Below are 54,788 nucleotides of genomic sequence, written 5' to 3' on the forward strand. Positions count from 1 at the left end.
ACGTCAATAGAGCCGCCGTAACCACGGCTGAGGAAACCGGGCTTCAGCCCTTTTTCCTTGGCAGCACGGGCGAGTGCGATCGCCGTTGGTGTCTTGCCGGCGCCACCGACGGTGAAATTGCCGACGCAGATGACCGGCAGAGAAGCTTCAGCCCGCTTGGACCGCGCCATGCGGCGGCCGGCGACGACACCATAGAGGAAGGAGATCGGTGACAGCGACCAGGCGCGCCAGTCGGCCTTGATCCACCAGAAAGGCGGTGCTTCGGAAACCAAAAACTACTCCCCGTCGCCTCGATCGGATTGTTGTGCGCCTCCCCTCCCCGAAAGGAGGATATGGCAGCCTAAGCCGTTGTGGCCTGATCCGTCGCGGACAGCAAGTGTTCGAGCCCGGTAATGTCGTCGATGACGATATCGGCGGCGGCGGCCAGCGTTTCGCGCGAGCCGGTCCCGCTCAGGACCGCGACCTTCAAGCCCGCACCGGCATTGGCGCCCATATGCATGTCGTGATTGTTGTCACCGACCATCGCCACCTGGATGGGCTGAAGTCCGACGGTCTCACAGAAACCGTTCAGCATGCCGGCATGCGGCTTGACGCCGAAACCGCTGTCGTAACCGGCGATGAAATCGACATCGTCAAGAAAACCGAAGCGCAAGGCCGTCTGGCGGATCGCCTGTTCGTTGTCGCTGGAGGCAATGCCGAGCCGCAGGCCGCGGGCCTTAAGCTTGCGAAAGAGGATGGCGAGATCGGTGACTGGAACCGCATAATCGGCGGAGCGCACAAAAAGGGCATCGAGTTCGCGGGTCAGATCGTCGACATCGACCGGCGAACCGGCTGCGACGAAACCGGCAGCGATCTCAGCAGCGTTTCCGGCGGCGAGCAGGCTGTCAGCGCGGGTCTGTCCAGAAACCGGATCCATGCCGCCGGCGACAAGAAGCTGCGTTTCGAGCGCCGCATTGCCGGCCGAGGCGATACGGGCCGCCTCACGATTGACCGGTCCCCAGCTTTCTTCGTAGCGCAGCAGGGTTCCGTCCTTGTCGAACAGGATGCCGGCGATCGGGGTGCTGTTTTGCGGGAGGGTTTGCGACATTATCTGACCGCTGCTGCAACCGTTTTCGGCTGCAGGCGGGCGCTGACCGTCAACGGGTTGATATAGGGTTCCAGCGCCTTGACCGTCTTGCCGAGCGCGCCGCGCATTTCTTCCATCGCCTCATGACCGGCATCGACCATCTTGCGGCGGGCGAGATCGTTGATCATCAGATAATGCACGGCCTTGGCCAGCATCTCGATATCCTTGACCACGCGCGCGCCGCCCTTGCGGACGAGGTGGTGATAGCTATCGCGGAAATTCTGGATATTCGGGCCGGTCAGGACCGCCGAGCCGAGCATTGCCGGTTCCAGCGGGTTCTGGCCGCCTTCATTGGTCAGCGACTTGCCGACGAAGGCGATTTCGGTGAGGCGCAGGTAAAGGCCCATCTCGCCGATCGTATCGCCGAGGAAAACGTCGACAGCGGCCGTGATCTCGTCATTGCGCGAGCGGCGGGCGACATTCAGCCCCTCGCCCTTCAGCATTTCCTCGACCTCGTCGGCGCGATCCGGATGGCGCGGCACGATGATGGTCAGCTGGCCGTTCTTCGGCTTCAGGGCGCGATGCACGGCAGATGCCGCCTTTTCCTCACCGTCGAAAGTGGAGATGGCGGCCCAGGTCTTGCGGGCGCCAATTTCCTTGCGATAACGGGCGAGCGTGACCTCGTCACAGGGCGGCGGGTCGGTATCGGTCTTCAGATTGCCGGAAACGATGACCGGCCATGCGCCGAGATCACGAAAACGCTCGGCATCAAGATCCGACTGGGCAACGACCAGAGCAAGCTTTTCGAAAAGCGTCTCGGCAATGTTGTTGTGATTGCTCCAGCGCGTGAAGGAGCGATCGGAAATGCGGGCATTGACGCGGATCTGCGGAATGCGGCGGCGGGCAAGCTCGACCACGGTCGTCGGCCAGATTTCCGATTCCGCGGTGATGCAAGCGTCCGGCTTCCAATAGGCGATAAAGCGCTTGATCGGGAATTTGACGTCCAGCGGCACATATTGATGCATGACCTCGTCGCCGAGGCGGGCCTGGACGAGAGCTGCCGATGTCATCGTGCCGGTCGTGAGCAGAATGTGGATTTCGCGGCGGCGCAGTTCGCGGATCAGCGGCATGACCGCCATGGTTTCGCCGACGCTTGCCGCATGCACCCAGACGAGCGGACCGCGCGGACGCGCGAGGCTCGCATATCCGAGCCGTTCCAGACGCCGGGAGGAATCTTCCTTACCCTTCATGGCGCGATAGGCCAGATAGGGACTGGACAAGGGATAAAGCGTGATACCGGCCAGACGGTACGATGCCAGAGCTATGCGAGCCAAGCCGCTGCTCATCACTTTTGTCCCCGATCCGAGATCGCAGCGGTCACTGTAAACGCCCCTATGAAGTCATATCCGTATTGGAAATTCGTCTGTTTCACAAATGCGTCAAAAAATGGTCCCGGCGCATTTGCCCACAGGGCGTTCATCGTCGGAACCTGGATATTGTCGAATAACGTAGCCGGCGAAGCTTACCTGAGGTTTACTTGACCTCAGGATCCATCAACCGGTGCATATGAACGATAAAATAGCGCATCTGCGCGTTATCGACGGTCAGCTGTGCCTTGGACCGCCATGCGACCAGAGCGGTCGCATAATCGGGGTAAATCCCGACAATATCGAGGCCGTCCAGATCCTTGAACTGAACGCCATCAAGGCTCTTCAATTCGCCGCCGAAAACCAAATGCAGAAGTTGTTTTTTCTCAGTCGTCTCTGTCATGCTGCCATGTCCGAGTTCAAGCCTCCATCCCCGCTTTTCTGTGCTGCATTCCGCAGGAAACGTCAACCCGCAGGGTGCTCAACCAGATAAGGCAAAAGCAGCTCGAGCGCGTGATCCGCACCGGCAACCAGCATCTCGCGGGTCACGTCCTTGCGGTTATAGATCAGTGCCGCATCGGCGAGGTCCACGAGACGGCCGCCGGCCCGCTCAAGGATGAGGTCGGCAGCAGCAAGATCCCAGTCATGGGAGTTGCGCTTGACGACCGTGCCATCGAGGCGGCCATCGGCAACCATGGCGATCCTATAGGCGAGCGAAGGCACATGACGGACGCGGTGGACCCTGTCGCGAAAGGCCGGTTCAAATCTCTTCACGAGGGCTTCATCGGCGGCAATCGCAATCGGGGCTTCCGACGCTTCTCCTCCGACGCGGATCACTTCACCGTTCTTCCAGGCTGCGCCATCGGCCAGTGCCCAGAACTCCTCGCCGAGTGCCGGCGCTACCAAGACGCCTGCAACAGGACGGCCGCGATGAACAACGGCGACCGAGACACACCAGGTCTTGTCGCCATTGATGAAAGCGCGCGTACCGTCGATCGGATCGATAACGAACACGGTCTCGCTCTGAAGGCGTGCGGCGTCGTCGTCGTTTTCTTCGGAAAGCCAACCGTAACCGGGACGGGCGGCCAGAAGCAGGCTCTGCAGCCGGTCATTGGAGGCAAAATCGGCAGCGCTGACCGGCGATGCCCCCTCGTTCTTCCACCAGACTTCCGGCGCGTTTCCGAAAAAGCCGAGCGCAAGCTCGCCGGCCTGACGGGCTGCATCCCGGATCAGGTCGAGATCGGCTTGCCACTGGCTTTTCGGATCCACCATGCGATCAGCGTCCTGCCAGGGTCAGGCCCTCGATCGCAATGGTCGGCGACGCGACGCCGAACTTGCGGTCGATGTCGTTTGCCGGTGTCAGGCGCATGAACATGTCCTTGAGGTTGGAGGCGATCGTCACTTCCGAAACGGCAAAGGTCAGTTCGCCATTCTCGATCCAGAAGCCGGTCGCGCCGCGCGAATATTCGCCGGTGATCATGTTGACACCCTGGCCGATCAGCTCGGTGACGTAAAAGCCATTGCCAATCGAACGGATCAGCTCCTCCGGCGAAATATCGCCCGGCTCCAGCGCCAGATTGGTGGAGGCCGGCGAAACGAGATTGCCGCCGCGGACGCCGCGCCCATTGGTCGGCAGACCGAGTTCGCGGCCGGTGGAGGTGGAGAGGAACCAGTGTTTCAGCACACCGTCCTCGATCATCACCATGCGCTCGCCCTTGACGCCTTCGCCATCGAAGGGACGGGAAGAGCCGCCGCGAACGATCAAAGGATCATCGGTGATATTGAGCCCGGCCTTCAGGACCTGCTGGCCCATCTTGTCGCGCAGGAAGCTGGTCTTGCGGGCGACCGAGGCACCGTTGATGGCACCGGCAATATGGCCGACGAAACCGCGGGCAATGCGCGGATCGAAGACGACCGTCAGGTTGCTGCCGGTATCGACCTGGCGCGGGTTGATGCGCTTGACGACACGCTCACCGGCGCGGCGGCCAATTTCCTTCGGATCGTCGAGGTCTGCGGCATAAAGGCGGCTGTCGAAATCGTAGTCGCGCTCCATCTTCGTGCCTTCGCCGGCAATGACGCTGACGGAACGGCCGAAGCGGCTTGCCATATAGCTGCCGGAAAAGCCGTGCGATGTGACGAGGACCATGCCGCCCATGCCGGCAGAAGCCCCTGCCCCGGAGGAATTGGTGACGCCGGGGACATCCAGTGCCGCCTGTTCCATTTCAAGAGCGGCTTCGCGCAGACTATCGGTCGGGATATCCGTTGGATCGAAAAGATCGAGATCCGGATAGGATGTGGCGAGATTGGCTTCGTCGGCAAGGCAGGCAAAGGGATCTTCCGGCGAGACTTTTGCCATGGCGACGGCGCGTTCGGCCAGCGTCTTCATATCGAAACCCGGATTGGCGGAAACGCTCGCCACACGGTTTCCGACAAAGACACGCAGCGAAAAATCATCGCCTTCGGACGATTCGGTGCCTTCGACCTTGCCAAGCCGGACACTGACGGAGCGGGAGCGCGAACGCACCACGACGGCGTCTGCCTTGTCGGCGCCTGCTTGTCTGGCGAGATCGATGAGCTCGCCGGCGCGGGCGAGAAGGGAGGCGGCGTCTATTTCGGAATTCATATTTGCAAGCCTTTCATTCATAACCCATTTATTGTGCGCTGGCCCAAGCATCAAGGGCGGGCCGACGATTCCCGGTCCGACCTTCTCTCCCGTAGACCTGCCCGTATATTTGAAAGATTATTAATGACTGGAAGTGACAGCCTGTTTTCCGAAATGCTGATGCTGCTGGCCGGCGCGGTGATCGCCGCGCCGCTGTTCCGCAAACTCGGGCTTGGTACCGTTCTCGGTTATCTTGCCGCCGGCGTCGTGATCGGCCCGCTTCTGCAGCGCGTAACCGATACTGAGGAAGTGCTGCATGTGGCGGAATTCGGCGTCGTCTTCCTGCTTTTCATCATCGGCCTTGAACTGAAACCGAGCCGTCTGTGGCAATTGCGCGGCGACGTTTTTGGCCTTGGACCGGCACAGGTCATCGTTTCCGGTGCGGCTTTGAGCGGGCTTGCCTATCTCGCCAACATGGCGGACTGGCGCGGCAGTGTCGTGATCGGCTTCGGTCTCGCGCTCTCCTCGACCGCATTTGCGCTGCAGATCCTCAACGATGCCGGCGACATGAACAGCAAATACGGGCAGCGGTCGTTTTCGGTTCTGCTGTTCCAGGATCTGGCGATCGTGCCGCTTCTGGCGATGATTACCATTCTGGCACCGGGGACCAAGGAGGCGGCGGCAACGCCACTTCTGGATTTCGCGATCGCGGTCGGCGCGGTCGGCGCCATGGTGATTGCCGGCAAATATCTGCTGACACCGATGTTCCAGGTGATTGCCCGCACCGGCGCGCGCGAGGTGATGATCGCAGCTGCCCTGCTCGTCGTGCTCGGATCGGCAGCGGCGATGCAGGCGGTCGGCCTTTCGATGGCGATGGGCGGCTTTTTGTCCGGCGTGATGCTGGCGGAATCTTCCTACCGGCACGAGCTGGAAGCGGATATCGAACCCTTCCGCGGGCTGCTTCTGGCGCTGTTCTTCGTCGCCGTCGGCCTGTCCTTGGAAGTCGATGTCATTCTCGACAACCTGCTTTTCCTCATTCCGGCCGTCGCCGCCTTCATGGTGGTGAAGGCGGTCGTCGTCTATGCACTCTGCCGTCTGTGGGGATCTCCCCATAACGACGCGGTCCGTATCGCCTTTCTGCTGCCGCAGGGCGGTGAATTCGGCTTCGTGCTGTTCACGACCGCCACGGCTGCTGGGCTTCTTTCTTCGGCAACGGCCTCGCTGCTGATCGCGGCGGTGACTCTTTCCATGGCGCTGACGCCGCTCGGCACGGCTCTCTCCAAGCGTTTCATCCGCGGCGAAAAACGCGAGGAGATCGAGGAGGATTTCAATGGGGCCGGCGCCGATGTGCTGATGATCGGCTTTTCGCGTTTCGGCCAGATCGCCGCGCAGATCCTGCTTGCCGGCGGCAGTTCGGTGACCGTGATCGACGACAATCCAGACCGTATCCGTCAGGCAGCGAATTTCGGCTTCCGGATCTATTTCGGCGATGGCACACGTCGCGACGTGCTGCTCTCGTCGGGCATAGACCGGGCGAAGATCGTTGCCGTCTGTACCCATAACCGCGAAACGACCGACAAGATCGTCGACATGATCCGCTCGGATTTTCCGTCGATCCGGCTCTTCGTGCGCTCCTATGACCGTATCCACTCGCTGGCGCTGCGCGAAAAATCCGTCGAATACGAGCTGCGCGAAACATTGGAATCGGGCCTTCTGTTCGGCCAGAAGACGCTCGAAGCGCTCGGCATGGGCGAAAACAACGCCATGGAGATCGGCAGCGACATCCGTCGGCGTGACGAGGAGCGGTTGCAGATCCAGGCCGTTCAGGGTCTCGGGGCCGGCCGCGAAATGCTGTTCAACAGTCCTGTCCGGCCGGAGCCGCTGATCAAGCCGAAGCGGCCGAGCGCCAATTCGAATTCGGCCGAGGAGACCCCACCGGCAAACCAGGTCGGGCATTGGTAAGCGAAGAAGGGATTATCAGGCGTCGACGGCGGCTTCGAACGCGTCGATCGCCCGTTTCAGCTCGTCCTTGATATCGACCGAGGCATCGAGGATTTCGCGGGCCTTGAAGAAGTCGAGCACCCCAAACCGGTTGACGTTCGGGCGCAGGAAAATATGCGGCGGGCGCAGCTTCAGCTTCAGGGCGATATTGGCCTGCATGGTGAGCTGGCTTGCCCCAAAAATACTGTCCAGACGGTTCGGCGGATGGGTGCCATCACCTTCCGGCGCGCCGACGACGTCGATGCCGATCACCACGTCGGCGAGATCCAGCAGCTGCTCGTAAGGCACCGGATTGCAGACACCGCCATCGATCATGATGCGCTCGTTGACGCGTACCGGCATGAACAGGCCTGGAATGGCGGCAGAGGCGGCGATCGCCGTGCGCAGCTCCCCGGTTTCCAGCACGGTTTCTGCCTGCCCGTAATAATCGGTGGCCGAGATTTTCAGCGGAATGAGGAGATCGGCGAAATCGCGCGGCACCTGCGTGGGCAAAAGCGCGTCGATGATATGTTCAAGATTGAAATGGCCGAAACGAAAACCGCCGAGCCTGTCGCGCATCGTGGCAGGCCCCAGGCTCCAGAGCCGGTTGAACAGCCTGCCGCGATTGCCGACCGTCTCGATCGTATACTCGCTCATCTCGCGGCCAGTCATGCCCGATGCCATGCCGGCGCCCATGATGGCGCCGATCGACGAGCCTGATATAGCCACCGGCCGGATGCCGAGTTCGTCGAGCGCCTCGATCACATGGATATGCGAAATGCCCCGTGCCCCGCCGCCACCGAAGGCGACGGCATAACGCAGGCCGCCACTGTGCTTCGTCGCGATGTCTTCTTCGGGCAGGGCAATCATCGTACTCAAGACAACCTCCTGCCCTTCAATCAGGCCGGTTCGTACCGGAAGAATTCAACCCGCGTATCGCCGAAAATACGGCTCTCAAGCGGCTTGAATACGGCATCGGCCGTTACCGTCACATCGGCACGCTCTTCCAGAATGACAAGGGCACCCGGCAGAAGCCAGCCACCTTTGTGAGCGGAAAGGAGCGCCTTTTCACCGAGACCCTGGCCGTAGGGCGGATCCGCGAACAGGAGATTGAAAGGCTCGACATTGTTGGACGGCCCGAGATCCGTTGCGTCTCGACGCAGGATGCGGGCGCGACCATGCAGGCCGAGACTATCGATATTTTCCCAGAGCAGGCTGCGGCCCTCGACGCCATTCTCGACGAACAGCGCGTGCCGGCAGCCGCGCGACACGGCTTCCAGACCAACGGCGCCTGTTCCGGCAAAAACATCCATCACCCGCGTGCCATTCAGCGCTTCGGGATAGACATGGCCGATAATGTTGAACAGGCTTTCGCGCGTCCGGTCGATGGTCGGCCGGATCGCATTGCTTTTCGGCGTGGCCAGCGGACGGCCACGGAATTCACCACCAACAATCCGCACGGCTTAGCCTCTCGGCGTCCGGGGCTTGCCCCCCGGCCTGCCGCTGCCGCCTGCAGGACGTCCACCGGGCTTGCCGGAGCCGCCCGGCTTGCCGCCGAAGCTCTTGCCACCTGCGGGACGACCGCCGGGCTTGCCGCCAAACGGCTTTCCACCTGGCTTGCCCCCACGCGGCTTGTCACCGAAGGGACGATCGCCCGCCGGGCGCTCGCCGCGTGCCGGACGGTCGGAGAAGGAACGGGCGGGACGATCACCATCTTCGCGCGGCTTGCGGTCACCATAGGGGCGATCACCAAAGGGACGGTCACCACGGGGCTTATCGCCATACGGGCGGTCGCCACGCGGACGATCGGAGCGGCCTTCGCCGGCACCGAAGGAACGAGCGGGACGGTCACCGTCCTCGCGCGGCTTGCGGTCTCCACGAGGGCGGTCACCGAAGGAACGGTCGCCACGCGGCTTGTCGCCATAAGGACGATCACCACGCGGGGGGCGATCACCAAAGGAGCGTTCGCCACGGGGGCGCTCGGAACGGCCTTCGCCGGCCGAGAAGGAACGGGCCGGACGGTCGCCATCCGCACGCGGCTTGCGGTCGCCATAGGGACGGTCACCACGCGGAGGACGGTCGCCACGATCCTGTCGATCGCCAAAACCACCCTTGCGGCCGAAACCACCCTTTTCCGAAGTGTCTGGGCCATCGGCGCGGATCCAGTCATTGTCTTCCGCGGCGCGGTTGACGACGACGGGGCGGTCGTTCTGGGGCGACGGCTTCTTGAACAGTTCTTCCGCCTGCGCACGCGCAGAGGTCTTGCGGCCCCTGTCGTCAGTGGTCGGGCGGGCGCCCGGAGCCATCCAGACATTGGCCGTGCGGCTCGTGCCCATCGGCGGGCGCTTCTTCGGACGCTCTTCGCTGCTCTCCTGATCGCGACCGCCGAACGGCTTTGCACCGCGGGGCTTATCCGAGAACTTGCGGTCGTCACGCTTCGTGTCGAGACGGCCAAGCGCCTTTTCGCGGCGGTCGTCGGAGCGATCGCCACCACGCGGACGCTCGGATCTTTCCGGCTTCTGCTGCGTCCAGGCCGAGCGCTCGGCACGGGCGGGCTTTTCGTCGGCATCGTCGCCGTCGCGCTCGTTATAGATCGGCGCGTCGAAATTCGCCTTGGCTTCCGTGATCAGGCGCGGGCCGAGCTGGTCACGCAGGGTGCGGCCACGGACTTCAAGAACTTGGCCTTCCGGCAGGTCGCCGAGCTGGAACGGGCCATAGGAAATGCGGATCAGGCGGTTGACCTCAAGACCGAGCGCGCCGAGCACGTTCTTGATTTCGCGGTTCTTGCCTTCGCGCAGACCCATGGTGATCCAGACGTTACGACCCTGGCTGCGGTCGAGCGTCGCTTCGATCGCACCGTAAAGCACGCCGTCGACGGCAATGCCGTCCTTCAGCTTGTCGAGCGCTTCCTGATCGACCTCGCCATGGGCGCGGACGCGGTAACGGCGCAGCCAGCCGGTGGTCGGCAGTTCCAGCACGCGCGACAGACCGCCGTCATTGGTCAGAAGCAGCAGGCCTTCGGTATTGATGTCGAGGCGGCCGATCGAAAGCACGCGCGGCAGGTCGCCGGGCAAGTTTTCGAATACGGTTGGGCGGCCTTCCGGATCGGAATTGGTCGTCACCAGACCGCCGGGCTTGTGGTAAAGCCACAGGCGCGTGCGCTCGATGCCACGGATCGGGGCGCCATCCACCTCGATCGAGTCTTCGAGGGTCGCGTTGACGACCGGCGTTTCCAGAAGCTTGCCGTTGAGACGGACACGGCCCTCAAGAATCATCCGCTCGACATCGCGACGCGATGCGACACCGGCGCGGGCGAGAATCTTCGAAATGCGTTCCGGCTTGCCGTCGCCGCTGGCCGCAGCCGGCGTGTCTGCCTGGCGGCGAAACACCTTTGCGGGCTTGTCGGCAGCAGCCTTCGAGGCAGCCCGCTTCTTGGGGCTTGCATCGGATTTTACCGCTGCGCCGTCTTTCGGTGCCGCCTTCGGCTTGATTTCGCGAACGAAGGTCCTTGCCTCGCCGCGCTTCGGCTTGTCTTTGAAGGTCATTTGCTATTTGCCTGAAGCGTGATGTCTAACGGAATGATCCGGACATTCTTGTTCGTGTTCTAGTTCGTGTTGAATATATACGGTTCGTGTCCGCCGCCGGACATCCAGTTGGATGTTTCCTATCAGTTCGCGCGATCCGGGTTAAGAGGAAATCGCGGAAATGACGAATAGCGCAAAATTCATGGATGCGGCGCTCCAGGAAGCTTTCGCCGCCGCAGACCGCGGCGAGGTGCCGGTCGGCGCGGTTCTCGTCATCGACGGCGCCATCGTCGCCCGTTCCGGCAACCGTACGCGGGCCGAAAACGACATTACCGCCCATGCCGAAATCGCCGTGATCCGAGAGGCTTCCGCCCTGCTCGGCCAGGAGCGGCTTTCCGGCGCCGATCTCTACGTGACCCTGGAACCCTGCACGATGTGCGCCGCGGCAATCTCTTTCGCGCGCATTCGCCGGCTTTATTACGGTGCGGAAGATCTTAAAGGTGGCGCTGTGGACAATGGCGTGCGGTTCTTCACGCAACCGACCTGCCATCATGCGCCGGACGTTTATTCGGGACTTGCCGAAACGGATGCTTCGGCACTTCTGGTCGATTTCTTTCGCAGCAAGCGAGACCGAGAGGGCGGCCTGTAACAGCCGAGCCAACCGGTGGGTGGCTTATTGGAAGGGCTGCCACCAGCTGGAATTGGACGACTGGGACGCCTTTTCGGCTTCCTTCTTGCGGCGCTTTTCCTTGTCGTTTTCCGATTCGCCGAGATCCTGAAGGGCGGAGGCGTCTGCGGCACGATACTGTGCCGGCGGCTCGGACAGCGAGCGACGACGGGAATTGATATCCACCGTCTCGGCATCCTGCTTGGCCTTGCGGAAAGCTTCCCACTTTTCCGATTCGGTCATCTGGCCAGCCTGGCCGCGACCGCTCAGGAGCGGCGAGCGGTAGTTCTGGTTCTTTTCATTGTTCTCGGCTTCAAGACGCAGACGGTCACGCGTCTCTTCCGGAGATTCCACCCAGTTCGGGTTGTTCTCGCGGTTGGCAAGCGAGGTCTGCGGTGCCGGAAGCGGTGCGCCGGAGGTGGCGTTCGGATTGCTGGAGACAACCAGGGTCGGACGCGGATTGTAACGCAGCTTGCTGGTCTTGTCCTCGCGGCTGGAGCCGATCGACACGACATTGCCGAGGTCATCGCCAAGCTGTTCCATCGCGGTCTTGTCAGTACCGTAGGTTGGGCTGCCGACGCAGCCCGAAAGGGTCAGGCTCGCGGCAAGAATGCCGGCCGCGCTCATGCCGACACGAAATACGTATGTCGTTTTCATCAAACCCCTACCAGCGGCGCCCGTCCTTGACGCCTCGCAAACCACTAAAATGCAGGTGCCGGAAAAATCCGGCCAATTTCAGGCAGGAATACCGGATGACACACCAAAGCGCAATCATCCGGCATATTTAGTCGTTCAGAGCCGGCCGAGAGCGGCCAGTTCATGCAGCGCCACGGCATCGCGGGCCGAGACATCCGGATAGGCCGGATCGGAGCCGACATCGCTCGTCACACGCCAGGAACGGGCGCATTTGACGCCCTCCGCCAGCTTCGGATCGACTGCAACGCCCGGCACGTCCGACAGGCGGAAGGCCGTTTCCGGGCCTTCACTTGCCGTGATCGTGATGGCCGAAGTGATGCAGGTTTCCTCGAATTCCTGGCCTTCCAGCGCCTTCAGAAGCTCGGCATCCGACACGTAGACGACAGGAGCCGCTTCCAGCGAAGAGCCGATACGCTTGTCCTTGCGCTCGATTTCGAGCGCGCCCGTGACAACCGAGCGGACCTTGCGGATCTTTTCCCACTTGGTTTCCACCGCCTCATTCTGCCATTCGGCCGGGATCGACGGGAACTGTTCGAGGTGAACCGAAACCGCAGCCGGCTTCAGGGACAGCCATGCCTCTTCCGTTGTGAAGGGCAGCATCGGCGCAAGCCAGGTCACCATGCAATCAAAGATCTTGCGGATGACCGACAGGGCCGAACGACGGCGCAGCGAGGACGGAGCGTCGCAATAAAGCGCGTCCTTGCGGATGTCGAAATAGAAGGCCGAGAGCTCGATATTGGCGAAATCAATCAGAGCGCGGGCGATCTTCTTGAATTCGAAGGCATCGTAGCCGTCGCGGACGAGCTTATCGAGCTCGTGCAAACGATGCAGCATCAGCTTTTCGAGTTCCGGCAGTTCGGCATAGGCGATCTCCTCGCCTTCGTCATGGGCGAGCGTGCCGAGCATCCAGCGGATCGTGTTGCGCAGCTTGCGGTACGCATCGACATTGGTCTGGATAATCGTCTTGCCGAGGCGCTGGTCTTCCCAATAATCCGTGGTCATGACCCAGAGACGCAGGATATCGGCGCCGGCATCCTTCATGACGTCCTGCGGCGAGACGACGTTGCCGAGCGACTTCGACATCTTCTGGCCCTTTTCATCCATGGTGAAGCCATGAGTGATGACCGTGTCATAAGGCGCGCGGCCGCGGGTGGCTGCCGATTCCAGCAGCGAGGAATGGAACCAGCCGCGATGCTGGTCGGAGCCTTCGAGATAGACGTCGGCCGGCCATTTCAGGTCCGGGCGGTCTTCCAGCGTGAACGTGTGGGTCGAGCCCGAGTCGAACCAGACATCGAGAATGTCCATGACCTGCGACCACTTGGCCGCGTCATGCTTGTTGCCGAGGAAGCGTTCCTTGGCGCCGGCGGCGAACCAGGCGTCCGCACCTTCTGCATCGAAGGCTTCGAGAATGCGGGCATTGACCTCTTCGTCCTGCAGGACATTGCCTTCTTCATCGGCAAAAACGCAGATCGGGACGCCCCAGGCGCGCTGGCGGGACAGAACCCAGTCCGGGCGCTGCTCGATCATGGCGCGCAGGCGGTTCTGGCCGGCGGCGGGGACGAAACGGGTATCGTCGATCGCCGAAAGCGCACGGGTGCGCAGCGTCGTGCCGTCCTTCAGGTCCTTGTCCATATAGACGAACCATTGCGGCGTGTTGCGGAAGATGATCGGCTTCTTGGAACGCCAGGAATGCGGATAGGAATGTTTTAGACGACCGCGGGCGAACAGCGCATTACGTTCGATCAGCGCCTTGATGACGCGGTCATTGGCATCGCCCTTCTTGCCGTTATCGTCCATGACGCGCGCCCCCTCGAAACCGGGGGCGTCGGCGGTGTAGGTACCGGAATCGTCGACCGGGAACGGGATGCGCGGATCGATGCCGCGGGCTTCGAGCTCCTTGACCGAGGACATCCAGGCCTCGAAGTCCTCACGGCCGTGGGACGGCGCGGTGTGGACGAAACCGGTACCGGCGTCATCGGTGACGTGGTCGCCGGGGAGGAGCGGAACGGCGAAGTCGTAGCCGAGGTCTTTTAGGGGATGGGCTGCGGTGATGGCTGCGAGGTCGGCTGCAGACACATCTGCAACGCGCTTGAAGGCGAGCTTTGCCTTGGCCGCGGATTCTTCAGCGAGCTTGTCAGCAAAGATCAGCTTTTCATCCGGACGCGGGCCGAAATCGTTCTCGGCGGCCGTGACCTCGTAAAGGCCGTAAGCGACCTTCGGCGAATAGGCGATGGCGCGGTTGCCCGGAATGGTCCAGGGCGTGGTGGTCCAGATGACGACATGGGCGTCAGAGAGAGCTGCCGGGCCATTGCTGACCGGGAACTTCACCCAGATCGTGTCGCTCTCGTAATCGTGGTATTCGACTTCCGCTTCCGCCAGCGCGGTGCGTTCGACGACCGACCACATGATCGGCTTGGAACCGCGATAGAGCTGGCCGCTCATGGCGATCTTCAAGAGTTCGCCGGCGATGCGGCTTTCTGCGTGAAAATTCATCGTCAGATAGGGATTGTCGAAATCGCCGACGATGCCGAGGCGCTTGAACTCGTCGCCCTGGATCTTGATCCACTTTTCGGCATAGGCGCGGCATTCCTTGCGGAATTCGATCATCGCGGCCGGCTGCTTCAGGTCGGGCTTCGCCTTACCCTTGGCGCGGTAGTTCTCTTCCTCGATCTTCCACTCGATCGGCAGGCCGTGGCAATCCCAGCCCGGAACGTAGTTCGAGTCATAACCGCGCATCTGGAACGAGCGGGTGATGACGTCCTTCAGGATCTTGTTCAGCGCGTGGCCGATATGGATATTGCCGTTGGCATAGGGAGGGCCGTCGTGCAGCACGAATTTTTCGCGGCCGGCGGCGGAGGCGCGAAGCTTCTTGTAAAGATCCATCTCCTGCCAGCGGGCGACCGTTTCCGGCTCCTTCTGCGGCAGGCCGGCGCGCATCGGGAATTCGGTTTCAGGCAGGTAGAGGGTTTTGGAATAGTCGAGCTTTTCGGCAGTGTCGGTCATGAGATCAGGCAATCGTTGCTGGCGCCGCTTGGATATCGGGGCGTATGTGTCGATGAAATTCGGTGGCGGAGGCGCTGTCAGGAGGCGCCGAAATCCCGGACCTTCCCGCAGCCTCTCAGGCAGCGCAGAAAGCCGGGCCGATAATTCGTATCGATGGGCTCAGCCGGAGCTTTTTCATGACGGCGGTTATTAAGGGGTTTTGCGGCGGAAAGGAAGGGGTTCATTGAGCCGGATTGAAGTCCTGGCCAAATGCGCCTAGATTTGATGGCAAATGGCCCAAACAGACATCGAGAGACATGATGACGACAGTTGCACTGGTCTCGACACAGGAATTGCTCAACACAGCGACCGGCGGGCAGATGAGGCATTTCGACGGCCGCTCGGTCGAGCAGCTGAAACAATACGGCTTTTCGATCGACGAGATCTACAGGTTCGTCGCTCCCCGCCGAACGCTGGCCCGGCGCATCGAAAAGGGTGAGCCTCTCACCGTGTCGGAAAACGACAGCGCCCAGCGGATATTGCGGATCAGCGAACTGGCCGACCGGGTTTTCGGCGAGAGGAAAAAAGCCCAGAACTGGCTGCGCAAGCCGAGCCGCGCCATGCATGGGGTTACCCCCATCGACCTTCTCGTTTCCGAGACGGGCGCGCGGCTGGTGGAGGAAGCGCTGATGCAGATCGATCACGGGATCTATGTCTAGCCGTGTATCTGTGGCGGATCTCCAATTATGCGGATCTCAGTGGCCGGGGCGGACTGCTCGCCGCCGGCAGATGGCACAGGCGCGGAAATGCGGTCGTTTATTGCTCGGACCATCCATCAACGGCGCTTCTGGAAATTCTGGTACACGTCGATCTCGACGAGATCCCGACGGATTACACCCTTTTAAAGATTGCCTGCCCGGAAGGCCTGCCAGTCCACCGGCTTAGCGAGACTGATGTCGATTTGCGGGACCTCAGAGCCACACAGGATCTGGGCACAAGCCTTTTGAGCAGTGACGCCAGGTGCCTGATTGACGTGCCAAGCGCGGTGATGCCGCAGGCACGGAATATCCTGATCAATCCTCGGCATGCCGGCGCGGACAGCATTCGGATCGAGACCGCATACCGCTATCCTTTCGACAGCAGACTGCTGAGATAGGAAAGCCGGCGACCTGCGCCGCCGGCCCGATGTGTCAACGTGATGTCTATGCCCGCGCAACAGCCGCCTTCGGCATCACCGCATTAACGATCACCGCAACGACGATGTTCACCACCAGCGCCAGCAGGCCGATATAGACCGTGAAGGGCGCGCCGCCGAGGCTGAGCGCCTGCAGCGGCTTCAGGCCGTTGGCCCAGACCAGATAGGTGCCGCCGAAGAAGCCGACGAACCAGCCGGCGAGCAGGCCGGGCGCCCGGAACCAATTGGTATAGAGGCCGAAGACCAGGGCCGGCAGGGTCTGCAGGATCCAGATGCCGCCGAGCAGCTGCAGGTCGAGGGCGAACTGCGTCGGCAGGAACAGGATGACCAGGAGAGCGCCGACCTTGACGACGAGTGAGGTTATTTTGGCGACCTTCGCCTCGCCGGCCGGATCGACCGCCGGGTTGACATAGGCCTTCCAGAAATTGCGAGTGAAAAGGTTGGCCGCGCCGATCGACATGACGGCGGCTGGGACGAGCGCGCCGATGGCGATCGCCGCGAAGGCAAAACCCGCGAACCAGCTCGGGAAGAGCGTCTGGAACAGGGCCGGCACGACGTCATTGGCGCTGGATAATTTCAGGCCCGCGGCATGGCCCATGTAACCGAGCAAAGCGAGAAGGCCGAGCAGGAGTGTATAGGCCGGCAGCAGAACCGCGTTCTTGCGGATCGTATTGCCACTGTTGGAGGCGAAAATGCCGGTCAGCGTGTGCGGATACATGAAGGCCGCAAGCGCGGAGCCGAACGCCAGCGTCGCATAGGCGACATACTGATTGCCGCCGAGCAGAAGGCTGCCGGAGCCCTTGGCCTCGAACGCGGCGGCCGCCGAGTTGAAGACGTTTTCATAACCGCCCAGTTTTGACGGGATGACCGCCACCGCCGCGATGACGGCGATATAGATCATGATGTCCTTGACGAAGGCGATCAGCGCCGGCGCGCGCAGGCCGGCGGAATAGGTGTAGAGCGCCAGAATGATGAAGGCGATCGCCAGCGGCAGCTCACCATGCAGGCCGAGCGCCTTCAGGACCGCGGTCATGCCGACCAGCTGCAGGGCAATGTAGGGCATGGTCGCGATGACACCGGTGGCAGCGACCGCAAGCTCCAGCCCGCGCGAGCCATATTGGCCATGTACGACATCGCCCGCCGTCACATAACCAAAATCCTTGGCTCGCTTCCAGAGGATCGGCATGACCATGAAAACGAAGGGATAAACGACGATCGTATAGGGCAGCGCGAAAAAGCCATAGGCGCCGACCGTGTAGACAAGCGCTGGAACGGCGATGACGGTATAGGCTGTGTAAAAATCACCGCCGACCAGGAACCAGGTGATCCAGGTCCCGAAAGAGCGGCCGCCAAGACCCCATTCGTCGATATGGGCCATGGATTTCGGGGCGCGCCAGCGGGAGGCGACAAAACCCATGACGGTGACCAGGATGAAGAAGAAGACAAAGACGCCAAGCGCCATCGGATCGATTTCAGTCGTCATGGCGCATGCTCCGGTAAGCGATCCAGGTCACGAAAGCAGTCACCGGCACCCAGCCGAGCTGGTACCAGTAGAAGAACGGGAAGCCGAACAGGACGGGGTCATGCTGATTGTAAAAAGGGACCCAGAGCAGCCCTATATAGGGAATGACAAGCAGCCAGCAGGCCGCCGTACCATAACGATTGTTCATGTCAGATTTCCTCACCAGTCGCGCGACTCCCGCGCTGCACTCACTAAATCACCTGAAACTGATAAAGCGCAAGCAAAGACTTAGAGGATTCAATCGATTTAAAATGCTGCTGTGCAGCATAAGGCAACCGTGAGAAAAGACGGTTCTAGAGCTCAGAAAGCGATGGTTGCGTCCAGCTCGCCAAGCGGCCTGACACCCGAAAGCAGCGCCCTCGCCTCCTCCTCGTCCCGCTTGATCTGGGCGACCAGCGGATCCAGCCCGTCGAATTTCAGCTCATCGCGCAGATGGCCGAAGAAGCTTACGGAGCAGACTTCGCCATAGAGGCTTCCCGAAAAATCGAAAAGATAGGTTTCGAGCAGCGGTGCGCCATTGTCCGTCACCGTCGGGCGGCGGCCGTAGCTGGCGACGCCGTCGAAAAGCGAGCCGTCGGGGCGGCGGAAGCGGACGGCGTAGATGCCGGCCTTCAGTTCCGTTTCCCTGGGCAGGCGCATGTTGGCGGTCGGGAAGCCGAGCTGGCGGCCGAGCTTTTCGCCATCGATGACTTCCGCCTCGACCGTGTAGCGATAACCGAGCAGGCCGGCAGCGCCCGCAACGTCGCCTTCGCCCAGCATGTCGCGGATGCGGCTCGAGGAGATCACTTCGGCATTTTCATCGCGAAACGCATCCATCAGCGAAACGTCGAAACCGTGCCGCTTGCCGGACGCCATCAGAAAGGCCGGGCCGCCTTCCCTGCCCTTGCCGAAATGGAAATCGAACCCGGTGACGATCGCTTTCGCACCGAGCCAGTCGACCAGAATAGTCTGGATGAATTCTTCCGCCGAACGGCCGGCGAATTCGGGCGTGAACGGATATTCGATGACGGAATGAAAGCCCATGGCTTCCAGAATCCGGGCCTTGAGCGGTGCTGGGGTGAGACGGAACACCGGCGTATCCGGCTTGAAGACGCTGCGCGGATGCGGCTCGAAGGTGAGGACCAGAGCCGGAATGCCGCGCTCCTCGGCGATTGCAAGCGCGCGGTCGAGAACGCTGCGGTGCCCGCGATGGACGCCGTCGAAATTGCCGATTGCCACAACGCCGCCCTTCAGCGCGTCGGGCAAGGGTTCCTTCTTCTCGTTTCGATGGAAGACCGTCATGCGAATGAATTCCGTTAGGCCGTGTCGTTATGCCCGATGCATCAAGCCAGGCGCGGCATCCAGTATTTCGGCGCAGCATTCTCGCTCTTCAGCCAGGCTTTTAGGATCGCCTCGTCGGTCTCGCCATTGACGGTGTATTCCGCGACATGGATGCCACCGCTGACATAAAGCAGATCCAGACCTTGGGAAAGCGCGCCGCGCACGTCGGTCGGCATGCCGTCGCCGATGGCGAGAACGCGGGCCTTGTCGAAATCGCCGCGCTCTTCGCGGGCAATCGCCAGGGCTTCTTCATAGATCGGCCGATGCGGCTTGCCGGCAACGCGCTGCTTGCCGCCCAGCTGCTCGTAATAGGCGGCAACGGCGCCGGCGCAGGGGATCATCTTGTGGCCTCGCTCGACGATCAGGTCCGGATTGGCGCAGATCAGCGGCACGTCGCGCTTCACCCAGGCCTTCAGCATGTCGGTATAGTCTTCCGGCACTTCCTTTTCGTCGTCGAAAAAGCCGGTGCAGACGACGCAGTCGGCCTCGTCCTTGCCGACGATCTCGATGTCGAGACCGTCGAAGAAGTTGAGGTCACGCTCCGGGCCGAGCAAAAACACCTTTTTCGGACCTTCGGCAACCAGATGGCGGGTCACGTCGCCCGAGGTGACGATGCGGTCATAGGTGCCGTCCGGAACGCCGAGCGCCTTCATCTGTTCGATGACGCCGGGTGCCGGGCGCGGCGAATTGGTGATGAGCACGACGGTCGCACCCGCGGCCCGTGCCGCGGCCAGTGCCTTGCAGGAATGCTGAAAAACTTCGACGCCGTTATGCACGACGCCCCAGACATCCGAGAGGACAACGTCATATCCGCCGATAACGTCTGTCAGATTGCCGATGCGCTCTACCATGCCTGCCTATCCGGTCGTTTCAGATGGCGCTGATGTCGCAAAGCTGAACGAGGATGGCAAGGAGATTTGCGGTAGGCCGGCGCTTTTCATGCCGCGCCGCAGCAAATTTAGCCGGTAGACCAATCAGGGAGATTGCAGCCGGTGCCATGCTTCCACCAAACTTTGATGCTTCAAGCCCGCCTGCCGGAGGAACCATGCTTTTCTGCCGTTAAGGCTATTTCGCATGGGTTGTCGCCCAGCTGTGAAATTTAGGCGATATCCTTGACTCGGCCGGGAGCACCCCTTATCTCCGGCGCCGTTAGCACTCTGAAGAGACGAGTGCTAAACACATCGATACGGATCTGAAAAATCCGTCCATGTCATTTGATCGAGGGATTAAGACAATGGCAAGCACCAATTTCCGCCCCCTGCACGACCGCGTCGTCGTTCGTCGCGTCGAGTCTGAAGCCAAGACCAAGGGTGGCATCATCATCCCCGACACCGCCAAGGAAAAGCCGCAGGAAGGCGAAATCGTCGCCGTCGGCACCGGCACCCGTGACGAAAAGGGCAATATCGTTGCTCTCGAAGTCAAGGCCGGCGACCGCGTCCTGTTCGGCAAGTGGTCGGGCACCGAAGTCAAGCTCGACGGCGAAGACCTTCTGATCATGAAGGAATCCGACATCATGGGCATTATCGGCTAATTCCTAGCCTTTTGCCTTCATCGCATATCGCTGACAACCCTCTTCAGGAGTTCTCAAAATGGCAGCTAAAGAAGTAAAATTCGGCCGCTCTGCGCGCGAAAAGATGCTGCGCGGCGTCGACATCCTCGCTGACGCAGTGCAGGTCACCCTCGGCCCGAAGGGTCGTAACGTCGTTATCGACAAGTCCTTCGGCGCTCCGCGCATCACCAAGGACGGTGTATCGGTCGCCAAGGAAATCGAACTCGACGACAAGTTCGAAAACATGGGCGCCCAGATGGTCCGCGAAGTTGCTTCGAAGACCAACGACATCGCCGGCGACGGCACCACGACTGCAACCGTTCTGGCCCGCGCGATCGTTCGCGAAGGCGCCAAGGCCGTTGCTGCCGGCATGAACCCGATGGACCTGAAGCGCGGTATCGACCTCGCTGTTGCAGAAGTCGTCAAGGACCTGCAGGCAAAGGCAAAGAAGATCTCCACCTCGGCTGAAGTTGCCCAGGTCGGCACGATCTCCGCAAACGGCGACAAGCAGGTCGGTGACGACATTGCTGAAGCCATGCAGAAGGTTGGCAACGAAGGCGTCATCACCGTCGAAGAAGCCAAGACCGCTGAAACCGAACTCGAAGTCGTCGAAGGCATGCAGTTCGACCGCGGCTACCTGTCGCCCTACTTCGTGACCAACCCGGAAAAGATGGTTGCCGATCTCGACGACGCTTTCATTCTCCTTCACGAGAAGAAGCTCTCGAACCTGCAGGCCATGCTCCCGGTTCTGGAAGCCGTCGTTCAGACCGGCAAGCCGCTCCTGATCATCGCTGAAGACGTCGAAGGCGAAGCGCTTGCTACGCTCGTCGTCAACAAGCTGCGTGGCGGCCTCAAGATCGCTGCCGTCAAGGCTCCTGGCTTCGGCGACCGCCGCAAGGCCATGCTGGAAGACATCGCCATCCTGACGGGCGGCACTGTCATCTCCGAAGACCTCGGCATCAAGCTCGAAAACGTCACCCTCGACATGCTCGGCCGTTCCAAGAAGGTTTCGATCTCCAAGGAAAACACGACGGTCGTCGACGGCGCTGGCGCCAAGGCTGACATCGAAGGCCGCGTTGCCCAGATCAAGGCTCAGATCGAAGAAACCACCTCTGACTACGACCGCGAAAAGCTGCAGGAACGTCTTGCCAAGCTCGCTGGCGGCGTTGCCGTCATCCGCGTTGGCGGCTCGACGGAAATCGAAGTCAAGGAACGCAAGGACCGTATCGACGACGCTCTGAACGCAACGCGCGCTGCTGTTCAGGAAGGCATCGTACCGGGCGGTGGTACCGCTCTGCTGCGTTCCTCCACGAAGATCACTGCCAAGGGCGTCAACGAAGACCAGGAAGCCGGCATCAACATCGTCCGCAAGGCGCTGCAGTCGCTGGTTCGCCAGATCGCAGAAAACGCTGGTGACGAAGCTTCGATCGTTGTCGGCAAGATCCTCGACAAGAACGAAGACAACTACGGCTACAACGCCCAGACGTCTGAATATGGCGACATGATCGCCATGGGCATCGTCGACCCGGTCAAGGTTGTTCGCACCGCTCTGCAGAACGCAGCTTCGGTTGCCTCGCTGCTGATCACCACCGAAGCCATGATCGCCGAGCTGCCGAAGAAGGACGCTCCGGCTGGCATGCCGGGCGGCATGGGCGGCATGGGCGGTATGGACATGATGTGAGACCGTTAAGGTCTTATGTCTGAGCCAACCGGTTCAGTTACGGAAAAGGCGGTCTTCGGACCGCCTTTTTTGTTTCGGGCGCGTTGGAACTTTATGACACATTGTTATTTTTTACAGGTACAAAATCTTATAAGTTGAATTACTAATATATAAATCAACCCATGGGACTTTGATGCAAATCTTTGAAGCCCGGGGTTATTGTGATGAAGCATGTATCGATCGTCGTAAAATTCGCCACGATCATGGCCCTCTTCGGCCTGTTCGCCATTGCAATTGCCGGATATAGCGCCTCGCGCATCTATTACATGAACGGCGCCTATAGCGACCTGCTCGCCCATCAGAACAAGGCGGCGCTGATGATCGCACGGGCCAATCGCTCGATGCAGATGGCGCGCTCGGCGATTGCCGATATCCTCGTCTCCCGTACGGAAGAGGGCAATCTCGCGGCCAAGTCGGATTTGGACAAGGCGCTGGATTCCTTCGTTCAGCGGATGGACGGCGCAAGTGCAGTCGTTCCGACGGACGAGAAGATCCCCCTGCTCAAGGCGGAAGGTCTCAGCATCGTCAACACGGCCTGCGCGCCCAGCGTCAAACGCGGCATGGCGGCGACGACGGAAGACGAGATCAAGCAAGCGCAGATGTCCTTCCTGACGGAATGCCAGCCGCTCTTTGCGCCCTATACGAAAAAATCGACAACGATCACCGACGAGCTGATCGCCGAGTCCGATGCAAAGAGCAGCGAGCTGGATGACAGCGCAAATCGGATCGCCATGACGACGGTCGGAAGCGTGATCATCGGGCTCGCCGCCGTTCTCATCATCGGCTTTTTTGCCGTCAGAGCCTGGATCATCCGGCCGATCAAGAACCTGCAGGACAGCATGCTGGCGCTTGCAGGCGGCGACCTGTCGGTCACGGTGCCCGGCACCGAACGCAGCGACGAAATCGGTAAGATGGCTGCAACGGTGCAGACTTTTAAGGACAATGCGCTGCGCACGGTTGCCATGGAGAAAGACGCGGAGGCCGGCCGGGCGACCCAGGAGACCGAACGCGTGCGAAACGCCGAGGTGGAGCGCGCCAGAACCGATGCCATGGCGCAGGCGACCAGCGGCCTTGCAGGCGGCCTGCAGCGGCTTGCCGGCGGCGATCTCTCCTCTTCGCTCGACCAGCCGTTTGCCGCGGATTTCGAAGGCCTCAGAAACGATTTCAACTCGGCGGTCCGGCAGCTGCGCGACGCCATGTCCGCGGTCTCCGATGCAACGGGCGCGATCGATAACGGCTCGCGTGAACTGAGCACGAGTGCCGGTGATCTTTCCAAGCGGACCGAGCAGCAGGCCGCATCGCTGGAAGAGACCGCAGCCGCGCTCGACCAGATCACCGCCAATGTCTCCAATTCGTCGAAACGAACCGATGAGGCGCGGACGATGGCGATCGAGGCGAATGAATCCGCCCGCCAGTCCGGCGAGGTCGTTGCCCAGGCCGTGCATGCGATGCAGCGCATCGAAAAATCCTCCGAACAGATTTCCAGCATTATCGGCGTGATCGACGAGATCGCCTTCCAGACCAACCTGCTTGCCCTCAATGCAGGCGTGGAGGCGGCGCGCGCCGGCGAGGCGGGCAAGGGTTTTGCCGTCGTCGCCCAGGAAGTGCGCGAACTGGCACAACGCTCCGCCAAGGCAGCTAAGGAAATCAAGGAACTGATCCGCAATTCCGAACACGAGGTCCAGAGCGGCGTCGAGCTGGTCAGCGCCACGGGTTCGGCACTGCAGACGATCCAGCAACATGTGGTCGCGATCAACGGCCAGCTCGATGCGATCGCGACCTCGGCCCGGGAACAATCCGTCGGGCTGAACGAAGTCAATATCGCCGTCAACCAGATGGACCAGGTGACGCAGCAGAATGCCGCCATGGTGGAAGAGGCGAATGCCGCGACCGAAACGCTTGCCGGAGAAGCCAACCGGCTGCGGGACCTGTTGCGCCGTTTCGATATCGGCGAACGTGCAGCAAGACATGTGCCCTCCTCCCGACCGGCGACAGCGATGCCTGCACATGCAACATCCCCGGCACGGCGGCTGGTGAGCAAGGTCATGGCCTCGATCGGCGGGGCGGCAACTGCACCAGCCGATCATTGGGAAGAGTTTTGAGAACCGCCTGCGAGGGAGACGACTGCCTCCCTCGCATCCTCACCATCGTTCTCTTTTATAAGACAAACTGTCCAATATTGTTCATCTTCCGAAGACGACGGAAATACGGCACATATGTCTCCAGAAATTCACCGCTGCTTTCAGCGAGACCCTTCGGAGAGATCAAATGTCCAACACGCAAAACATCGTCATTCTCGTCGCCCGCATCCTTCTGTCCTTCATCTTCATCTATTCCGGCTTCGGCAAGCTGACCGACCCGGCAGGCACGGCCGGCATGATCACCGGCGCCGGCCTTCCCGCCGCGACCGCGCTCGCCTACCTCGCCGGCCTGTTTGAATTCGTCACCGGCCTTGCCGTTCTCGTCGGCTTCCAGACCAAGATCGTCGGCTGGGCGCTTGCCCTGTTCTGCATGTTCACCGGCGCCGTCTTCCATTCCGGCACGGTTGCCGTCCCGGGCTGGCCTGACGCCGCCCTCGGCTGGATCAATGCCCTCAACGGCATCATGCTGATGAAGAACTTTACCCTGGCCGGCGCCTATATACTCCTCGCCACCTTCGGCCCGGGCCTCTACTCGATCGACGCCCGCCGCGGTGCGGTTACGGTTGCCGCCTGAGTTTTCTAGACCTTCCCTGCCCAAGACTGGCCGCCGGTGCTTTTGCCCGGCGGCTTTTTTGTCGATTGTTAGGGTAGATGTGTGTGAGGTGGTTCGGCCCCGACGGGGTCTACAAAACTCGGGGCCATTCAGCCACTTAGTTGCTATAGTAACCATCGCAGAAGATAATAACGCTCTCAACTGCCGCGTCAGGCTCAGAGGCTTCTGGTATCCATAGTCCGAGCCCGAGCCGCTCTGAGGTCACAGAAGTACCTTGCTCCTCGACAAGAAGGGCGGGATCGCGTTCTCGTAGGAACTGAACGGTGTCGGTCGCCCTCGAACGAAACAAAGACGTGCCGTCGAGAACAAGATCCGCGTCGCGGGGGAACTCCAAGGCCTCAAGCAAATCGGCTTCATCATAGTAGCCGAATACTGGTACTTCCGCCCAATAGTCGTATGGCCTTGATCCTTGGGTGCGGCGCCCAGCGCTAAAACTGCTTCCAAAGAACTTCCTTACCTCATCTCTCGGTGAGCGGAATGAAAGCCCTTCCAAACCATCAGAAGGCTTAATCACGAAAGCCATGGAATTCCCCTTCAGGTGCAGCCATTTGGTCGTAGCTACCTTTTTGGCACATCGCAACGACGACCGAGACTGGCGCAACGCCGCATCCAAGATACGGACTTTTCCAAACTCACCTCAGCCTGACCGGTTCAGGCCGCCATCTTCCGCGCCAGCCACACAGTCGCACCACCGCATCCGGGGTCCTGCATCACCTGCTCCACCACCTCGAAACCGTTCTCGCCCAGAAGCGCGCGATATTCGTCCGCGCCGAGGCTCGCATGAAAAAGCGGCTCGCCGCCGAATTCGCCCATCGCCTCACCCTCGAAATGGCCAGACGTGAACATCAGGGCAGCACCCGGCGCCGCGAATTTGGCGAAGCGCGGAAACATGGCCCGCTGGTCGTTCCGGTTCAGGTGAAAAAAGCTGTGCCAGGCAAGTATGCCGTCGAACTGCGCCGGCAGGTCGAAACTGCGCATGTCGCCGACGAACCAGGCGCGTTCGGGAAAGCGCGTGCGGCAAAGGCCGATCAGGGTCTCCGACGTATCGACGCCGGTGACGCGGAAACCGGATTTGATCAGGCTTGCGGCCAGCGGCTCGGCCGCGCCGCAGCCAAGATCGAGGATATGGCCGCGCGGGGCGACGAGGCGCGTGAACCGGTCCAGCCACGGCTTTTCGAACAGGTTCTTTCCACGCAGCTCGTCGAAGGCCAGGGCATGGCGTTCGTAGAGGGCTGCGATATTGGCGTCTTCGCCGGCCATCAGACGGCCTTCTGAACCGCTTCGACGATCCTTTTCACGACCGGGGCCAAAAGCGGATTGCCGTCATGCTCGGCCTTGCGGGCACGCAAGAGGCAGGCCTGGGATTTCAGGATCACCCCATCCGACAGGATTTTGAGATTGTTGGCCTTCAGCGTCGAGCCGGTGGAGGTGATATCGACGATGATATCCGCCTGCCCCGCCGCCGGCGCGCCTTCGGTGGCGCCGAGGCTTTCGACGATGCGGTAGAGCTGAATGCCGTGCTGCGACGAAAAATGCTGCTGCGTCAGCCGCCAGTATTTTGTCGCGATCTGCAGACGGCGGCCGTGGCGCGAACGGAAATCGGCGGCGACATCGCCGAGATCGGCCATGCTGTCGACATCCAGCCAGATTTCCGGCACGGCGACCACGACATCCGCATGGCCGAAACCGAGCCGGGCTACGATCTCGACGCTGCGGTCGGGATCGGCCAGGCCTTCGCGGATCAAGTCCTCGCCGGTGACGCCGAAATCGACGCTGCCGTTGTTGAGTTCGCGGGCGATCTCGGAGGCAGAGAGGAAGGCGATCTCGATATCGTCGGCACCTTCGACACGGCCGCGATAGGAACGTTCATTGCCAACGCCGACGATCGGCAGGCCGGCGCGCTCGAACACGGCGGCGCTGTCATCCTTCATGCGGCCCTTGGAGGGCAAAGCGATGGTAATCGTCATCAGCGTGCCCTCGCCTGTTCGATACGGTCCAGCCAGATCGAGAAACCGACCGCCGGAATGTTTTCGCGCGCGCCGAGCAGCGTCAGAAGCCGGTCGAACCGGCCGCCACCGACCAGCACGGCCGGGTCGAGGCCAAGGCTCACTTCGAAAACGAGGCCGGTGTAATAATCGAGTGGGCGTCCGAAGGCGGCGCGATAGGTGATTTTTGACAGATCGAGGCCGAGATCGGCAAGGGCCGTTGCCCTTTCCTCGAAATGCGCAAGGGCTGCACCGAAGGAAAGGCCGGCCGCATCGGCAAAACCGGCAAGCGCTGCCGGGGCTTCCGAAAGCGGCATTTCCAGCGACAGGAATTCCGAGAGAAGCAGGAGAGCTGCGCCATCGAGCTTCGTTTCGGCGAGCGCCAGCTTGTCCTTCAACCGCCTTGCGATTTCGCGCGGGGAGCGGCTCGCATTGGTGGAATAACCGGTTTCCTGCATGGTGCGGTCGATATGGGCGATCAGATCGGCCTCGTCCTGCCGCACCAGCGCCTCGATCTCCGGCGACAGGCCGGTCACGGGCTGCGGGCTGGCGAGCGCCAGAAGCAACTGCTTCAGATGGGCGGTATCGCCAAAGGACTGGATCAGCCGCTTCTGCCAGCCGCCCGGCAGGCCGAGCGAACGAACGACGGCCTCGAACACCGCCTGATCCCCAACCGTGACGGCAAGCCGGCGGCCGGGCAGAAGGTTTTCCACGATCTCGACGGCATCGTTGATGGCGCGCGCATCGGCCAGAGCCGTCGCGGTCTCGCCGAGATCTTCTATGCCGGCCTGATAGAACTCGTTATCGCCCTCGCGGCGCTGGCGAAAGACTTCGCCGAGATAGGAATAACGACGCGGCGTGCCGGTGGCGCTTTCGATATGGCGAAGGCAGACGGGAATGGTGAATTCCGGGCGCAGGCAAAGGCTTTCGCCGGTCTCGCTTTCGGTGAGGAAAATGCGGCGGCGCAGGTCTTCGCCGGCCATGTCCAGGAAGGGCGCGGCCGGCTGGATGACGGGTGTGTCGATCCGCATCGCGCCACGGGCGGCAAAATCATCGAGCAGGCGGCCGGAAAATTCCGGCATGTTGATCAAAGGCATGGGATGACTCCCGGCATCTGTGACTGCCCCTCATCCGCCCTGCCGGGCACCTTCTCCCCGCAGGCGGGGAGAAGGAAACCTGTGGCAACGCCTCGCTTCACCCACGAGCCCAGGCAGGGCACGTCCCCTCTCCCCGCAAGCGGGGAGAGGGCTAGGGTGAGGGGCAAGCCCCGCGACTTAAAAAGCTCAAGCATCCTTCGCCCGCCGCCGGTCTTCAGCCTGGGCCGCTAGGATTTCCTTCACCTTGGCGACGAGATCGGCCTCGGACACGGTGTCCTGCGCGACGCGGGCCTCACGCCAGGAGGCGTTGTCCTCGATCTCGCCGGACAGGCGCTTGCCCTCGATCAGGTCCTTCAGCTGCACGACGCCCTGGGCACGTTCATCGCCACCCTGGATGATGGCGATCGGGCAGCCGCGACGGTCGGCATATTTCAGCTGGTTGCCGAATTTCTTCCAGTTGCCCTGGTACATTTCGGCGCGGATGCCTTCGGCGCGCAGCGCCTGAGTAAAGCGCTGGTAACGGCCCATGCTCTCGACATCGCCATCCATGACGGTGACGAGAACCGGAGCAACCACCTCGTCCTGCCCCAGCTTGCCAAGGTTTTTCAGCGCCGTCATGAGGCGGGAAACACCGATGGAAAAGCCCGTGGCCGGAACCGGCTGGCCCATGAAGCGCGACACGAGACCATCGTAACGTCCGCCGCCGCCGACCGAACCGAAGACGACCTTTTCGCCCTTTTCGTTGGTGACGTCGAAGGTGAGTTCGGCTTCGAAGACCGGGCCGGTGTAATATTCGAGGCCGCGGACGACGGAGGGGTCGATCTTGATGCGGTCGGGGCCGTAACCGGCGCTCGTTGCCAGAGCACCGATCGTGTTCAGTTCATCGACGCCTTCGCCACCCTGTGCCGTGCCGGCGACGAGTTCGGCGAGCTGGGCGGCACTTTCGGCATAGTTCTTGATGCCGACGAAGAAGAGGACCTTTTCGATCTGGTCTTCGTTCAGTCCCGCGCCCTTGGTGAAGTCGCCGGACTCATCCTTGCGGCCGGCGCCAAGCAGGAGTTTGACGCCTTCCGGGCCGAACTTGTCGAGCTTGTCGATGGCGCGCAGCACGTTCAGGCGCTGGCCGGCCTTGTCGTCGCCGCCAAGACCGATCGCTTCCATGACGCCGTCCAGAACCTTGCGGTTGTTGACGCGGATCACATAGTCACCGCGCTTGATGCCGAGCGCTTCCATCGTGTCGGCCATCATCATGCACATTTCGGCATCGGCCTGCACGCCCGGCGCGCCGACCGTATCGGCATCGAACTGCATGAACTGGCGGAAACGGCCCGGACCCGGCTTTTCGTTGCGGAAAACGTAACCGGCACGATAGGTGCGGAACGGCAGCTGGATCTCGTTGAAATTTTCCGCGACATGGCGGGCGAGCGGCGCCGTCAGGTCGTAACGCAGCGACATCCACTGCTCGTCATCGTCCTGCAGCGAGAAGACACCTTCGTTGGGGCGGTCCGAGTCCGGCAGGAATTTTCCAAGCGCGTCGGTATATTCGAACAGCGGCGTTTCGACCGGGTCGAAACCGTAACGTTCGTAGACTTCGCGGATCTTTGCCGTCATCTCGTTGGTGGCATGGATATCGGCAGCCGAACGATCGACGAAGCCGCGCGGGAGGCGGGCTTTGAGTTTCTGCGGTTTCTTCTGCTTGTCGCTCATGATCGGGATTCCATTGCCGGCGGGCCTTCGGGAAAGGCCGGATTTGTGTGCGGTTTCTTAGAGGATAGAGGCCGGAGCGGCAAGGGCGGCGGCTGGTGAAGACTGACGCAAGGTGGTATATTTTGGCCGCCGCAACGGGGCTTAGGGTCATGAACAAGCACATTACGATCGAAATGTCGGATGAGACATATGACCTTCTGTCAGCGCGCGCGGCCGATGCGGGAGTTGAGTTGGAGATTTATCTTGTCGACACCCTCAGACAACGGCTGGAAGACCCGGATTTCATCAAATCGGTGGACGAGAGGATTGAGGCTCGGGCCAAGACCTAAAGTCTGGAAGATCGACCACCGCAGCAAGGCCTACCGCTAGTCCATGATCCTCGAAGCCCTTCAATATGCCGCGACCGCTCCGGTCACGCCGTCCGCATTCTGCCCTTACATCCGCTCCTCCGTCAGCCTCTGGTCGCGCGCCAATCGTTGCGCCAGGGCCTGGGCTGAGCATGAGGATAATTGCCAGTCCTTCATCCGTGACAGGGTGGAGGGGATGAAACAAAGGCGCACCTGCGTCGTGCTCGGCTCCGGCCTGTTGCGCGATGTGCCGGCCGGGTATCTTTCGCAACAATTCGATACGGTCGTACTGGTCGATCTCGTGCATCTGGCGAGCGTGCGGCTGTCGCTCGGCGTTCGCGGCATGCGCAACATGCGGTTCATCTGGCGCGATCTTTCCGGCTATGACGACGCCGTTGCGGGCAAGGCGACGGAACCGCTCGGGTTTCTGCGGCAGGTGCCCTATCTCGACCTCGTGATTTCGGCAAACATCCTGTCGCAGATCGGCATTGCTGCAAAACACCGGCTTGAGGCGGAGGGCAATGCCCGGCAGGACGAAATCCTGCAGGCGCTGGTTCGGGCGCATCTCGATGGGCTGGCCGCCCTGCCCTGCAAGACCGCACTCCTAACGGATGTCTCGTACAAGGTCGCGGATCGCGACGGCAAGGTGACGGAGGAGGCGGATCTTCTCTGCGGCGTGAAGGCGCCGGCAGCGCAGCGCCGCTGGACATGGACGGTCGCGCCTTATGGCGAGCTCGGGCCGAACCATCAGGCAGTGCATGAGGTGATCGCGATCTGACTTCATCGGCTTGTGATATGGCGGCCCGTTGCATTTTGCGGCCGTGGACCTAAGTTCGAAACATGTCTCGCGCTGCCGCCATCATGATGTTTCTGGCCTGGCTCCTTTACGGAGCAATGCCGGCTGTCGGCATGCCGATGATGCAGCCGGTGGAAGAGACGGCACAGGTTTCAATGCCGGCCCATGCACATCACGAGATGGGCAAACTAACGCAGACGGCGGAAAAGACGCATTCCCACGGCAAGTCGCAGCAAAACTGTCCGCATGGCGGCAAGATCTGCGTGACGCCTTTCTGCGCCGCCTGCCTGACGCTTTTGCCGGACATCACCTTCGCCAGCCAGCGTCTGGCGCAGCCTTATCCGATCCCGGCACCGGCAAGATCGCTTCTCTCCGCCGTGCCCGCACCGCTGACCCCGCCTCCCCGCGCCTGAGCCGTCCGAACCGCTTTCACATTTTCAAGATTTCCAATGGACACGGGAAAGGAAAAACCATGTCCCTGAAAACCCATATAGCCGCTTCGGCCCTCGTCTTGCTTACCGCCAGCTCGCTCCTTGCGCAGGAGATGAAGGGCCATGACATGAAAGGCATGGACCATTCGGCCATGCAGAAGAATGGCAACGCTTCCACCAAGGCATTCGAGGATGCGAGCGCGCAGATGCACAAGAAGATGATGATCGATTATTCCGGCGATGCGGATGTCGATTTCGTGCGCGGCATGATCCCGCATCATGAAGGCGCGATCGCCATGGCGAAGATCGAGCTTGCGCATGGCAAGGATCCCGCGCTGCGCAAGCTGGCCGAAGACGTCATCAAGGCGCAAGCTGCGGAAATCGCCGATATGCAGGCCTGGCTAAAGGCGCACGGCAAGTAGTGCTTGGTCTGCCGGGCGGGGCGAACCCTTGCCCGGCGGCCTATTCTTCGCCATATCAGCGCATGGAGGCAATCTGATGCGCTCGATCACCGCAATCGGCTTCGATGCCGACGACACGCTCTGGCAGAACGAGCAGTTCTACCGGCTGACCGAAGAACATTTTCAAAAACTGCTCGGCGATTTTGCCGAGGGAGAGCATGTTTCGGCGCGCTTGCTGGAGGCGGAAAAGCGCAACCTTTCCTATTACGGTTTCGGCATCAAGGGTTTTACCCTGTCGATGATCGAGACGGCGATCGAGATTACCGACGGCAATGTGCCGACAAAGACGATCGGCGAAATCCTCGATATCGGCCGTGACCTGCTTCGCCATCCCGTCGAGACACTGCCGCATGTCGAGGAGACGCTGCGGGCGCTGAACGGCGAATATCTGCTCGTCCTGATCACCAAGGGCGACCTGTTCGACCAGGAGCGCAAGCTGGCGCAATCGGGCCTCGGCGATTATTTCGATGCGGTCGAGATCGTTTCCGACAAGAGCGCCACCACCTATCGCCGGATTTTTTCGAAGGTCGCGGACGGGCCGGAACGGGCGATGATGGTCGGCAATTCGTTGAAATCCGATATCGTGCCGGCGATCGCCGCGGGAAGTTACGGCGTGTTCGTACCGCATGCGCTGACCTGGGTTTTCGAACATGTCGACGCGCCGATCGATGCGCCGCGCTTCCGGCAGATCGAACATCTCGGCGAGCTGGCCATTGTCATCGAAAAGATCATGGCCGCCTGAAATTCAGCCGAAGCGTGTCCACTTCCCCCTGGCAGAAACAGCCGTCGAGATGGTCGTTCACCATCCCCATCGCCTGCATGAAGGCATAGACCGTGGTCGGACCGACAAAGGTCCAGCCGCGTTTCTTCAGATCCTTGGACAGCTTGACCGAGACCGGCGTCGTCGGATTGGCGCGCAGGGTTTCGAGATCCATGACGCCGGGCCTTTCATGCGCGCCGGGCTCAAAACTCCAGAAGAATTTGGCGAGCGAGCCGAATTCGTCGCGCAGGGCGATGGCGCGGCGGGCATTGTTGATGGTCGAGACGATCTTTCCGCGGTGGCGGATGATGCCGGCGTCAGCGACGCAGCGGGCGATATCTTCCTCGCCGAATTGCGCCACCTTCTCGAAATCGAACCCGGCAAAGGCGGCGCGGAAATTTTCGCGCTTGCGCAGGATGGTCAGCCAGGAGAGGCCCGACTGGAAACCTTCGAGGCAGATCTTTTCGAACAGGCGAAAATCGTCGGTAACGGGCCTGCCCCATTCCGCATCATGATAGTGCCGGTAATCCTCGAGCCCGCCATGCCAGGCGCAACGGCCTCGGCCATCCTCGCCGATGATGATGCCCGGCTTTTCCATCACAAATCCCCTCGCCTCTTGGGCGTTAACGGCCTTCCGGCCAAGCTTTAACACCCGTCAACCATGTTTCAGAACGGGGCGGTAACCCTGCCAAAAGCTTTATGGCTTTTGTCGCATTCGAGGCGCCACCCGTTTACCATTCTCTTTCACTCCCCACTCACCATAGCTGCCAACGGGCGACAAGTGCCCAATCGGTCAATGTAACGAGTGGATCCGATCATGAAGACGAAGACCCTTTTTCTGGCGGTCGGCATGGCCGCTGCCTTTTGTGATGCAGCAATCGCCAACGACCGTTACGCGGAACGCCCGCCGATCGTGCTGTCTTCCGAGCTGACCGCCCCCTGGGTGATGCAACTTTCCGGCCCGAATGCGCGCCCGGTCGTTTATCCCCGCCAACAGGCCGCCCAGCCGCCGGTCCAGTACCAGCAGCAGCAGCAACAGCAGCCCCGCCCGGTCTATCGCCGCGGCATTTTCGGCAATAGCGCCGCCCAGCCGGTCGCCATGGTGCGCCCGGCCTCGCCGGCACGCAGCCAGATCGAACCGCAATTCCTGCCGCAGGTCGTGACCTACGAGACGAAGGAAAAGCCGGGCACGATCGTCATCGATACCAATAACCGTTTTCTCTATCTGGTCATGGATGGCGGCAAGGCGCGCCGTTACGGCGTCGGCGTCGGCAAGCCGGGTTTCGAATGGGCCGGTGAACACCGCGTCACTCGCAAGGCCGAATGGCCGACCTGGGTGCCGCCACAGGAAATGATTTCGCGCGAAGCCCAGAAGGGCCATTACCTGCCGGCCCGCATGGATGGCGGCCCGGAAAACCCGCTCGGCGCGCGCGCCATGTATCTCGGCTCGACGCTTTACCGCATCCACGGCACGAATGCGCCCTGGACGATCGGCAGCGCCGTCTCTTCCGGCTGCATTCGCCTGCGCAACGAGGATGTGACTGACCTCTACGAACGCGTCGAAGTTGGCACCAAAGTCATCGTCATGTGACGAAAACGGCCTGCGCCTGTGACCGGATAGCCACGATCGGCACCGGTCGCACCGCAGCAAGGCCTATATTCGCCTTGCCTCATCTTGCCTTGACCGGATGTGCGGAACAGTTTCTTCCCATTGAGGGTCAGATTGACGAGAGGGTAAGGATGAAATCGGTTAAAATGCTGCTTGGCGTCGCAGGGATCGCCGCCGCACTGGTCGCAACCACGGCTTCGGCCCAGACTTCGGCGCCGGTGCGCCCGCAGACGACGGCAAGCGATGTCGCCCGCAATGCGAAGAACCGCGTCGTGCCGGACGAGTTCAAGCGCCGCATGGTGCGCTTCACCACCAATGAAGCGCCGGGCACGATCATCGTCGATACCAACAACAAGTTCCTCTATCTGGTCGAAGGTCCGAACCGGGCGACCCGCTACGGCATCGGCGTCGGCCGTGAAGGTTACGGCTGGTCGGGCGTCGTCAATATCGGCCGCAAGGCTGAATGGCCGACCTGGACACCGCCGGCCGAAATGCGTGCCCGCGAGGCCCGCGAAGGCCATATCCTGCCGGTCGTGATGCAGGGCGGCGAGAACAATCCGCTCGGCGCACGCGCCATGTATCTCTACAAGGGCAATCGCGACACGATCTTCCGCATCCACGGCACCAACCAGCCCTGGTCGATCGGCCTCAACCTCTCCTCCGGCTGCATCCGGATGATGAACAAGGATGTCACCGATCTTTATTCGCGCGTCGATGTCGGCACCAAGGTGGTCGTCATCGGCCCCGGCAGCAAGCCGGGCGATACAGTGTTCAAGGATCGCGGCATGGATATTTTCCGCACGATCTTCGGCGGCTGAACGAAACCCGATATCGGGAAAGGCGGGTGACCGTCTTTCCCGCCACGAGTGGTGCCGAATTGCAACCATTCGGTTATGCGCCTGTCATCTGCGGCCGCTATTGCGGATAAACCGACATCGCGACAGGCAGAATCATGCGCAGCTCCGTCATCACCATGCTTGCCGCAGCCTCCACGGCTGCGCTTCTCTGCGGCTCCCCGGCTCTCGCCGGCGATTTCGAAATTTCCGCCTATGGTGGTTACCAGACCGCGCCGCATAGCGATGTCGACGTCTCCGACCAGCCGAGCTTTACCGCCGGCTGGGAAGGCAATTCCTTCAAAGCCCCGCAATATTACGGCTTTCGCGGCACCTACTGGTTCGACGAGGGCCGGCTTGCGAACTGGGGCGTCTCGCTCGATTACACCCATGCCAAGGTCTATTCGACGCAAGGCACGATGGCTGAGGCCGGCTGGTCGCATTTCGAATTCACCGACGGCCTGAACCTCCTGACCGTCAACGCCATCCGCCAGTTTCCGCTGGAAGACAGCAAGTTCGTGCCCTATCTCGGCGCCGGCGCCGGCATCAACGTGCCGCATGTGGAAGTGACGCGCGGTTCCGGCCGCACCTTCGACTACCAGATCGGCGGTGCGACGCTGCAGGCGCAGGCCGGCGTCAAATACCAGTTCACCGAGGGCTGGTCGGCCTTTGCCGAATACAAGGGCAATTATTCCTTCGTGAATGTCGATATCGACAGTGGCGCGACGCTGAAGACGAACATTCTTACCAACGCCTTCAACCTCGGCATTTCCTACCGCTTCTGAGAAATCGCTGCCGGTTTCGGGCCGCCATAGGCCCAGTCGAGCAGTTGCACCGTGTGCAGGATCGGGATTTCGGTGCCGCTGCCGATCTGGGTGATGCAGCCGATATTGCCGGCGGCGATCACATCCGGCTTGGTGGCCTCGATATTCTTCACCTTGCGGCTTTTCAGCTGCGTGGAAATCTCCGACTGCAGGATGTTGTAGGTGCCGGCCGAGCCGCAACAGAGATGGCCTTCCGCCGGATCGCGGACGGTAAAGCCCGCCGTTTTCAGAAGCGTCTTCGGCGGCATCGTGATCTTTTGGCCGTGCTGCAGTGAGCAGGCCGAATGATAGGCGACGGTCAGCTTCTGCGCTTCGAGCTTCGGCAGGTCGAGGGTGGCCAGATATTCGGTGATGTCCTTTGCCAGGGTCGAAACCCTGGCGGCCTTTTCGGCATAGGCCGGATCGAGCCGCAGCATATGACCGTAATCCTTGATCGTAGTGCCGCAGCCGGATGTGGTGACGATGATCGCATCGAGCCCGCCCGCCTCGACCTCCGCCATCCAGGCATCGACATTGCGGCGGGCGAAGGTAAGCGCCTGTTCCTCGCGGCCCATGTGATGCACCAGCGCGCCGCAACAGCCCTCGCCCTTTGGGGCTGCGATCTCGATGCCGAACCGGGTCAGAAGCCGGATGGTCGCGACGTTGATCTCGGGATCGAGCACCGGCTGGGCGCAGCCGGAAAGGATTGCGACGCGGCCGCGCTTTTCCGCTTTCGGCGGGACGGCATCACTCTCTGCAACGGTGGCTGCGCGTTTTGCGGATTTAGGCGCGAGTTCCAGCATCGCACCGAGTGGCTTCAGCACCCGGATGCCTTTCAGGAGCGGTGCGAAGGGGCGCGCAATTTTGGCCAGCGCCAGCGCTGCCCGGAAGCGAGCTGGATAAGGCAGGACAGCTGCCAGCAGGTTGCGGATCAGCCGGTCGGGTAGCGGCCGCTTATAGGTGTTTTCGATGTGGATGCGGGCGTGATCGACCAGGTGCATGTAATCAACGCCGGAGGGACAGGTGGTGACGCAGGAGAGGCAGGAGAGACAGCGGTCGATATGGGTGACGACTTCCTCATCCGCCGGCCGGTCGTTTTCCAGCATGTCCTTGATGAGATAGATGCGGCCCCGCGGGCTGTCGAGTTCGTTGCCCAAAGTGACATAGGTGGGACAGGTGGCGGTGCAGAAACCGCAATGGACGCAGCGGCGCAGGATCTTTTCGGATTCGGCGACATGCGGGTCTTCGAGCTGGGCGGGGGTGAAGGAGGTCTGCATTTTACGACGCTGCCTCCTGACCTGAGGTCGCGTGCCCCCCTCTGCCCTGCCGGGCATCTCCCCCACGGGTGGGGAGATCGGCTGGGCGTGCCGGCACCGCTCCGGATACGGCACTGGAGATAACCGGGAGGCCGCTACAAATAGATCTTCCCCCTTGTGGGGGAGATGCCCGGCAGGGCAGAGGGGGGTAAAGCGGCATGCTCGACATCAAACTCCTCACCCCATCCTCCCCGGACTGAAAATCCCCACCGGATCCAGCTTCTGCTTTACCCGCGCCGACAATGCCGCAATCGCTGCCGGCAAGGGCTCAAAGGCCGGCGTTTCCGGCCGCATGGCAGCCGGCGCGCGCATCAGGGTGGCGTGGCCGGTGCCAAGAATATGGATCTGTTCGCGCACCAGCGCCGCTTCCGGCTCGGCCTCCATCCGCATCCAGACGAGGCCGCCCTGCCAGTCGTAAAACGCATCGATCCCCGCTTCGAGCCGCAATGCCGCGACAAGCCTGTGGCCTGTGGTCGGCGCGACCGAGACCCGCCAGAGCGGTTTTTCGGCAATACCGGCATAGGGTTTGACATCGCTGATCTCGCGCCAAAGGGTTTTGCTTTCCTCCATGCCGAGACGCGTGACCGATCCGAAAGCCTGCATGACGGCGGCGAGCTTTTCCGCACGAACGGCAACCGAGGCGGAAAGACCTTCGAGCCGCAGGACGGTGGCGGCACTTCCGGGCAATGCGCCATCCAGAAAATGATGCCGCACGGTCGGCGGCAGGTGGGCGGCGGCGGAGACCTCGACCGGAAGCGCCATGGCCGCCGCCATGGCATTCGTCGCCTGTTCGTCGTCGAGATCGGCAATCACGATGGTCTCTATCGAAGGCGGCACCGGCAGGACGCGGAATGTCACCTCAGTCAGGAAACCGAGCGTGCCGAAGGAGCCCGCCAGAAGCTTGACCAGATCGAGCCCGGTGACATTCTTCATCACCCTGCCGCCGGCGCGGATGATTTCGCCCGAACCGTTGACGAAACGGATGCCCAAAAGGCTGTCGCGGGCGGCGCCGGCAATGAGACGGCGAGGGCCGGAGACATTGGCGGCAAAGACGCCGCCGATCGTCGGCTCGCCCGTCGTTGCCATGATGCCGCGATGGTCCATCGGCTCGAAGGCCATCATCTGGCGGTTTTGTGCAAGCGCCGCCTCGACTTCAGCCGCCGGCGTGCCGGCCCTCACCGTCATCACCATCTCGCCCGGATCGTAATCGACGATGCCGGTCAGGCCACGGGAACTGACAGTTTCGGCCGCTTCGACGGCATTGCCGAAGCCGGAGCGGGTATTGCCGCCGCAAAGCGCAAGCGTCTTTCCTTCGCTCGCGGCGGTGCGGATGACATAGGCGGCATCGGTTTCGGAATGGGGGATCAGCATTCGGCACGCTCGCAATGTGCCTTGCCCCTCATCCGGCTACCGCCACCTTCTCCCCGTTCAGACGGGGAGAAGGGATATGCCGCACGGCCTGCGAACCCCTCTAACGTCAATCGGGGCAGGTCCCCTCTCCCCGTCAGAACGGGGAGAGGGTTAGGGTGAGGGGCAAATCCGAGAGACACTATGCACGCCCCTCCAGCGGAAACACCTTGGACGGGTTGAGTAGCCAGCCCTCGTCGAAGGCGGCGCGCACAGTCATCTGCTGGGCAAGTTCGGCATCGGAATATTGGTGCCGCATGAGGTCCCGCTTCTCGATACCGACACCGTGCTCGCCGGTGAGACAGCCGCCGGCATCGACGCAGAGTTTTAGGATCTCGTTGCCGGCCTCTTCCGCCTTCGCCGCCTCTTCCGGGTCATTGGCATTGAACAGGATCAGCGGGTGCATGTTGCCGTCACCGGCGTGAAAGACATTGGCGACACGGAGACCGAAACGTTCGACGATTTTAGACGTCTCCTCCAGAACGTAGGACAGTTTTCCGAGCGGCACCGTGCCGTCCATGCAGATATAGTCTGCGATACGGCCGGTGGCGCCGAAGGCCGATTTGCGGCCTTTCCAGATCAGCGCCGCCTCGGTTGCCGACTGGCATTCGCGCACCGTCTTGACGCCATGGCGGCGGGCGATCTCGACGATCGAGGCAAGGGTTGCATCCATTTCGGCTTCGGATCCCTCGACCTCGACGATCAGCAGCGCGCCGACATCGAGCGGATAACCGGCCTTGGCAAAGGCCTCGCAGATCTCGATTGCCGGCTTGTCCATGAATTCGATCGCGACGGGGATAATGCCCGAGCCGATGATATCCGCCACGCACGAGCCTGCCTCTTCCGAGGTGTCGAAACCGAACAGAACCGGCCTTGCGCCCTCGGGCTTGGCAATCAACCGCACCGTCGCCTCCGTGACAATGCCGAGCTGGCCTTCCGAGCCGCAGACAAGGCCTAAAAGGTCGTAGCCGGCCGCATCCAGATGTTTGCCGCCGAGCTCGATCACCGTGCCATCGACCAGCACCATTTTCACGCCGAGCAGATTATTGGTGGTGACGCCGTATTTGAGACAGTGGGCGCCGCCGGAATTCATGCCGATATTGCCGCCGATGGTGCAGGCGAGCTGCGAGCTCGGATCCGGCGCATAGAAAAATCCGTCCGTAGCGACGGCTTCGGAAATGCTGAGGTTCGTGACGCCTGCCTGTACGGTGGCAGTGCGGTTGGCATAGTCGAGTTCGATTATGCGCGACATGCGCGATAGCCCGAGAACGATCGCATCCTCCTGCGGAATGGCGCCGCCGGAAAGAGAAGTCCCTGCCCCGCGTGGCACGACGGGAATGCCGGCGCGATGGCAATATTTCATCACTGCGGCCACCTGCGCGGTGTTTTTCGGCAGAACGACGGCCAGCGGCAGGCGGCGATAGGAGATGAAGGCATCCGTCTCGAAGGGCACCAGCGCGCGTGCCTCATGGACGACGCATTCGGGCGGAAGGAGATCCAGAAGGTCGGAGATGATCGTATCCCGGCGCGCCAAGACAGACGGGCGCGGCGGCAGAAACTGAATGGCCTCCGACATGATTTTCTCCTCTCCCCACCACAAGCCTATGTCGATCAAGCGACATTTACACCACTTTTTTTGGGCAGAATTTGGCGATGGCGCTTTTAGACAATCGATGGCCACATTGATGCATTAACAGGCATGTTGAACAGCTGTGCAAATTTCGATTGACCTGCGGCTGATCCGCTTCAGAATAGCTCTCCAAGCTCCCAAGAAACGATTCTGTGTTTCCGATCGTTAATGCTCGGACAAGCTTTATATTACTAATATTCCACTTGAAGGAGAATTCCGGAATTGGGCCTTACGAACCAACTGATCAGCAACCTTCGTCTCATGCTGCAGCGGCCGCCGCGACAGCAATATGCGGCGCTGTGCTATCGGTTCGCCAAGAAGACCGCCCAGCTGGAAGTTCTGGTCGCCACCAGCCGCGATACCGGCCGCTGGGTCATCCCCAAGGGCTGGCCGATGAAGGACAAGAAGGCCCATCAGGTCGCCGAACGCGAGGCCTATGAGGAAGTCGGCGTCAAAGGCAAGATCGAGAAGGAGCCGCTCGGCTTCTACCACTATCGCAAGACGCTCGACAGCGGCCTGAAAGTGCCGGTCCGGGTGCAGGTGCATGCGATGGAAGTGCAGGACTGCCTGAAGAACTTTCCGGAAAAAGGTTCGCGCCGGCTGGAATGGGTCTCCTGCACGGAGGCTGCCGCGCGCGTCAACGAACCCGAGCTGAAATCCCTGTTCCTGCATTTTGCGGAACGGATGCAGGCCAACGCGCATCCCGTGCGTGTGAAAGCTGCGGGCTGAGGTCTCCCCGTGTGACCAGCCCGTAATATTGCTTTCGTCACCGTCTGCTAATAATCCCTCCGGCAAAGCGTCGAGATCCGGCCCATGATAGCCGCGCGGCGCTTCGTTTTTCGTCATTCATCGGAATAAACCATGGCCCAGCAACGGCCGCGTCTCGCCAAGCCGACGCTCGACAAGGATCTGGACAAGATCGCCTCGGTGGAGGAAGCCACCCGCCAGACGGCGCGTGGGCTTGCGGCACCGGGCGCTGCGATGCTGTTCATCGTGCTCGTGGCGCTTTTCGCCAGTTCCTATGTCAGCAGCGGGCCGGGCGCCGTTCTCGTCATCGCCGCTTCGGCGCTCGCTGCCTACATGGCGATGAATATCGGCGCCAATGACGTTACCAACAATATCGGCGCGGCCGTTGGTGCACGCGCCATGACGATAGGTTTCGGGCTTTGCCTTGCCGCTGTGTTCGAAGTCGGCGGCGCGGTGATTGCCGGCAGCGGCGTTGCCAACACGATCGCCAACGGCATTACCCGTAGCGGCGTGATCACCGACCCGACCGTGATGATCTGGGCGATGATGGCGGCGCTGTTTTCGGCTGCGATCCTCATCAATGTCGCGACATGGCTGAGCGCGCCTATCTCGACCACCCATTCGATCGTCGGCAGCGTGATGGGCGCCGGCATTGCCGCGGCGGGCCTTTCGGCCATCAACTGGCAGATGATCGGCGGCATTACCCTGAGCTGGGTTCTTTCGCCCATGCTCGGCGCGCTGATTGCGGCCGCCCTGCTTTTCCTGATCAAGGAAACGATCATCTACCAGCAGGACAAGATCGCGGCTGCCCGCAAATGGGTGCCGATCCTGATCGGGGTGATGAGCGGCGGTTTTGCAGCCTATCTGTCGCTTGTCGGGCTCGGGCAGCTGATGCGCGTTTCGGCACTGGCGGCCACGGGGATCGCGGCTGTTGCCGGTATTCTGGCCTGGCGGCTGATGATCCCGGTCATTGCCAGACAGTCGGCCGGGCTCGAAAACCGCAATCAGTCGCTGCGAAAGCTGTTTCGCGCACCGCTCGTCGTTTCCGCAGCACTTCTTTCCTTCGCGCATGGCGCCAATGACGTGTCGAACGCAATCGGGCCGCTGGCCGCGATCGTCAAGGCGGCGCGACAGGTGCCCGCCGGGCAATCCGGTATTCTGCTCTGGGAACTGGTGATCGGCGGGCTCGGCATTTCTCTCGGTCTGCTGCTTTACGGTCCGAAACTCGTGCGGCTGGTCGGCGCCGAGATCACAAAACTCAACCCGATGCGCGCCTATTGCGTCTCGTCCTCGACGGCGCTCACCGTGCTCGTTGCCTCATGGATCGGCCTGCCGGTCTCCTCGACGCATATCGCCGTCGGCGCCGTGTTCGGCGTGGGCTTCTTTCGCGAGTGGTATACGCGTCATTCACGCCGGCGTTTTGAATATATGCGGATTAGGGCCGGCAAGGATCCAGATGCGACCGAACCCTTCGAGCGCAACGAGGAGGAAATCTCGCGGCGTTATCTGGTGCGGCGCTCACACTTTCTCAGCATCATTGCGGCGTGGATGATCACCCTGCCGGCAGCGACGACCCTTGCGGCGATCATTGCAACGGTTATCTTCGCGCTGTTCATTTGAGAGACTTTTTCCATGCGTGCCAATTTCCGGATGCAGCGGCTGTTCCTTGATGCCCCCCTTTCACAAGGTCAGGCGCAGGAGGTTTCCGGCGAGCATTTCAACTATCTCGCAAATGTTCTCAGAATGGCCGATGGCGCCGAGATCCTCGCCTTCAATGGCCGGGATGGCGAATGGCGGGCGAAGATCACGTTCCCGACGCGCAAGAAGATCGCGCTGGAACCGCTCGCACAGGTGCGCCCGCAGCCGGAAGCGTCCGACCTGCATTATCTCTTTGCGCCGCTGAAAGTCGGGCGGCTCGATTATCTCGTGCAGAAGGCGGTCGAGATGGGGGCAGGCACCCTGCAACCGGTGATGACCCAGCATGTGCAGGGCAAGATCACCAGCATGGACCGGCTTCAAGCCAATGTGATCGAGGCGGCAGAACAGTGCGGCATATTGTCGATCCCGACCGTCGAGGCGCCTGCGAAACTCGGCGATCTGCTCGATCGCTGGCCTTCCGACCGGCGGATCATCTATTGCGACGAGGGTGATGAGGGGCAGAACCCGTTGCCGCTGCTTTCCGGCATTTCGGAGCGAAAACTGGCGCTTCTGGTCGGTCCGGAAGGCGGTTTTTCCGAGGAGGAACGTGCCCGACTGCGCGCCCTGCCCTTCGTCACCGCCATCCCGCTTGGGCCGCGCATCTTGAGGGCCGATACGGCGGCGGTGGCAGCGCTGGCCGTGATCCAGGCGGCGATCGGCGACTGGCGGTAAGGGGCTTCGGCAGAATTGCCACACATTCGCCTGATTTTCTGAAAGCGCGTTGAAAGAAATTCACTTGCACCGCACATGAATCCGGTCCAATCAGCCGGACGTTTTGTCCGAGATAACGCATTCCGAACAAGGTAGATTTCATGGCCCGCGACACCACCGACCAGACCCCGCTTTCTTCGGTGTCCGAGCTTGCTGCCTATATGGCCGAAGGTCCGCGGCCGAAGGAAAAGTTCAAGATCGGCACCGAGCACGAAAAATTCGTGTTCTTCACCAAGGATAATGGCCCCGTTCCCTATTTCGGTGATGCCAGCATCTCGGCGCTCCTGAAGGGCATGCAGGCCCGGCTCGGCTGGGAGCCGATCATGGACGGCGCCAACATTATCGGACTTGGTGAACAATCCGGCATGGGCGCGATCTCGATCGAGCCCGGTGGCCAGTTCGAGCTTTCCGGCGCGCCTGTCGCGACGCTGCACGAGACCGCGACGGAAGCTGCCGAGCATATGGCGCTGGTCAAGGAAATCGCCGAGCCGATGGGCATCGGTTTCCTCGGCATTGGCGGCAGCCCGAAATGGACGCTAGCGGAAACGCCCGTCATGCCGAAATCCCGCTACGGGATCATGACCCGCTACATGCCGAAGGTCGGCTCCAAGGGCCTCGACATGATGTACCGCACCTGCACGATCCAGGTGAACCTCGATTTCTCCTCGGAAGAGGACATGGCCGCCAAGATGCGGGTGTCGATGAAGCTGCAGTCGATCGCGACCGCGCTTTTCGCCTCCTCGCCCTTTACCGAAGGCAAAACGAACGGCCAGCTTTCCTGGCGTGGCGATATCTGGCGCGATACCGACAACCAGCGATCCGGCATTTTGCCCTTCGTCTTCAACAGCGATTTCGGTTATGCCGATTATGCGAAATGGGCGCTGGACGTGCCGATGTATTTTGTCGTGCGCGACGGCAAGTACCACGACTGTACGCACATCACCTTCCGCCAGTTCATGGACGGCGCGCTGAAGGGCACGCTTTCCGACTGGGCGCCGACCATGGGCGACTGGACCAACCATCTTTCGACGCTCTTTCCCGACGTACGGCTGAAGCGGTTTCTGGAAATGCGCGGCGCCGATGGCGGCCCGCTCGAAAACATTTCCGCCCTGCCCGCCTTCTGGGTCGGTCTTCTTTACGACGATACGGCGCTGGCCGATGCCGCGGAACTGACCAAGGACTGGAGCTTCGAGGATGTCGTCGCCATGCGCGATGCCGTACCGTCGAAGGGATTCGATGCAACGATCTGCGGCGCGTCCGTGCTCGACATCGCCAAGGAAGCGGTTGCGATTTCACGGCGTGGCCTCAAGGCGCGCAGCAGGCTGAATGCGCAGAGTGAGGACGAGAGCATCTTTCTTGCGCCGCTCGACGACGTTCTCTCCAGCGGCAAGACGCTCGCGCAGCAGATGTTGGCGCAGTATGAAGGCGAGTGGAACCGTTCGGTCGAACCGGTGTTCGAGGCCTATCGCTACTAAACCCTTCCAGTCGTTGCTTTTCCGGATATAGTGTCGGCAAGCCGGTCTGGAGGGGCTTGTCATGCTGCCACTGTTCGACATGATGCTGAAGGCGCAGAATGGTGAAGGCGTGGAGGCGCTGGCGAAGCAATTCGGCCTGGCGCAGGAACAGGCATCCCAGGCGATGGCCGCGCTGATGCCGGCCTTTTCCTCCGGTTTCAAGCGCAGCGCCAGCAATCCCTACGACCTCAGCTCGCTGATGGGCGCGATGTTTTCCGGCGCCTATTCGAAATATTTCGAGGACATGACGCGGGCGTTTACGCCGCAGGGCGTCACCGACGGCAATGCGGTGCTGGAAAAGCTGTTCGGCTCCAAGGACATGTCGCGGGCGATCGCCGAGCAGGCGGAACAGTTCACCGGGATCGGCCAGGAGATCTTCAAGAAGATGATGCCGGCCATGGCCGACACGCTGATGGGCGGCCTGTTCAAGCAGATGAGCGGCCAGATGCCAGGTGTGGGTGATTTCGGCCCGATGGGCTCGATGCTTCGGCAATGGCTAGAAAGCGTCGGCCTGGACACCAAGAGTGCGCCAAAAGCCGGTGCAAACCCGTTCGACAATCCCTTTGCCCAGGCGATGCGGACCATGTGGGGGCTAGAAAAGCCGGAAGCACCACAGCCCAAGCCCAATCCTTTCGCCGAAAATCCGTTCACCAAGGCGTTTCATGACATGATGACGGGAAGTTTTGGAGCCGCAAAGCCGGCGCCGGAAAAGGCTGCGTCTGCAGGCGCGACCTCCTATGGCGAGCTGATGAACCAGATGTTCGACAGTGGCATCGAGGCCCAAAAATCCTACCAGAAGAACATGGAAGCCATCTTCGAAAGCTATCTCGGCAAGTCGCCGACTGCCGGCCAGCCGAAATAAAAAAGCCCGGCGCGGATCAACCGGGCCGGGCAAAAGGCAGGGCTATTGGCTATCACCCTGCGGGGAAAAGTTTTAGGCTCAGTGGCCGGCGCGGCGCGCAAAGCGGTAGCGCGCACGTTCGCGGGCAGCCTTGGACAGAAGCAGCGACGGATCCTGCAGCACACCGGACCTGTCGAGCGCCTGGGTAACGTCACGCCGGCTGAGGCCGATATCGTCGAGCTGGTAATCGTCGAGATCATTCAGCGCATTGGAGGCCAAGCGATTTCGGATGGCACGCCATGCGGATTTTCCTCGCAGGATCACGAGCTGCATCACGGAACCCAGGCGGGTTTCCACGGCGGGCTGGTGAACAAGCTTGATTTCGGTTCCGCATTCGGTCGTGCTCATGGGACTATCCTTTCTTCAGGCACGCAGAAGACCTTCCCTCACGCGATGAAAGCGCAAAGGCTGGCCGGCTTCGAACGGCATCTCTCAAGAGGGGCCGGTGTTCGAGATTGATTTGTGAACCCGTTATGCGGGAAATTCTATTGATCAGTCCAACGAATGTTTCTAATGATAAGCATCAAACACCCTTATGGATCAGCGCTATGTCCGCTCCGCTTGATATCGACCAGCTGCATACATTCGTCGCCATCGTCGATTGCGGCAGCTTTACCAAGGCTGCGGATCGCGTCTTCAAGACGCAGTCGGCCGTCTCGATGCAGATGCGCCGGCTGGAGGAAAGGGTCGGCAAGCAGCTGTTTGCCAAGGATGGCCGCGGCAACCGGCTGACCGCCGAGGGCGAAAAGCTGCTCAACTACGCGCGAAGAATCATCCGGCTGAACAATGAGGCGATCGCGGCCTTCGACGACAACCGGCTCGAGGGCACGCTCCGGATCGGCACGCCGGACGATTATGCCGACCGCTATATGCCGGAAATCATCGGCCGATTTGCCAAGACGCATCCGAATGTCGAGCTTTATATCGTCTGCGAGCCCTCGGTCAGCCTTGCGGAAAAGATGGCGCGCGGCGAGCTGGATATCGCGCTTGTCACCCACAACCCGCGCCAGCGGATTTCCGATGTCGTGCGCACCGAGCCGCTCTGCTGGGTCAGCTCCGCCAACCATCCGCTGAAAGACGATGCGCCCGTGCCGCTCGCCGTCGGGCGCCGCGACTGTCTATGGCGGCAGCTTGCCTGTTCGGCGCTGGATGCCTCGGGCCAGGAATATCAGGTTCTCTTCACCAGCTGGTCGTCGACTGTCATCACCGCTGCGGTTCTCGCTGGCATGGCCGTGTCAGTCCTGCCGGAATCGGCTTTGCGCAGCGGCATGAAGGTGCTGTCCTCCGCAGACGGCTTTCCGCCGCTGCCACCCGTGCAGATCGGGCTTATGAAGCGCCCAGGCCTCTCGCCCTCGCTGATGAACGCCATCACCGACCACATTGCCGCCTGCCTCGACAACATCTCGCCGGCCGTCGCGCCTGACGATCTCGACGGGGAAGTGAAGCAGTTTTCACGCATGGGACGGTCGCGGACGGTTTCGGTGATGCCGGGGTGGTGAGTTCGATTGCAGCTTTCTTGACTTCGGGACGGACCAGGCGGAGACTGCCAACAGGCACTGAGGAAGCGCGCTATGCAGGCTGATGAGACGATATCGGTCAAGCTGGAACTGCCGATCGATACACTAAAGGCATTCGACGAAATCGCTGCGGTGCTGGGCACCGATAAGCAAAGCCTTATGAGTGCGATTCTCGCCGATTATATCAGCCAGGGCGTCGAGGAAATCCTTGAAGAGGCGGAAGGCGTCGCCGCTCTGGATCGAGGCGAAGGCACTGATCTGGATGATTTTCTTGGACAGGCGCGCTCGATTGTCGAGGCTGCCGAAGCCAAACGCACGAGGCGAGCTGGCTGATGCCGAAGCGAATCGTTCGGCTTTCTCCACGAGCCGAACGTTGGCTGTTTTCCTATATCGCCGATCTCAGCGATAAGAACCCGGCTGCCGCACGACAAATTCTGATCCGCCTTGAAGCTCTCAAAAGCATGCTAGCGGATTTTCCTGAAATCACAGAGCGCGGAATTCTTCCGGGAACCAGACGGATCATCATGCGGCCGCTCATCCTGACAGCACGCCTTTGGAATGGCACTCTCGAAATCACCAATGTTCGGCATGAGCGCCAGAAGGCGGCTGGCAAGTCATTCAGGCCGATCGGCAGAGCTGACAAATGAGCCAGCAAAAAGCCGAGGGATTTCACCCCCGGCTTTTCTCATTGTCCAGATAACCGCGTCCTTATTCCGCAGCCGTGGCCTTGGCGCTGATTGTGTCAGCCTCATAACCGTGCGCGGTCTTCAGCGCGGTGCGGACGCCGGCTTCATAATCCGGATGCACGAGCTTGAAATGAGCGAGCTGGCGTTCGACGATATGGCCGGGGACGCCGCCCATCGCCGCTGCAATGTTCGAAAACAGCCGTGCCTTCTGGCCTGCGTCGAACAGATTGAACAGCGCCCGCGGCTGGCCGTAATCGTCATTGCCTTCGCGGTGGTTGTAGCGGCCCATCTCGCCTTCGATCTTCAGCGGCGGTTCCTTGGCCGAGGGCTGCTCGACCGGGCCGTTCACCGAATTCGGCTCGTAATAGGCGTCCGGATTGCCCGACAGGATGCCGCCATAGGTGTTCATCTGGCCATCGCGATTGTAGTGATGGACCGGGCATTGCGGCTTGTTGACCGGGATCTGCTCGTAATGGGTGCCGAGCCGGTAACGATGCGCATCGGCATAGGAGAAGATGCGGGCCTGCAGCATCTTGTCCGGCGAATGGCTGATGCCGGGCACGATATTGGACGGCGAAAAGGCCGCCTGCTCGATCTCAGCAAAGTAGTTGTCGGCATTGCGGTTGAGTTCCATCGTGCCGATGTCGATCGGCGGGAATTCCGAATGCGGCCAGATTTTCGTCAGGTCGAACGGGTTGTACGAGGTCTGTTCTGCCTGCGCTTCCGTCATCACCTGCACCTGCACCTTCCAGCGCGGGAAACGGCCTTCCTCGATCGTGCCGAACAGGGCTTCCTGATAGCCTTCACGGGTCTTGCCGATGATCGTCTCGGCTTCTTCGTTGACGTAGTGCTTGTGGCCTTGCTCCGTCTTGAAGTGGAATTTAACCCAGAACCGTTCGCCCAAATCATTCCACAGCGAATAGGTGTGCGAGCCGTAGCCGTTCATATGCATCGGATCGACCGGCAGGCCGCGGTCGGACATCAGGATCGTCACCTGATGCAGGCTTTCCGGCGAAAGCGACCAGAAATCCCACATGGCGGTCGGCGAGCGCATATTGGTCTTCGGGTGGCGCTTCTGGGTGTGGATGAAATCCGGGAATTTGTAAGGGTCGCGGACGAAGAAGACCGGCGTATTGTTGCCGACCAGATCCCAATTGCCGTCCTCGGTATAAAATTTCAGCGCGAAACCGCGCACGTCGCGTTCATGGTCGGCAGCGCCCATTTCGCCGGCGACGGTGGAGAAGCGGGCCAGCATCGGCGTCGATGCGCCCGGCTGAAGACACTTCGCCTTGGTATATCTGGAGATGTCGCCGGTAATCGTCAGCGTGCCGTGTGCGCCCCAACCCTTGGCGTGCACGACGCGTTCCGGAATACGCTCGCGGTTCTGGTGGGCCAGCTTTTCGATCAGCTGGTAGTCCTGGAGCATGACGCCGCCGCGCGGGCCGGCGGTGATGGAATTCTGGTTGTCCGGAACCGGAGCACCGGCTGTCGTCGTCAATGTGGGACGATCGGTCATGGTCTTCTCCCTTTTGATAACATCTTTAAAATTCGTCGGCGTTGCCGCCGCCGGATTGAAACTGTCACTCGGCATCGATAATTTCCAATCGTATTTGATAAAAACATCGATCGGAAAATCTTATCGTGCTTACGCTACGCCAGATGCGGTATTTCGAGGCCCTCGCCTCCGTCCTCCATTTCGGCAAGGCGGCCGCAATGGTGAATGTCAGCCAACCCGCGCTTTCCGCCCAGATTATGGAAATGGAAGATCATCTGGGCATAAAACTCGTCGAGCGCAGCCGGGCCGGCGTGCTTCTGACGCCCAAAGGCCTTGAGGCCCTCAGGCGTATCCGGCTTATTCTGGCTGAAGTGGAGCGTCTTGAAGAATCCGCCCGGGATCGGCCGGGCGTTCTGGAAGGGCTGATCCGCATCGGCATCATTCCGACGGTCGCACCCTATCTCGTGCCGCAGCTCGTGCCTTACCTGCGGGCGAGCTATCCGGACGTGCTTATCGAGCTCAAGGAAGCGATTACCGACCGGCTCGTCGCTGACCTGATGGACGGCAAGCTGGATGCCGTCATCGCGGCCCTGCCGGTCGAAGCGGAGCATGTGGAGACGCGGCCGCTGTTTTCCGACCGGTTCTTCATGGCGATGGCGAATAACGAGGCCGAAGTTCTGGTCTCGCCGCTTGTCGAAAACCAGGTGGATACGGAACGCCTGCTTCTTCTGGAAGAAGGCCATTGCCTGCGCGATCAGGCGCTTGCCGTCTGCGGCACGGGCGCGAAACGCAATCTCGTCAATGTCGGCGCGACCTCGATGGCGACGCTTTTGCAGATGGTGTCGCACGATATGGGGATGACGCTGATCCCGGAAATCGCCGTCTCGACCGAAACCGCGCGCAACAACCTGCGGATAGTGCCATTTGCCGATCCCGCGCCGTCGCGCGAGATCGGACTTGTCTGGCGCCGCTCCAGCGGACGGGCGGACGATATGACAGCGCTGACCGAGGCGGTGATCGCCTGCCGGCCAGCGGCGCTGACGCTCGCGGTCGCGGTCGCCTAGGCGAGATATTTCTTGAAGAAGGCAACCGTCCGGCTCCAGGCGAGATCGGCGGCCGTCTTGTCGTAGCGGGCAGCGGACGTATCGTTGTTGAAGGCGTGGTTGACGCCTTCGTAGACGAAGATCTCGAAGGTCTTGCCGTTCTTTTCCAGCGCCTCCCTGTAAGCCGGGATTCCGGCATTGATGCGCTCGTCCAGCCCGCCGTAATGCAGCATCAGCGGTGCCTTGATCGTCGGCACGTCCTCGGCTTTCGGCTGGGCGCCGTAATAGGCGACACCTGCGTTGAGGGCCGGTGACTTTACCGCCAGATTGTTGACCGCGCCGCCGCCCCAGCAAAAGCCGATCGCGCCGACCTTGCCATTGGCACCCTTGATTCCGGCGAGATAGGCGCGGCTTGCCTCGCCATTGGCGGCGACGTCGCCGGCATCGAGCGTGGAAAACATCTGACGCGCCTGATCCTCGTCGGCCGGTGTGCCGCCCGCGGGCGACAGGAAATCGACGGCGAGCGCATTAAAACCCTCGAGCGCCATGCGGCGGGCAATATCCTTGATATGAGCGTTGAGGCCGCGGTTCTCGTGAATGACGATGACGCCGCCGAGCGGAGCGGTCGCAGCCTTTGGACGGGCCAGATAGGCCTTCATCGTGGCGCCCTTGGTGCCGGGATAGGTGACGTCCTCGATCACCAGCCGGTCGTCGGTCGCGGGGATCTGATCAGCCTTGGCTCCATTGGCAGCCAGCATCGGGGCGATGGCAGCCGCCGCAGCGCCCGAACCGGCGAGTTGGGTCAGCCGCTCCATGAAGCGGCGGCGGTCGAGATGCAAATGCGTGTAATCATCATAGGCGTTGATCATCGCCTGCGTGATCTTCGGGCGTTCATTATCCATGGCCTGTCCTCCGTCTTGATCTCCGGAAGAAACCTATAGCGGCGCAGCACAGCTGGAAGATGAAATGCCCTAGACCGGCTCACACATATGCGTGAAGCCGGTGCTCCCGATCAGGAGGTCGCGAGCCAGACGGCCAGCCAGCCCCAGAGCACGACAGTGGCGGCGAAGCCGATCATGAACAGCGGCCGGCGGTAGCGCAGGCGGTTGGAAGTGATGTGCACATAGGAATGCGCATAGCGCGAAATCACGAAAACCCAAGCGAGCACGATGGTGATGATATTGTCGGCATTGGTGGCATAGATCGCCAGCGCACCGGCATGGAACAGCATGGGCAATTCGAACTGGTTCTTCAGATTGTTGTGAACCAGCAGGCTTTCTTCCGGCTCGGAGAGGTTTTCCTTGAACTGCTGTGCGGCTGCGCTGCCCGATTTGACGGCGGCCACGCGGCGAACCGACAGAAGGTAATAGAGAATGAAGACCAGCGCCGCATGGGCGATCATCGGCCAGAACATGGCAGTCGTGTCAGTCATCATCGGTCGTCTCTCCTGATCTTTCGGACCTTCTGACACGAAAACGGGTCGGGTAAAATGCCCGACCCGTTCGAAATCAGTGAAGAATTTGCCGCTCTCTTTTAAGAGTTGGCGCCCGGATAGTTCGGGCTTTCGCGGGTGATCGTCACGCCATGCGGGTGGCTTTCACGCAGGCCGGCGCCGGAAATGCGCACGAAGGTCGCCTTTTCTTGAAAGTCCTTGATGTCCTTGCCGCCGACATAACCCATGGCAGCCTTCAGGCCACCGGCGAGCTGGTGCAGCACGGCCGAGACCGGGCCCTTGTAGGGAACCTGACCTTCGATACCTTCCGGAACGAGCTTCAGCGTGTCGCGCACTTCCGCCTGGAAGTAACGATCCGCCGAACCGCGGGCCATGGCGCCGACCGAACCCATGCCGCGATAAGCTTTGAAGGAACGGCCCTGATAGAGATAGACTTCGCCCGGGCTTTCGTCCGTGCCGGCGAGCAGCGAGCCGACCATGATGGCAGAAGCGCCGGCGGCGATCGCCTTGGCAAAATCGCCGGAGAATTTGATACCGCCGTCAGCAATGACCGGGATGCCGTGCTTGTTGGCTTCCGAGACCGAGGCCATGACCGCTGCGAGCTGCGGCACGCCGACGCCGGCGACGACGCGGGTGGTGCAGATCGAGCCCGGGCCGATGCCGACCTTGATGCAGTCCGCACCGGCATCGATCAGCGCCTTGGTGCCTTCGGCGGTCGCGACATTGCCGGCGATGATGCGGATGGCATTCGACATGCGCTTGGTCGCGGCAACAGCGTCGAGAACCTTCTGGGAATGGCCATGGGCGGTATCGACGACGATGACATCGACGCCGGCATCGATCAGGCGCTCGGCGCGCTCGACGCCGTCAGGGCCGGTGGAGATGGCGGCGGCAACGCGCAGGCGGCCGTGCATGTCCTTGGCGGCATGCGGATTGAGCTGCGACTTTTCGATATCCTTGACGGTGATCAGGCCGACGCACCGGCCTTCATTGTCGACCACCAGCAGCTTTTCGATGCGGTGCGAATGCAGGAGGCGCTTGGCTTCGCTCTGCTCGACGCTTTCCTTGACCGTGATCAAGTTTTCCTTGGTCATCAGTTCGTAGATTTTTTGGCTCGGATCCGAAGCGAAACGAACGTCACGGTTGGTGAGGATACCGACCAGACGGCCCGGACGGCCACCGTCTTCGACGACTGGAATGCCGGAAATGCCATGCGCCTTCATCAGCGACAGCGCTTCGGCGAGCGTCGCGTCAGGGCCGATCGTGACCGGATTGACGACCATGCCGCTTTCGAACTTCTTGACCTGGCGGACCTCTTCGGCCTGTTCGATCGGGGTCAGGTTGCGATGGATGACGCCCATGCCGCCGGCCTGGGCCATGGCGATCGCCAGACGGCTTTCGGTAACGGTGTCCATGGCGGAAGAGAGGATCGGCAGCGAAAGATCGATGTCCTTGGCGACGCGGGTGGCGATATTGGTCTGCCCCGGCATGATCTCGGAATGTCCCGGCTGCAGCAGGACGTCGTCAAAGGTCAGCGCTTCTAACCCGGTTGCCGTTTCAATGATGCGTGCCATTGCCAAATCCTTCGTGTGAATAGGCAGAATCCTCCGGAAAAAGGAAAATCCCTGTCCGGTTGCTTCTGCATGAAATGCTTGGAAGTTGGCGAGGGCTGGTAACACGTTCATGACAGGAAGGGAACAGAAAAAACCCGGAGGGCTGCCCCTCCGGGTTTGCATGGCTCGCAACCTGGCCGTTACAGGCGCGCTGCACTTTGATCAGATGTCGAACTGGTAGCTCTTCGGCACGAAGCGGTAACCGGCATCCTGCTTCTCGACATAACCGACGGCCGGGAACGGCATGTGATAGCCGAGGAAGGCGACCTTGTCGGTAGCGATCATGTCGAAGACTTTCTTGCGGGTCGCGGCGGCCTTGGCCTTGTCCATGTCGAACTTCACTTCCCAGTCCGGGCGCTGCAGCGACAGCACGAAATGGTTGGCGGTGTCGGCGGTCAGGATCAGCCGCTTGCCCTGGGATTCGACGTTGAAGATCAGCATGCCGGGCGTGTGGCCGGGTGCGAGCATGGCGGTGATGCCGGAGGTGACCTCGCCGCCCTCGCCGATGAACTTCATCTTGTCCGCAAGCGGCTTCACCGAGGCGAGAACGGCCTTCTGGTTGCCTTCGGCCGGCGTGCCGGCACGGGCGCCATCGGTCCAAAAATCATATTCGGTCTGACCGGCGACATAACGCGCTTTCGGGAAGGCCGGCTTGCCGTCTTCCATCAGCCCGCCGATATGGTCGCCATGCATGTGGGTGATGACGACGGTGGTAACATCTTCCGGCATGTAGCCGGCGGCCGCCATGCCTTCGATCAGGCGGCCGGCGCCCATGGCGCGGCCAGCCGGGCCGAAGCCGGTGTCGAAAAGGATGACTTCGCTGCCGGTATCGATCAGCGTCGGCGAGAACGAATTGACGAACTGGTCTGTCGGCAGGAAATTCTGGGCCAGCAGACCGCCAACGGTTTCCGGCGTCTGGTTGGTGCCAAAGGTTTCGCCCGGGACGCCGGATGCGCGGGCGCCATCCTTGATCACCAGAACCTGAAAACCACCCAGCTTGAATTTATGAATGTCCGGAGGGGTTACGCGGTCGATTGCCAATGTCTTCTTCTCCTGTGCGAGCGCCTGGCCCGTCAAAATTGCTGGAGCGGCAAGCGCGCCGATGGCGGCCGTTCCCATGAGTGTCCGTCGGTTGATGCCCGATGCCGTCATGACTTAGTCCCCTATCCCTGATGTCGCCAGACCCCTGAAGTTGAGTCCCGCGGCGGAAGATAGCCGCAGAGGAAGGCGGGAAAATCACGCCTCACGCAGACGTGACCCATTTTTCGAAAAGGTGAGATTCTG

Annotated in this window: 55 protein-coding genes (1 of these 55 running past the window's edge); 25 read left to right on the top strand and 30 right to left on the bottom strand. The window is 61.3% G+C overall.

Annotated features, from left to right (window positions below; all coding sequences use genetic code 11):
- From lpxK to FHW37_RS10505, 6 genes are all read right to left on the bottom strand, one after another.
- Positions 1–272, bottom strand: partial view of a tetraacyldisaccharide 4'-kinase gene (gene lpxK / locus FHW37_RS10480; protein ID WP_145635737.1) — the start only. The gene continues 769 nt to the left of window position 1, outside the view; 272 of the gene's 1,041 nt are visible here — the first part of the coding sequence; it begins with the start codon at positions 270–272; its stop codon lies off the left edge, out of view.
- A 68-nt stretch (positions 273–340) separates the two neighbouring features.
- The gene (locus FHW37_RS10485) at positions 341–1,087 is read right to left on the bottom strand and encodes an HAD family hydrolase (protein ID WP_145635739.1); all 747 of its coding nucleotides are present in this window, start codon (positions 1,085–1,087) and stop codon (positions 341–343) included.
- Positions 1,087–2,412, bottom strand: a complete 1,326-nt coding sequence (waaA, locus tag FHW37_RS10490) for a lipid IV(A) 3-deoxy-D-manno-octulosonic acid transferase (RefSeq protein ID WP_145635742.1) — start codon at positions 2,410–2,412, stop codon at positions 1,087–1,089. Before waaA ends, FHW37_RS10485 begins: the two co-directional genes overlap by 1 nt.
- A 187-nt stretch (positions 2,413–2,599) precedes the next feature.
- Complete coding sequence (locus tag FHW37_RS10495) at positions 2,600–2,836, bottom strand: DUF4170 domain-containing protein (protein WP_145635744.1); 237 nt, start codon at positions 2,834–2,836, stop codon at positions 2,600–2,602.
- A gap of 62 nt (positions 2,837–2,898) precedes the next feature.
- The gene (locus FHW37_RS10500) at positions 2,899–3,705 is read right to left on the bottom strand and encodes a 3'(2'),5'-bisphosphate nucleotidase CysQ (RefSeq protein WP_145635746.1); all 807 of its coding nucleotides are present in this window, start codon (positions 3,703–3,705) and stop codon (positions 2,899–2,901) included.
- 4 nt (positions 3,706–3,709) lie between these two features.
- Positions 3,710–5,056 carry a TldD/PmbA family protein gene (locus tag FHW37_RS10505; protein ID WP_145635748.1) on the bottom strand — a complete coding sequence of 449 codons (1,347 nt, stop codon included), beginning with the start codon at positions 5,054–5,056 and terminating at the stop codon, positions 3,710–3,712.
- A gap of 123 nt (positions 5,057–5,179) precedes the next feature.
- On the opposite strand from FHW37_RS10505, the gene FHW37_RS10510 reads away from it, so the two are divergent.
- Complete coding sequence (locus tag FHW37_RS10510; RefSeq protein ID WP_145635750.1) at positions 5,180–6,997, top strand: monovalent cation:proton antiporter-2 (CPA2) family protein; 1,818 nt, start codon at positions 5,180–5,182, stop codon at positions 6,995–6,997.
- 15 nt (positions 6,998–7,012) lie between these two features.
- On the opposite strand, the gene FHW37_RS10515 is transcribed toward FHW37_RS10510, so the two are convergent.
- The 3 genes from FHW37_RS10515 to FHW37_RS10525 are packed head-to-tail and all read right to left on the bottom strand — an operon-like array spanning position 7,013 to position 10,560.
- A complete protein-coding gene (locus FHW37_RS10515) occupies positions 7,013–7,885 on the bottom strand; it encodes a patatin-like phospholipase family protein (protein ID WP_145636082.1) in 873 nt (290 codons plus the stop codon).
- Between the two features lie 29 nt (positions 7,886–7,914).
- On the bottom strand, positions 7,915–8,475 hold the full coding sequence (gene rsmD / locus FHW37_RS10520; protein WP_145635752.1) for a 16S rRNA (guanine(966)-N(2))-methyltransferase RsmD: 561 nt from the start codon (positions 8,473–8,475) through the stop codon (positions 7,915–7,917).
- A gap of 3 nt (positions 8,476–8,478) precedes the next feature.
- On the bottom strand, positions 8,479–10,560 hold the full coding sequence (locus FHW37_RS10525; RefSeq protein WP_145635754.1) for a pseudouridine synthase: 2,082 nt from the start codon (positions 10,558–10,560) through the stop codon (positions 8,479–8,481).
- Between the two features lie 160 nt (positions 10,561–10,720).
- Between FHW37_RS10525 and FHW37_RS10530 the strand changes: the two genes are divergently transcribed.
- Positions 10,721–11,188, top strand: a complete 468-nt coding sequence (locus tag FHW37_RS10530) for a nucleoside deaminase (RefSeq protein WP_145635756.1) — start codon at positions 10,721–10,723, stop codon at positions 11,186–11,188.
- 24 nt (positions 11,189–11,212) lie between these two features.
- Here FHW37_RS10530 and FHW37_RS10535 read toward each other — a convergent pair whose 3' ends face one another.
- Complete coding sequence (locus tag FHW37_RS10535) at positions 11,213–11,863, bottom strand: hypothetical protein (protein WP_145635759.1); 651 nt, start codon at positions 11,861–11,863, stop codon at positions 11,213–11,215.
- A gap of 135 nt (positions 11,864–11,998) precedes the next feature.
- Complete coding sequence (gene ileS, locus FHW37_RS10540; RefSeq protein ID WP_145635761.1) at positions 11,999–14,905, bottom strand: isoleucine--tRNA ligase; 2,907 nt, start codon at positions 14,903–14,905, stop codon at positions 11,999–12,001.
- Positions 14,906–15,204: 299 nt separating this feature from the next.
- Here ileS and FHW37_RS10545 point away from each other — a divergent pair, with 299 nt between their 5' ends.
- Complete coding sequence (locus tag FHW37_RS10545) at positions 15,205–15,603, top strand: antitoxin Xre/MbcA/ParS toxin-binding domain-containing protein (protein ID WP_246690722.1); 399 nt, start codon at positions 15,205–15,207, stop codon at positions 15,601–15,603.
- Positions 15,604–15,605: 2 nt separating this feature from the next.
- On the top strand, positions 15,606–16,040 hold the full coding sequence (locus FHW37_RS10550; RefSeq protein ID WP_145635766.1) for an RES family NAD+ phosphorylase: 435 nt from the start codon (positions 15,606–15,608) through the stop codon (positions 16,038–16,040).
- Between the two features lie 46 nt (positions 16,041–16,086).
- Here the strand turns inward: FHW37_RS10550 and mctP are convergent, their stop codons facing one another.
- The 4 genes from mctP to FHW37_RS10570 form a co-directional block, all read right to left on the bottom strand.
- On the bottom strand, positions 16,087–17,562 hold the full coding sequence (gene mctP, locus FHW37_RS10555) for a monocarboxylate uptake permease MctP (protein ID WP_145635768.1): 1,476 nt from the start codon (positions 17,560–17,562) through the stop codon (positions 16,087–16,089).
- Complete coding sequence (locus tag FHW37_RS10560) at positions 17,552–17,749, bottom strand: DUF3311 domain-containing protein (protein ID WP_145635770.1); 198 nt, start codon at positions 17,747–17,749, stop codon at positions 17,552–17,554. Before FHW37_RS10560 ends, mctP begins: the two co-directional genes overlap by 11 nt.
- 152 nt (positions 17,750–17,901) lie before the next feature.
- The gene (locus tag FHW37_RS10565) at positions 17,902–18,882 is read right to left on the bottom strand and encodes a bifunctional riboflavin kinase/FAD synthetase (protein WP_145635772.1); all 981 of its coding nucleotides are present in this window, start codon (positions 18,880–18,882) and stop codon (positions 17,902–17,904) included.
- 41 nt (positions 18,883–18,923) lie between these two features.
- The gene (locus FHW37_RS10570; RefSeq protein ID WP_145635774.1) at positions 18,924–19,772 is read right to left on the bottom strand and encodes a TIGR01459 family HAD-type hydrolase; all 849 of its coding nucleotides are present in this window, start codon (positions 19,770–19,772) and stop codon (positions 18,924–18,926) included.
- Between the two features lie 383 nt (positions 19,773–20,155).
- Here FHW37_RS10570 and groES point away from each other — a divergent pair, with 383 nt between their 5' ends.
- From groES to FHW37_RS10590, 4 genes are all read left to right on the top strand, one after another.
- Positions 20,156–20,452 carry a co-chaperone GroES gene (gene groES, locus FHW37_RS10575; protein WP_145635776.1) on the top strand — a complete coding sequence of 99 codons (297 nt, stop codon included), beginning with the start codon at positions 20,156–20,158 and terminating at the stop codon, positions 20,450–20,452.
- 58 nt (positions 20,453–20,510) lie between these two features.
- Positions 20,511–22,151 (top strand): chaperonin GroEL, encoded by a 1,641-nt coding sequence (gene groL, locus FHW37_RS10580; RefSeq protein WP_145635779.1) that lies wholly within the window; start codon positions 20,511–20,513, stop codon positions 22,149–22,151.
- Between the two features lie 203 nt (positions 22,152–22,354).
- Positions 22,355–24,292: a methyl-accepting chemotaxis protein gene (locus FHW37_RS10585; RefSeq protein ID WP_145635781.1), complete on the top strand. Its 1,938-nt coding sequence runs from the start codon at positions 22,355–22,357 to the stop codon at positions 24,290–24,292.
- Positions 24,293–24,458: 166 nt separating this feature from the next.
- A complete protein-coding gene (locus tag FHW37_RS10590; protein ID WP_145635783.1) occupies positions 24,459–24,905 on the top strand; it encodes a DoxX family protein in 447 nt (148 codons plus the stop codon).
- A gap of 136 nt (positions 24,906–25,041) precedes the next feature.
- Here the strand turns inward: FHW37_RS10590 and FHW37_RS10595 are convergent, their stop codons facing one another.
- The 5 genes from FHW37_RS10595 to hisS all read right to left on the bottom strand — a co-directional run bounded on the left by FHW37_RS10595 (position 25,042) and on the right by hisS (position 29,733).
- Entirely contained in the window at positions 25,042–25,467 is a 426-nt protein-coding gene (locus FHW37_RS10595; protein ID WP_145635786.1) for a hypothetical protein, read from the bottom strand.
- A 128-nt stretch (positions 25,468–25,595) separates the two neighbouring features.
- Positions 25,596–26,204 (bottom strand): class I SAM-dependent methyltransferase, encoded by a 609-nt coding sequence (locus tag FHW37_RS10600; RefSeq protein WP_145635789.1) that lies wholly within the window; start codon positions 26,202–26,204, stop codon positions 25,596–25,598.
- Positions 26,204–26,911 carry an ATP phosphoribosyltransferase gene (gene hisG / locus FHW37_RS10605; RefSeq protein WP_145635791.1) on the bottom strand — a complete coding sequence of 236 codons (708 nt, stop codon included), beginning with the start codon at positions 26,909–26,911 and terminating at the stop codon, positions 26,204–26,206. The genes FHW37_RS10600 and hisG overlap by 1 nt, the downstream gene beginning before the upstream one ends.
- Positions 26,911–28,026, bottom strand: a complete 1,116-nt coding sequence (locus FHW37_RS10610; protein ID WP_145635794.1) for an ATP phosphoribosyltransferase regulatory subunit — start codon at positions 28,024–28,026, stop codon at positions 26,911–26,913. Before FHW37_RS10610 ends, hisG begins: the two co-directional genes overlap by 1 nt.
- Positions 28,027–28,212: 186 nt before the next feature.
- On the bottom strand, positions 28,213–29,733 hold the full coding sequence (hisS, locus tag FHW37_RS10620) for a histidine--tRNA ligase (protein ID WP_145635800.1): 1,521 nt from the start codon (positions 29,731–29,733) through the stop codon (positions 28,213–28,215).
- A gap of 149 nt (positions 29,734–29,882) precedes the next feature.
- On the opposite strand from hisS, the gene FHW37_RS10625 reads away from it, so the two are divergent.
- The 5 genes from FHW37_RS10625 to FHW37_RS10645 all read left to right on the top strand — a co-directional run bounded on the left by FHW37_RS10625 (position 29,883) and on the right by FHW37_RS10645 (position 32,510).
- Positions 29,883–30,062 (top strand): hypothetical protein, encoded by a 180-nt coding sequence (locus tag FHW37_RS10625; protein ID WP_145635804.1) that lies wholly within the window; start codon positions 29,883–29,885, stop codon positions 30,060–30,062.
- Between the two features lie 43 nt (positions 30,063–30,105).
- Positions 30,106–30,858 carry a hypothetical protein gene (locus tag FHW37_RS10630; RefSeq protein ID WP_145635807.1) on the top strand — a complete coding sequence of 251 codons (753 nt, stop codon included), beginning with the start codon at positions 30,106–30,108 and terminating at the stop codon, positions 30,856–30,858.
- A 62-nt stretch (positions 30,859–30,920) separates the two neighbouring features.
- On the top strand, positions 30,921–31,289 hold the full coding sequence (locus FHW37_RS10635; protein WP_145635810.1) for a hypothetical protein: 369 nt from the start codon (positions 30,921–30,923) through the stop codon (positions 31,287–31,289).
- Positions 31,290–31,348: 59 nt separating this feature from the next.
- Positions 31,349–31,729 carry a CopM family metallochaperone gene (gene copM, locus FHW37_RS10640; RefSeq protein WP_145635813.1) on the top strand — a complete coding sequence of 127 codons (381 nt, stop codon included), beginning with the start codon at positions 31,349–31,351 and terminating at the stop codon, positions 31,727–31,729.
- Between the two features lie 76 nt (positions 31,730–31,805).
- Positions 31,806–32,510 carry an HAD family hydrolase gene (locus FHW37_RS10645; protein WP_145635816.1) on the top strand — a complete coding sequence of 235 codons (705 nt, stop codon included), beginning with the start codon at positions 31,806–31,808 and terminating at the stop codon, positions 32,508–32,510.
- Here the strand turns inward: FHW37_RS10645 and FHW37_RS10650 are convergent.
- A complete protein-coding gene (locus FHW37_RS10650) occupies positions 32,497–33,126 on the bottom strand; it encodes a DNA-3-methyladenine glycosylase I (protein ID WP_145635819.1) in 630 nt (209 codons plus the stop codon). The genes FHW37_RS10645 and FHW37_RS10650 overlap by 14 nt on opposite strands.
- 219 nt (positions 33,127–33,345) lie before the next feature.
- On the opposite strand from FHW37_RS10650, the gene FHW37_RS10655 reads away from it, so the two are divergent.
- From FHW37_RS10655 to FHW37_RS10665, 3 genes are all read left to right on the top strand, one after another.
- On the top strand, positions 33,346–34,119 hold the full coding sequence (locus tag FHW37_RS10655) for a L,D-transpeptidase (protein WP_145635822.1): 774 nt from the start codon (positions 33,346–33,348) through the stop codon (positions 34,117–34,119).
- A gap of 149 nt (positions 34,120–34,268) precedes the next feature.
- A complete protein-coding gene (locus tag FHW37_RS10660) occupies positions 34,269–34,955 on the top strand; it encodes a L,D-transpeptidase (protein ID WP_145635825.1) in 687 nt (228 codons plus the stop codon).
- 134 nt (positions 34,956–35,089) lie between these two features.
- Positions 35,090–35,755 carry an outer membrane protein gene (locus FHW37_RS10665; protein ID WP_432442838.1) on the top strand — a complete coding sequence of 222 codons (666 nt, stop codon included), beginning with the start codon at positions 35,090–35,092 and terminating at the stop codon, positions 35,753–35,755.
- On the opposite strand, the gene glcF is transcribed toward FHW37_RS10665, so the two are convergent.
- The 3 genes from glcF to FHW37_RS10680 all read right to left on the bottom strand — a co-directional run bounded on the left by glcF (position 35,743) and on the right by FHW37_RS10680 (position 40,072).
- The gene (gene glcF, locus FHW37_RS10670) at positions 35,743–37,050 is read right to left on the bottom strand and encodes a glycolate oxidase subunit GlcF (protein WP_145635828.1); all 1,308 of its coding nucleotides are present in this window, start codon (positions 37,048–37,050) and stop codon (positions 35,743–35,745) included. The genes FHW37_RS10665 and glcF overlap by 13 nt on opposite strands.
- Positions 37,051–37,266: 216 nt before the next feature.
- Positions 37,267–38,460, bottom strand: a complete 1,194-nt coding sequence (locus tag FHW37_RS10675) for an FAD-binding protein (RefSeq protein WP_145635830.1) — start codon at positions 38,458–38,460, stop codon at positions 37,267–37,269.
- Positions 38,461–38,638: 178 nt separating this feature from the next.
- A complete protein-coding gene (locus FHW37_RS10680; RefSeq protein WP_145635833.1) occupies positions 38,639–40,072 on the bottom strand; it encodes an FAD-linked oxidase C-terminal domain-containing protein in 1,434 nt (477 codons plus the stop codon).
- A gap of 315 nt (positions 40,073–40,387) precedes the next feature.
- On the opposite strand from FHW37_RS10680, the gene FHW37_RS10685 reads away from it, so the two are divergent.
- The 5 genes from FHW37_RS10685 to FHW37_RS10705 all read left to right on the top strand — a co-directional run bounded on the left by FHW37_RS10685 (position 40,388) and on the right by FHW37_RS10705 (position 45,658).
- Entirely contained in the window at positions 40,388–40,855 is a 468-nt protein-coding gene (locus tag FHW37_RS10685) for an NUDIX hydrolase (protein WP_432442845.1), read from the top strand.
- A 132-nt stretch (positions 40,856–40,987) separates the two neighbouring features.
- Positions 40,988–42,493 carry an inorganic phosphate transporter gene (locus FHW37_RS10690; protein ID WP_145635840.1) on the top strand — a complete coding sequence of 502 codons (1,506 nt, stop codon included), beginning with the start codon at positions 40,988–40,990 and terminating at the stop codon, positions 42,491–42,493.
- Between the two features lie 12 nt (positions 42,494–42,505).
- Positions 42,506–43,243 (top strand): 16S rRNA (uracil(1498)-N(3))-methyltransferase, encoded by a 738-nt coding sequence (locus tag FHW37_RS10695; protein WP_145635842.1) that lies wholly within the window; start codon positions 42,506–42,508, stop codon positions 43,241–43,243.
- Positions 43,244–43,383: 140 nt separating this feature from the next.
- Positions 43,384–44,757 (top strand): glutamate--cysteine ligase, encoded by a 1,374-nt coding sequence (locus FHW37_RS10700; protein ID WP_145635845.1) that lies wholly within the window; start codon positions 43,384–43,386, stop codon positions 44,755–44,757.
- A 61-nt stretch (positions 44,758–44,818) separates the two neighbouring features.
- A complete protein-coding gene (locus tag FHW37_RS10705; protein ID WP_145635848.1) occupies positions 44,819–45,658 on the top strand; it encodes a DUF937 domain-containing protein in 840 nt (279 codons plus the stop codon).
- Between the two features lie 78 nt (positions 45,659–45,736).
- On the opposite strand, the gene FHW37_RS10710 is transcribed toward FHW37_RS10705, so the two are convergent.
- Entirely contained in the window at positions 45,737–46,045 is a 309-nt protein-coding gene (locus FHW37_RS10710) for a DUF1127 domain-containing protein (protein ID WP_145635851.1), read from the bottom strand.
- Between the two features lie 200 nt (positions 46,046–46,245).
- Here FHW37_RS10710 and FHW37_RS10715 point away from each other — a divergent pair, with 200 nt between their 5' ends.
- The 3 genes from FHW37_RS10715 to FHW37_RS10725 all read left to right on the top strand — a co-directional run bounded on the left by FHW37_RS10715 (position 46,246) and on the right by FHW37_RS10725 (position 47,861).
- On the top strand, positions 46,246–47,196 hold the full coding sequence (locus tag FHW37_RS10715; protein ID WP_145635854.1) for a LysR substrate-binding domain-containing protein: 951 nt from the start codon (positions 46,246–46,248) through the stop codon (positions 47,194–47,196).
- A 72-nt stretch (positions 47,197–47,268) separates the two neighbouring features.
- Positions 47,269–47,547, top strand: a complete 279-nt coding sequence (locus FHW37_RS10720) for a transcriptional regulator (RefSeq protein ID WP_145635857.1) — start codon at positions 47,269–47,271, stop codon at positions 47,545–47,547.
- Positions 47,547–47,861 (top strand): type II toxin-antitoxin system RelE/ParE family toxin, encoded by a 315-nt coding sequence (locus FHW37_RS10725; protein WP_145635860.1) that lies wholly within the window; start codon positions 47,547–47,549, stop codon positions 47,859–47,861. The genes FHW37_RS10720 and FHW37_RS10725 overlap by 1 nt, the downstream gene beginning before the upstream one ends.
- 61 nt (positions 47,862–47,922) lie before the next feature.
- Here the strand turns inward: FHW37_RS10725 and katA are convergent, their stop codons facing one another.
- Positions 47,923–49,416 carry a catalase KatA gene (katA, locus tag FHW37_RS10730; protein WP_145635863.1) on the bottom strand — a complete coding sequence of 498 codons (1,494 nt, stop codon included), beginning with the start codon at positions 49,414–49,416 and terminating at the stop codon, positions 47,923–47,925.
- 125 nt (positions 49,417–49,541) lie between these two features.
- On the opposite strand from katA, the gene FHW37_RS10735 reads away from it, so the two are divergent.
- A complete protein-coding gene (locus FHW37_RS10735) occupies positions 49,542–50,459 on the top strand; it encodes a hydrogen peroxide-inducible genes activator (protein ID WP_145635866.1) in 918 nt (305 codons plus the stop codon).
- Here the strand turns inward: FHW37_RS10735 and FHW37_RS10740 are convergent.
- The 4 genes from FHW37_RS10740 to FHW37_RS10755 all read right to left on the bottom strand — a co-directional run bounded on the left by FHW37_RS10740 (position 50,456) and on the right by FHW37_RS10755 (position 54,656).
- The gene (locus FHW37_RS10740) at positions 50,456–51,340 is read right to left on the bottom strand and encodes a dienelactone hydrolase family protein (RefSeq protein WP_145635869.1); all 885 of its coding nucleotides are present in this window, start codon (positions 51,338–51,340) and stop codon (positions 50,456–50,458) included. The two genes, FHW37_RS10735 and FHW37_RS10740, sit on opposite strands and share 4 nt — an antisense overlap.
- A 110-nt stretch (positions 51,341–51,450) precedes the next feature.
- Positions 51,451–51,870 (bottom strand): MAPEG family protein, encoded by a 420-nt coding sequence (locus tag FHW37_RS10745; protein WP_145636087.1) that lies wholly within the window; start codon positions 51,868–51,870, stop codon positions 51,451–51,453.
- 101 nt (positions 51,871–51,971) lie between these two features.
- Positions 51,972–53,465, bottom strand: coding sequence for an IMP dehydrogenase (guaB, locus tag FHW37_RS10750; protein ID WP_145635872.1), 1,494 nt, complete (start codon positions 53,463–53,465; stop codon positions 51,972–51,974).
- Between the two features lie 201 nt (positions 53,466–53,666).
- Positions 53,667–54,656: an MBL fold metallo-hydrolase gene (locus FHW37_RS10755; protein ID WP_186458208.1), complete on the bottom strand. Its 990-nt coding sequence runs from the start codon at positions 54,654–54,656 to the stop codon at positions 53,667–53,669.
- Positions 54,657–54,788: the final 132 nt, after the last annotated feature.

Source organism: Neorhizobium alkalisoli (assembly GCF_007829835.1).
GTDB lineage: Bacteria > Pseudomonadota > Alphaproteobacteria > Rhizobiales > Rhizobiaceae > Neorhizobium.

What these genes read in the sequence shown, in the direction of transcription:
- FHW37_RS10485 (WP_145635739.1), bottom strand. Translation starts at nt 1,087, where the DNA reads ATGTCGCAAACCCTCCCGCAAAACAGCACCCCGATCGCCGGCATCCTG.
- waaA (WP_145635742.1), bottom strand. Translation starts at nt 2,412, where the DNA reads ATGAGCAGCGGCTTGGCTCGCATAGCTCTGGCATCGTACCGTCTGGCC.
- FHW37_RS10495 (WP_145635744.1), bottom strand. Translation starts at nt 2,836, where the DNA reads ATGACAGAGACGACTGAGAAAAAACAACTTCTGCATTTGGTTTTCGGC.
- FHW37_RS10500 (WP_145635746.1), bottom strand. Translation starts at nt 3,705, where the DNA reads ATGGTGGATCCGAAAAGCCAGTGGCAAGCCGATCTCGACCTGATCCGG.
- FHW37_RS10505 (WP_145635748.1), bottom strand. Translation starts at nt 5,056, where the DNA reads ATGAATTCCGAAATAGACGCCGCCTCCCTTCTCGCCCGCGCCGGCGAG.
- FHW37_RS10510 (WP_145635750.1), top strand. Translation starts at nt 5,180, where the DNA reads ATGACTGGAAGTGACAGCCTGTTTTCCGAAATGCTGATGCTGCTGGCC.
- FHW37_RS10515 (WP_145636082.1), bottom strand. Translation starts at nt 7,885, where the DNA reads ATGATTGCCCTGCCCGAAGAAGACATCGCGACGAAGCACAGTGGCGGC.
- FHW37_RS10525 (WP_145635754.1), bottom strand. Translation starts at nt 10,560, where the DNA reads ATGACCTTCAAAGACAAGCCGAAGCGCGGCGAGGCAAGGACCTTCGTT.
- FHW37_RS10530 (WP_145635756.1), top strand. Translation starts at nt 10,721, where the DNA reads ATGACGAATAGCGCAAAATTCATGGATGCGGCGCTCCAGGAAGCTTTC.
- FHW37_RS10535 (WP_145635759.1), bottom strand. Translation starts at nt 11,863, where the DNA reads ATGAAAACGACATACGTATTTCGTGTCGGCATGAGCGCGGCCGGCATT.
- ileS (WP_145635761.1), bottom strand. Translation starts at nt 14,905, where the DNA reads ATGACCGACACTGCCGAAAAGCTCGACTATTCCAAAACCCTCTACCTG.
- FHW37_RS10545 (WP_246690722.1), top strand. Translation starts at nt 15,205, where the DNA reads ATGACGACAGTTGCACTGGTCTCGACACAGGAATTGCTCAACACAGCG.
- mctP (WP_145635768.1), bottom strand. Translation starts at nt 17,562, where the DNA reads ATGACGACTGAAATCGATCCGATGGCGCTTGGCGTCTTTGTCTTCTTC.
- FHW37_RS10560 (WP_145635770.1), bottom strand. Translation starts at nt 17,749, where the DNA reads ATGAACAATCGTTATGGTACGGCGGCCTGCTGGCTGCTTGTCATTCCC.
- FHW37_RS10565 (WP_145635772.1), bottom strand. Translation starts at nt 18,882, where the DNA reads ATGACGGTCTTCCATCGAAACGAGAAGAAGGAACCCTTGCCCGACGCG.
- FHW37_RS10570 (WP_145635774.1), bottom strand. Translation starts at nt 19,772, where the DNA reads ATGGTAGAGCGCATCGGCAATCTGACAGACGTTATCGGCGGATATGAC.
- groES (WP_145635776.1), top strand. Translation starts at nt 20,156, where the DNA reads ATGGCAAGCACCAATTTCCGCCCCCTGCACGACCGCGTCGTCGTTCGT.
- groL (WP_145635779.1), top strand. Translation starts at nt 20,511, where the DNA reads ATGGCAGCTAAAGAAGTAAAATTCGGCCGCTCTGCGCGCGAAAAGATG.
- FHW37_RS10585 (WP_145635781.1), top strand. Translation starts at nt 22,355, where the DNA reads ATGAAGCATGTATCGATCGTCGTAAAATTCGCCACGATCATGGCCCTC.
- FHW37_RS10590 (WP_145635783.1), top strand. Translation starts at nt 24,459, where the DNA reads ATGTCCAACACGCAAAACATCGTCATTCTCGTCGCCCGCATCCTTCTG.
- FHW37_RS10595 (WP_145635786.1), bottom strand. Translation starts at nt 25,467, where the DNA reads ATGGCTTTCGTGATTAAGCCTTCTGATGGTTTGGAAGGGCTTTCATTC.
- FHW37_RS10600 (WP_145635789.1), bottom strand. Translation starts at nt 26,204, where the DNA reads ATGGCCGGCGAAGACGCCAATATCGCAGCCCTCTACGAACGCCATGCC.
- hisG (WP_145635791.1), bottom strand. Translation starts at nt 26,911, where the DNA reads ATGACGATTACCATCGCTTTGCCCTCCAAGGGCCGCATGAAGGATGAC.
- FHW37_RS10610 (WP_145635794.1), bottom strand. Translation starts at nt 28,026, where the DNA reads ATGCCTTTGATCAACATGCCGGAATTTTCCGGCCGCCTGCTCGATGAT.
- hisS (WP_145635800.1), bottom strand. Translation starts at nt 29,733, where the DNA reads ATGAGCGACAAGCAGAAGAAACCGCAGAAACTCAAAGCCCGCCTCCCG.
- FHW37_RS10625 (WP_145635804.1), top strand. Translation starts at nt 29,883, where the DNA reads ATGAACAAGCACATTACGATCGAAATGTCGGATGAGACATATGACCTT.
- FHW37_RS10630 (WP_145635807.1), top strand. Translation starts at nt 30,106, where the DNA reads ATGATCCTCGAAGCCCTTCAATATGCCGCGACCGCTCCGGTCACGCCG.
- FHW37_RS10635 (WP_145635810.1), top strand. Translation starts at nt 30,921, where the DNA reads ATGTCTCGCGCTGCCGCCATCATGATGTTTCTGGCCTGGCTCCTTTAC.
- copM (WP_145635813.1), top strand. Translation starts at nt 31,349, where the DNA reads ATGTCCCTGAAAACCCATATAGCCGCTTCGGCCCTCGTCTTGCTTACC.
- FHW37_RS10645 (WP_145635816.1), top strand. Translation starts at nt 31,806, where the DNA reads ATGCGCTCGATCACCGCAATCGGCTTCGATGCCGACGACACGCTCTGG.
- FHW37_RS10650 (WP_145635819.1), bottom strand. Translation starts at nt 33,126, where the DNA reads ATGGAAAAGCCGGGCATCATCATCGGCGAGGATGGCCGAGGCCGTTGC.
- FHW37_RS10655 (WP_145635822.1), top strand. Translation starts at nt 33,346, where the DNA reads ATGAAGACGAAGACCCTTTTTCTGGCGGTCGGCATGGCCGCTGCCTTT.
- FHW37_RS10660 (WP_145635825.1), top strand. Translation starts at nt 34,269, where the DNA reads ATGAAATCGGTTAAAATGCTGCTTGGCGTCGCAGGGATCGCCGCCGCA.
- FHW37_RS10665 (WP_432442838.1), top strand. Translation starts at nt 35,090, where the DNA reads ATGCGCAGCTCCGTCATCACCATGCTTGCCGCAGCCTCCACGGCTGCG.
- glcF (WP_145635828.1), bottom strand. Translation starts at nt 37,050, where the DNA reads ATGCAGACCTCCTTCACCCCCGCCCAGCTCGAAGACCCGCATGTCGCC.
- FHW37_RS10675 (WP_145635830.1), bottom strand. Translation starts at nt 38,460, where the DNA reads ATGCTGATCCCCCATTCCGAAACCGATGCCGCCTATGTCATCCGCACC.
- FHW37_RS10680 (WP_145635833.1), bottom strand. Translation starts at nt 40,072, where the DNA reads ATGTCGGAGGCCATTCAGTTTCTGCCGCCGCGCCCGTCTGTCTTGGCG.
- FHW37_RS10685 (WP_432442845.1), top strand. Translation starts at nt 40,388, where the DNA reads ATGCTGCAGCGGCCGCCGCGACAGCAATATGCGGCGCTGTGCTATCGG.
- FHW37_RS10690 (WP_145635840.1), top strand. Translation starts at nt 40,988, where the DNA reads ATGGCCCAGCAACGGCCGCGTCTCGCCAAGCCGACGCTCGACAAGGAT.
- FHW37_RS10695 (WP_145635842.1), top strand. Translation starts at nt 42,506, where the DNA reads ATGCGTGCCAATTTCCGGATGCAGCGGCTGTTCCTTGATGCCCCCCTT.
- FHW37_RS10700 (WP_145635845.1), top strand. Translation starts at nt 43,384, where the DNA reads ATGGCCCGCGACACCACCGACCAGACCCCGCTTTCTTCGGTGTCCGAG.
- FHW37_RS10705 (WP_145635848.1), top strand. Translation starts at nt 44,819, where the DNA reads ATGCTGCCACTGTTCGACATGATGCTGAAGGCGCAGAATGGTGAAGGC.
- FHW37_RS10710 (WP_145635851.1), bottom strand. Translation starts at nt 46,045, where the DNA reads ATGAGCACGACCGAATGCGGAACCGAAATCAAGCTTGTTCACCAGCCC.
- FHW37_RS10715 (WP_145635854.1), top strand. Translation starts at nt 46,246, where the DNA reads ATGTCCGCTCCGCTTGATATCGACCAGCTGCATACATTCGTCGCCATC.
- FHW37_RS10720 (WP_145635857.1), top strand. Translation starts at nt 47,269, where the DNA reads ATGCAGGCTGATGAGACGATATCGGTCAAGCTGGAACTGCCGATCGAT.
- FHW37_RS10725 (WP_145635860.1), top strand. Translation starts at nt 47,547, where the DNA reads ATGCCGAAGCGAATCGTTCGGCTTTCTCCACGAGCCGAACGTTGGCTG.
- katA (WP_145635863.1), bottom strand. Translation starts at nt 49,416, where the DNA reads ATGACCGATCGTCCCACATTGACGACGACAGCCGGTGCTCCGGTTCCG.
- FHW37_RS10740 (WP_145635869.1), bottom strand. Translation starts at nt 51,340, where the DNA reads ATGGATAATGAACGCCCGAAGATCACGCAGGCGATGATCAACGCCTAT.
- FHW37_RS10745 (WP_145636087.1), bottom strand. Translation starts at nt 51,870, where the DNA reads ATGACTGACACGACTGCCATGTTCTGGCCGATGATCGCCCATGCGGCG.
- guaB (WP_145635872.1), bottom strand. Translation starts at nt 53,465, where the DNA reads ATGGCACGCATCATTGAAACGGCAACCGGGTTAGAAGCGCTGACCTTT.
- FHW37_RS10755 (WP_186458208.1), bottom strand. Translation starts at nt 54,656, where the DNA reads ATGACGGCATCGGGCATCAACCGACGGACACTCATGGGAACGGCCGCC.